At 42.2% G+C, this 57312-nt stretch carries 59 protein-coding genes and 1 riboswitch (1 of these 60 only partly in view); of the genes, 36 read left to right on the plus strand and 23 right to left on the minus strand.

Going from position 1 to position 57312, the window contains the following annotated elements:
* The first annotated feature begins 546 nt into the window (after positions 1-546).
* Positions 547-1287, plus strand: a complete 741-nt coding sequence (locus tag V5804_RS04130) for a CDP-alcohol phosphatidyltransferase family protein (protein WP_369590109.1) — start codon at positions 547-549, stop codon at positions 1285-1287.
* The gene (locus V5804_RS04135) at positions 1284-1688 is read left to right on the plus strand and encodes a GtrA family protein (protein ID WP_369590110.1); all 405 of its coding nucleotides are present in this window, start codon (positions 1284-1286) and stop codon (positions 1686-1688) included. The genes V5804_RS04130 and V5804_RS04135 overlap by 4 nt, the downstream gene beginning before the upstream one ends.
* A gap of 3 nt (positions 1689-1691) precedes the next feature.
* Here V5804_RS04135 and V5804_RS04140 read toward each other — a convergent pair whose 3' ends face one another.
* From V5804_RS04140 to V5804_RS04150, 3 genes are all read right to left on the minus strand, one after another.
* On the minus strand, positions 1692-2480 hold the full coding sequence (locus V5804_RS04140) for an FRG domain-containing protein (protein ID WP_369590111.1): 789 nt from the start codon (positions 2478-2480) through the stop codon (positions 1692-1694).
* A 78-nt stretch (positions 2481-2558) separates the two neighbouring features.
* Positions 2559-3731, minus strand: coding sequence for a nicotinate phosphoribosyltransferase (pncB, locus tag V5804_RS04145; protein WP_369590112.1), 1173 nt, complete (start codon positions 3729-3731; stop codon positions 2559-2561).
* A gap of 88 nt (positions 3732-3819) precedes the next feature.
* Entirely contained in the window at positions 3820-4131 is a 312-nt protein-coding gene (locus tag V5804_RS04150) for a hypothetical protein (RefSeq protein WP_369590113.1), read from the minus strand.
* Positions 4132-4238: 107 nt separating this feature from the next.
* Between V5804_RS04150 and V5804_RS04155 the strand changes: the two genes are divergently transcribed.
* Both V5804_RS04155 and V5804_RS04160 read left to right on the plus strand, forming a co-directional pair.
* Positions 4239-6131: an ATP-dependent DNA helicase RecQ gene (locus V5804_RS04155; protein ID WP_369590114.1), complete on the plus strand. Its 1893-nt coding sequence runs from the start codon at positions 4239-4241 to the stop codon at positions 6129-6131.
* Positions 6132-6197: 66 nt separating this feature from the next.
* Entirely contained in the window at positions 6198-6914 is a 717-nt protein-coding gene (locus V5804_RS04160; RefSeq protein WP_369590115.1) for a head GIN domain-containing protein, read from the plus strand.
* Between the two features lie 55 nt (positions 6915-6969).
* On the opposite strand, the gene V5804_RS04165 is transcribed toward V5804_RS04160, so the two are convergent.
* Positions 6970-7461, minus strand: coding sequence for a YajQ family cyclic di-GMP-binding protein (locus tag V5804_RS04165; RefSeq protein ID WP_369590116.1), 492 nt, complete (start codon positions 7459-7461; stop codon positions 6970-6972).
* Positions 7462-7601: 140 nt separating this feature from the next.
* Between V5804_RS04165 and V5804_RS04170 the strand changes: the two genes are divergently transcribed.
* The 11 genes from V5804_RS04170 (at position 7602) to V5804_RS04220 (ending at position 16812) form a co-directional block, all read left to right on the plus strand.
* Positions 7602-8219, plus strand: a complete 618-nt coding sequence (locus V5804_RS04170) for a hypothetical protein (protein WP_369590117.1) — start codon at positions 7602-7604, stop codon at positions 8217-8219.
* A gap of 109 nt (positions 8220-8328) precedes the next feature.
* Positions 8329-10383, plus strand: a complete 2055-nt coding sequence (gene ppk1, locus V5804_RS04175; protein WP_369590118.1) for a polyphosphate kinase 1 — start codon at positions 8329-8331, stop codon at positions 10381-10383.
* A gap of 4 nt (positions 10384-10387) precedes the next feature.
* Complete coding sequence (locus tag V5804_RS04180; RefSeq protein WP_369590119.1) at positions 10388-11266, plus strand: exopolyphosphatase; 879 nt, start codon at positions 10388-10390, stop codon at positions 11264-11266.
* Positions 11267-11293: 27 nt separating this feature from the next.
* Complete coding sequence (locus V5804_RS04185; protein ID WP_369590120.1) at positions 11294-11863, plus strand: UbiX family flavin prenyltransferase; 570 nt, start codon at positions 11294-11296, stop codon at positions 11861-11863.
* A gap of 371 nt (positions 11864-12234) precedes the next feature.
* Complete coding sequence (locus tag V5804_RS04190; RefSeq protein ID WP_369590121.1) at positions 12235-12441, plus strand: hypothetical protein; 207 nt, start codon at positions 12235-12237, stop codon at positions 12439-12441.
* Positions 12419-12646: a hypothetical protein gene (locus V5804_RS04195; protein ID WP_369590122.1), complete on the plus strand. Its 228-nt coding sequence runs from the start codon at positions 12419-12421 to the stop codon at positions 12644-12646. The genes V5804_RS04190 and V5804_RS04195 overlap by 23 nt, the downstream gene beginning before the upstream one ends.
* Positions 12647-12648: 2 nt before the next feature.
* Positions 12649-12819 carry a hypothetical protein gene (locus V5804_RS04200; RefSeq protein ID WP_369590123.1) on the plus strand — a complete coding sequence of 57 codons (171 nt, stop codon included), beginning with the start codon at positions 12649-12651 and terminating at the stop codon, positions 12817-12819.
* Positions 12820-13041: 222 nt separating this feature from the next.
* Positions 13042-14361, plus strand: coding sequence for a tRNA (N(6)-L-threonylcarbamoyladenosine(37)-C(2))-methylthiotransferase MtaB (gene mtaB / locus V5804_RS04205; RefSeq protein WP_369590124.1), 1320 nt, complete (start codon positions 13042-13044; stop codon positions 14359-14361).
* A gap of 29 nt (positions 14362-14390) precedes the next feature.
* On the plus strand, positions 14391-15557 hold the full coding sequence (locus tag V5804_RS04210; protein ID WP_369590125.1) for a prolipoprotein diacylglyceryl transferase: 1167 nt from the start codon (positions 14391-14393) through the stop codon (positions 15555-15557).
* A complete protein-coding gene (locus V5804_RS04215) occupies positions 15557-16021 on the plus strand; it encodes a GtrA family protein (protein WP_369590126.1) in 465 nt (154 codons plus the stop codon). The genes V5804_RS04210 and V5804_RS04215 overlap by 1 nt, the downstream gene beginning before the upstream one ends.
* A complete protein-coding gene (locus V5804_RS04220; protein ID WP_369590127.1) occupies positions 16018-16812 on the plus strand; it encodes an inositol monophosphatase in 795 nt (264 codons plus the stop codon). Before V5804_RS04215 ends, V5804_RS04220 begins: the two co-directional genes overlap by 4 nt.
* Positions 16813-16925: 113 nt before the next feature.
* On the opposite strand, the gene V5804_RS04225 is transcribed toward V5804_RS04220, so the two are convergent.
* The 8 genes from V5804_RS04225 to V5804_RS04260 all read right to left on the minus strand — a co-directional run bounded on the left by V5804_RS04225 (position 16926) and on the right by V5804_RS04260 (position 21219).
* Complete coding sequence (locus V5804_RS04225; protein ID WP_369590128.1) at positions 16926-17345, minus strand: putative toxin-antitoxin system toxin component, PIN family; 420 nt, start codon at positions 17343-17345, stop codon at positions 16926-16928.
* Positions 17326-17556: a hypothetical protein gene (locus V5804_RS04230; RefSeq protein ID WP_369590129.1), complete on the minus strand. Its 231-nt coding sequence runs from the start codon at positions 17554-17556 to the stop codon at positions 17326-17328. The genes V5804_RS04225 and V5804_RS04230 overlap by 20 nt, the downstream gene beginning before the upstream one ends.
* A gap of 118 nt (positions 17557-17674) precedes the next feature.
* Positions 17675-17851: a hypothetical protein gene (locus tag V5804_RS04235; protein ID WP_369590130.1), complete on the minus strand. Its 177-nt coding sequence runs from the start codon at positions 17849-17851 to the stop codon at positions 17675-17677.
* Positions 17852-17894: 43 nt separating this feature from the next.
* Positions 17895-18326 (minus strand): hypothetical protein, encoded by a 432-nt coding sequence (locus tag V5804_RS04240; RefSeq protein ID WP_369590131.1) that lies wholly within the window; start codon positions 18324-18326, stop codon positions 17895-17897.
* 188 nt (positions 18327-18514) lie between these two features.
* Entirely contained in the window at positions 18515-19063 is a 549-nt protein-coding gene (locus V5804_RS04245; protein ID WP_369590132.1) for a NifU family protein, read from the minus strand.
* Between the two features lie 95 nt (positions 19064-19158).
* Positions 19159-20520 carry an adenylosuccinate lyase gene (gene purB / locus V5804_RS04250; RefSeq protein WP_369590133.1) on the minus strand — a complete coding sequence of 454 codons (1362 nt, stop codon included), beginning with the start codon at positions 20518-20520 and terminating at the stop codon, positions 19159-19161.
* A 149-nt stretch (positions 20521-20669) separates the two neighbouring features.
* Positions 20670-20885, minus strand: a complete 216-nt coding sequence (locus V5804_RS04255; RefSeq protein ID WP_369590134.1) for a hypothetical protein — start codon at positions 20883-20885, stop codon at positions 20670-20672.
* A gap of 109 nt (positions 20886-20994) precedes the next feature.
* Complete coding sequence (locus V5804_RS04260) at positions 20995-21219, minus strand: hypothetical protein (RefSeq protein WP_369590135.1); 225 nt, start codon at positions 21217-21219, stop codon at positions 20995-20997.
* A 131-nt stretch (positions 21220-21350) separates the two neighbouring features.
* Here V5804_RS04260 and V5804_RS04265 point away from each other — a divergent pair, with 131 nt between their 5' ends.
* Together V5804_RS04265 and V5804_RS04270 are read left to right on the plus strand one after the other, a co-directional pair.
* Positions 21351-21917, plus strand: a complete 567-nt coding sequence (locus tag V5804_RS04265) for an RNA polymerase sigma factor (RefSeq protein WP_369590136.1) — start codon at positions 21351-21353, stop codon at positions 21915-21917.
* A gap of 12 nt (positions 21918-21929) precedes the next feature.
* Complete coding sequence (locus V5804_RS04270) at positions 21930-23027, plus strand: S1C family serine protease (RefSeq protein ID WP_369590137.1); 1098 nt, start codon at positions 21930-21932, stop codon at positions 23025-23027.
* Positions 23028-23216: 189 nt separating this feature from the next.
* On the opposite strand, the gene V5804_RS04275 is transcribed toward V5804_RS04270, so the two are convergent.
* The 3 genes from V5804_RS04275 to pdxH are packed head-to-tail and all read right to left on the minus strand — an operon-like array spanning position 23217 to position 25567.
* Positions 23217-24401, minus strand: coding sequence for an NADH-quinone oxidoreductase subunit D (locus V5804_RS04275; RefSeq protein WP_369590138.1), 1185 nt, complete (start codon positions 24399-24401; stop codon positions 23217-23219).
* A gap of 27 nt (positions 24402-24428) precedes the next feature.
* Positions 24429-24923, minus strand: coding sequence for an NADH-quinone oxidoreductase subunit C (locus tag V5804_RS04280; protein ID WP_369590178.1), 495 nt, complete (start codon positions 24921-24923; stop codon positions 24429-24431).
* Positions 24920-25567 (minus strand): pyridoxamine 5'-phosphate oxidase, encoded by a 648-nt coding sequence (pdxH, locus tag V5804_RS04285; protein WP_369590179.1) that lies wholly within the window; start codon positions 25565-25567, stop codon positions 24920-24922. Before pdxH ends, V5804_RS04280 begins: the two co-directional genes overlap by 4 nt.
* Before the next feature lie 200 nt (positions 25568-25767).
* Here pdxH and V5804_RS04290 point away from each other — a divergent pair, with 200 nt between their 5' ends.
* A complete protein-coding gene (locus V5804_RS04290) occupies positions 25768-27015 on the plus strand; it encodes a serine hydrolase (protein ID WP_369590139.1) in 1248 nt (415 codons plus the stop codon).
* A 14-nt stretch (positions 27016-27029) separates the two neighbouring features.
* On the opposite strand, the gene V5804_RS04295 is transcribed toward V5804_RS04290, so the two are convergent.
* Positions 27030-28316: a flavin monoamine oxidase family protein gene (locus V5804_RS04295; RefSeq protein WP_369590140.1), complete on the minus strand. Its 1287-nt coding sequence runs from the start codon at positions 28314-28316 to the stop codon at positions 27030-27032.
* A 600-nt stretch (positions 28317-28916) separates the two neighbouring features.
* Positions 28917-30176 carry a hypothetical protein gene (locus tag V5804_RS04300; RefSeq protein WP_369590141.1) on the minus strand — a complete coding sequence of 420 codons (1260 nt, stop codon included), beginning with the start codon at positions 30174-30176 and terminating at the stop codon, positions 28917-28919.
* A gap of 322 nt (positions 30177-30498) precedes the next feature.
* On the opposite strand from V5804_RS04300, the gene V5804_RS04305 reads away from it, so the two are divergent.
* The gene (locus V5804_RS04305; protein ID WP_369590142.1) at positions 30499-30666 is read left to right on the plus strand and encodes a hypothetical protein; all 168 of its coding nucleotides are present in this window, start codon (positions 30499-30501) and stop codon (positions 30664-30666) included.
* A gap of 127 nt (positions 30667-30793) precedes the next feature.
* Positions 30794-31123, plus strand: coding sequence for a DUF2442 domain-containing protein (locus V5804_RS04310; RefSeq protein WP_369590143.1), 330 nt, complete (start codon positions 30794-30796; stop codon positions 31121-31123).
* A gap of 281 nt (positions 31124-31404) precedes the next feature.
* On the opposite strand, the gene V5804_RS04315 is transcribed toward V5804_RS04310, so the two are convergent.
* Entirely contained in the window at positions 31405-32289 is an 885-nt protein-coding gene (locus tag V5804_RS04315; RefSeq protein WP_369590144.1) for a DUF6624 domain-containing protein, read from the minus strand.
* Between the two features lie 194 nt (positions 32290-32483).
* Positions 32484-34070 (minus strand): peptide chain release factor 3, encoded by a 1587-nt coding sequence (locus V5804_RS04320; protein WP_369590145.1) that lies wholly within the window; start codon positions 34068-34070, stop codon positions 32484-32486.
* Positions 34071-34481: 411 nt separating this feature from the next.
* Here V5804_RS04320 and V5804_RS04325 point away from each other — a divergent pair, with 411 nt between their 5' ends.
* The 3 genes from V5804_RS04325 to V5804_RS04335 all read left to right on the plus strand — a co-directional run bounded on the left by V5804_RS04325 (position 34482) and on the right by V5804_RS04335 (position 36577).
* Positions 34482-34865, plus strand: a complete 384-nt coding sequence (locus tag V5804_RS04325; RefSeq protein ID WP_369590146.1) for a response regulator — start codon at positions 34482-34484, stop codon at positions 34863-34865.
* A 26-nt stretch (positions 34866-34891) separates the two neighbouring features.
* Positions 34892-35371 carry a DUF4126 family protein gene (locus tag V5804_RS04330; protein ID WP_369590147.1) on the plus strand — a complete coding sequence of 160 codons (480 nt, stop codon included), beginning with the start codon at positions 34892-34894 and terminating at the stop codon, positions 35369-35371.
* A 105-nt stretch (positions 35372-35476) separates the two neighbouring features.
* On the plus strand, positions 35477-36577 hold the full coding sequence (locus tag V5804_RS04335) for a spore photoproduct lyase family protein (RefSeq protein ID WP_369590148.1): 1101 nt from the start codon (positions 35477-35479) through the stop codon (positions 36575-36577).
* Here V5804_RS04335 and V5804_RS04340 read toward each other — a convergent pair.
* Complete coding sequence (locus V5804_RS04340; RefSeq protein WP_369590149.1) at positions 36555-37814, minus strand: MFS transporter; 1260 nt, start codon at positions 37812-37814, stop codon at positions 36555-36557. The two genes, V5804_RS04335 and V5804_RS04340, sit on opposite strands and share 23 nt — an antisense overlap.
* Before the next feature lie 66 nt (positions 37815-37880).
* A complete protein-coding gene (locus V5804_RS04345; protein WP_369590150.1) occupies positions 37881-40121 on the minus strand; it encodes an OstA-like protein in 2241 nt (746 codons plus the stop codon).
* 53 nt (positions 40122-40174) lie between these two features.
* On the opposite strand from V5804_RS04345, the gene tilS reads away from it, so the two are divergent.
* The 12 genes from tilS (at position 40175) to V5804_RS04405 (ending at position 52957) form a co-directional block, all read left to right on the plus strand.
* Positions 40175-41515, plus strand: coding sequence for a tRNA lysidine(34) synthetase TilS (gene tilS / locus V5804_RS04350; protein ID WP_369590151.1), 1341 nt, complete (start codon positions 40175-40177; stop codon positions 41513-41515).
* A complete protein-coding gene (locus V5804_RS04355; protein WP_369590152.1) occupies positions 41512-41997 on the plus strand; it encodes a hypothetical protein in 486 nt (161 codons plus the stop codon). Before tilS ends, V5804_RS04355 begins: the two co-directional genes overlap by 4 nt.
* Before the next feature lie 118 nt (positions 41998-42115).
* Positions 42116-43099, plus strand: coding sequence for a YhcG family protein (locus tag V5804_RS04360; RefSeq protein WP_369590180.1), 984 nt, complete (start codon positions 42116-42118; stop codon positions 43097-43099).
* An 89-nt stretch (positions 43100-43188) separates the two neighbouring features.
* Positions 43189-43293, plus strand: a riboswitch (SAM riboswitch).
* A gap of 159 nt (positions 43294-43452) precedes the next feature.
* A complete protein-coding gene (locus V5804_RS04365) occupies positions 43453-44214 on the plus strand; it encodes a phosphoadenylyl-sulfate reductase (protein WP_369590153.1) in 762 nt (253 codons plus the stop codon).
* The gene (gene cysD / locus V5804_RS04370) at positions 44211-45104 is read left to right on the plus strand and encodes a sulfate adenylyltransferase subunit CysD (RefSeq protein WP_369590154.1); all 894 of its coding nucleotides are present in this window, start codon (positions 44211-44213) and stop codon (positions 45102-45104) included. The genes V5804_RS04365 and cysD overlap by 4 nt, the downstream gene beginning before the upstream one ends.
* Positions 45105-45275: 171 nt before the next feature.
* Positions 45276-46523 (plus strand): sulfate adenylyltransferase subunit 1, encoded by a 1248-nt coding sequence (locus V5804_RS04375; RefSeq protein WP_369590155.1) that lies wholly within the window; start codon positions 45276-45278, stop codon positions 46521-46523.
* Between the two features lie 85 nt (positions 46524-46608).
* Positions 46609-47022, plus strand: coding sequence for an OsmC family protein (locus V5804_RS04380; protein WP_369590156.1), 414 nt, complete (start codon positions 46609-46611; stop codon positions 47020-47022).
* Positions 47023-47028: 6 nt separating this feature from the next.
* Entirely contained in the window at positions 47029-48225 is a 1197-nt protein-coding gene (locus V5804_RS04385) for a PLP-dependent aspartate aminotransferase family protein (protein WP_369590157.1), read from the plus strand.
* A gap of 95 nt (positions 48226-48320) precedes the next feature.
* Positions 48321-50429 (plus strand): HEPN domain-containing protein, encoded by a 2109-nt coding sequence (locus tag V5804_RS04390; protein WP_369590158.1) that lies wholly within the window; start codon positions 48321-48323, stop codon positions 50427-50429.
* A 15-nt stretch (positions 50430-50444) separates the two neighbouring features.
* On the plus strand, positions 50445-51950 hold the full coding sequence (locus V5804_RS04395) for a TSUP family transporter (RefSeq protein ID WP_369590159.1): 1506 nt from the start codon (positions 50445-50447) through the stop codon (positions 51948-51950).
* A 59-nt stretch (positions 51951-52009) separates the two neighbouring features.
* Positions 52010-52477, plus strand: a complete 468-nt coding sequence (locus tag V5804_RS04400) for an Rrf2 family transcriptional regulator (RefSeq protein WP_369590160.1) — start codon at positions 52010-52012, stop codon at positions 52475-52477.
* A 30-nt stretch (positions 52478-52507) separates the two neighbouring features.
* Positions 52508-52957 carry a VOC family protein gene (locus V5804_RS04405; RefSeq protein ID WP_369590161.1) on the plus strand — a complete coding sequence of 150 codons (450 nt, stop codon included), beginning with the start codon at positions 52508-52510 and terminating at the stop codon, positions 52955-52957.
* Positions 52958-53182: 225 nt separating this feature from the next.
* On the opposite strand, the gene V5804_RS04410 is transcribed toward V5804_RS04405, so the two are convergent.
* Together V5804_RS04410 and V5804_RS04415 are read right to left on the minus strand one after the other, a co-directional pair.
* On the minus strand, positions 53183-54661 hold the full coding sequence (locus tag V5804_RS04410) for a glycosyltransferase family 39 protein (RefSeq protein WP_369590162.1): 1479 nt from the start codon (positions 54659-54661) through the stop codon (positions 53183-53185).
* A 148-nt stretch (positions 54662-54809) separates the two neighbouring features.
* Entirely contained in the window at positions 54810-55772 is a 963-nt protein-coding gene (locus V5804_RS04415; protein ID WP_369590163.1) for an isopenicillin N synthase family dioxygenase, read from the minus strand.
* 197 nt (positions 55773-55969) lie between these two features.
* Between V5804_RS04415 and V5804_RS04420 the strand changes: the two genes are divergently transcribed.
* Positions 55970-57312, plus strand: partial view of a DUF6600 domain-containing protein gene (locus V5804_RS04420; RefSeq protein WP_369590164.1) — the 5' portion only. It continues 313 nt past the right edge of the window; 1343 of the gene's 1656 nt are visible here — the first part of the coding sequence; its start codon is at positions 55970-55972; the stop codon falls past the right edge of the window.

Here is a 57312-nt window from a genome sequence, read left to right on the forward strand (position 1 = left end):
TGAAGTTGTTTAAACTTTTTATTTAAACGGGTTGAAACCTATTTCTACAACATTGGCCGAGCCTACAGCTCTATAAAAGCTGCAATTGCAGAAGCGTAGCTTCGGTACATCTTGTAGCAACGAATTTAAACCCGTTGGTTCAAAACGGGCAAAAGAAGTGTTTGAAAAAACAAATGAATAAGTTTAAACAACTTCAATTATAATTTATCATTTTTAAAATACCAATCACAAATATTGATTATGCTTCTTTTACCCTCCAAAAAAATGGCTTATTGTTTTTTGAGGTCAACGAAAATTATGGGAAAGCAGTAGTTGATTTATTAAAAAGTAAAAACTTTAAAGATGTAGTGTTACGCAAAGATTTGGGCAGAAAAGACCGGATGGTTCGGGCAAAACTGTGTTGATGGCTTGCTTCCTTTTTCCAAAACATTGTTATTTTTTACGATTGACCGCCAATTGTAAAACTTTGCCCGCTGCTTTCTGCCTACAAACTTATAGCCTGTATATTTGTAGTTTAATATTAAATTGAGTTACAAGTAACATTAAATGTTAAGCGAAGCATTAGAACAGGAAAAAGTTTTGGCTCCAATAGTTGAAGTTGACAACTCCAAAAAACTATTTCAAGACCGGAAAAGGACCAACATTCTTCGGAGTTCTGAGCAAAGCCTGATTACTTTTTTAGTAAAACATACGCCTCAATTTATCACTTCCAACATACTTACTGCCATTGGTTTGGCCGGAAGTTTACTGGTTTTTGCCGGTTTTATATTGGCTACTTACCTCCACCCAAATTTTATTTTGCTTGGCGTTTTTGGTTTGGCAATAAATTGGTACGGCGATTCGCTGGACGGCCGCATTGCTTATTACCGCAACATCCCGCGCAAATGGTATGGCTTCGCGCTGGATATTATTATGGATTGGATCAGCACGGTTTTTATTGGTTTAGGCTATGTGGTTTATGCCAAGGGCGAGCATGAACTGGGCGCATTTCTGTTTGTGGTTTTGTACGGTTGGTCTATGATCATTTCCCAGCTTCGCTATAAAATTACCGATAAATACACCATTGATGCAGGTTTGTTAGGCCCAACGGAAGTGCGCATCATCATCGCTTTGATATTGATAGCCGAAGTTGTTTTTCGGGATTCCATTCAAGTTTCTGTAATTGTAATTTGTGTCGCCCTTTTTATCATCAATTGTGTGGATACCCGAAAACTGTTAAAACTGGGCGATAAACGCGACCGGCACGAGCAATGGGAAAAACGGAAGCAGCAGCGTTTTGATGAATGAGTAAACCGGTTTTTACTTTTGCCAAAGCGCAGGTTTCGGCATTTTTGGGTGGCGTGCTGGATTATGTGGTGATGATTGCCTGCACCGAACTGCTGCACATCCATTACACCATTTCTATCATCATCAGCGGCATTGTTGGCGCGGTTTTAAACTTTTCTTTAAACCGGTATTGGTCGTTCAGAGATCAGGGATCGGAAAAATCTCCTGTTGGTTCGCAGTTAATCAAGTTCGTTTTTATGGTTGCCGGAAGCGTTTTGCTGAAATCCGCCGGAACTTATGTTTTAACCACCTGGCTAAAACTGGATTACCGCATCAGCCGGATTGTGGTTGACCTAATCGTGTCGCTTGGTTTTAACTTCGTGCTGCAAAACTTCTGGGTTTTTAAAAAACAGGCCGGCTAAATTTTAGGTGCTAAAAGAAGCATTGGTTTCGTTGCATGGCGTTTCCTGCATACTGTTTTTACCACTATAAAAATAGCGCCATTGCAAATGCGAGCACAAACCTTCCAGCTCCGGGAAAATGGTAAAAGCATTTACGCCAAGCGTGTTCAAATCGGTACGGATGTCCTGAAATTTTTCTGCCGGGATCTTGATTTTTAAAAGTTTGTTTTTAAACAAATCTGCTTTGTTCAGCGGTACTTTTTCTTCAATTTCCTGATTTGGCTGGATCGAAAAAACAGCCGATTGGTTGTTGATCCGTTGCTTGATGATCCTCGGCCGGATGATCTTGGTTTCTTTAACTTCAAACGGATGGACGGCTTCAATATTAATATCGTAGTCTTTTGGTTCGGCCATCAAAACCCAAACCACCGCATACGGCGTTTCTTGCAGTTGCTGGTCGTTTTCCCAAATGGCAAACCACAAAGCAGTCAAAGCATTGTTAGACCAATCCAAAAGCCGTGTGGGCAGGCCAAAATGCTGGCCGATAGTTAGGTAATCCCAATCGTCCATTGGCCTTTGCATATCAATTAATAATGGGTTCGTCCTTTTAAATTCTTGCAAAAGCGAAAACTCGGTGTTAAACAATTCCCCTTTCGGCTGCAAGCGGGCAAGTTTAGGGATCAGTGCAAGATCGTCTTTCTGTCCGCGGAACAAAAAATCTTCGTCGTTTCCCTGCTCCAAGTTCTCCTGTTTGTTTTTGTGGATGATTTGCAAATATTCTTCCACCGATCCTATCTTTTCTTCCAAATCCATAAACAGCTTTTTTTACTATTTAGATATAATGTAATCTGATAAGAAAATGTTTATAGAAATTGCGGCAGAAGTTGTGGCTCAAAGGATTCCTAAAATGGTTTTTGCCAGATGGATGGTTTCGGCATCGCCGGTGTATTTTCCGTGTTCGTCCGATAGTTTAACCACTTTCGTCCATTCGCCTTTGGCTGGTTTTGCTTCCGTCATTTTGATAACGATGTTTAAAGGCGTTAAACCAACATCGTTTGTTAAATTGGTGCCGATGCCAAAAGACATACCGATTTTTCCGCTGCAAAAATCAACGATCCGTTTTACCTTTTCATAATTCAAAGCATCCGAAAAAATAATGGTTTTTGATAGCGGGTCAATCCCCAAACTGTGATAATGCCGGATGGTTTTTTCTGCAAATTCAATCGCGTCGCCGCTGTCATGCCGAACGCCATCGAACAGTTTGGAAAACATTTTGTCGAACTGTTGAAAGAAGATTTCAGTTGTATAAGTATCCGAAAGCGCAATGCCCAAATCGCCGCGGTAAACATTGGCCCAATGTTCCAAACCCAAACTGTTGGCCATTTTATAACCATATTTAGCAGCGTGAAACATAAACCATTCGTGTGCGTGCGTGCCGATGGGTTTGGTTTGATTAAGCATCGCCATTTGCACATTGCTTGTGCCGATAAAACTGCCCGCGCCATGTTCTTGCAGCGCTTTTACAACCAAGCTTTGCACCTGATAAGAATGGCGGCGGCGTGTGCCAAAATCGGCAACGGTGATGCCCAATTCTTTAAACTTTTTTATTTTTTGGATGGCCCGTTCGCTTACTTCTTCATCCGAAACGCGTTGCTGATTGGTAAGCTGATAATACAATTCGCAAATCAAAGCCATCAGTGGCACTTCCCACAAAATCGCCCGATACCAAAATCCTTCAATTTCAACCGATAATTCCCCGCCTTGCTGGCTGATTTTTACTTCATCCGGGTTGTAGTAGTAGCCCTGCAAAAAATCAAGGTAAACATGGTCGAGGTACGGGCAGGTTTTAAGGAGAAAATGCTTTTCCTCAACTGTTAATTTTAAACCTGCCATGGCATCAACAGAAATCCGTAAAGCTTCGGCAAAACCTTTCGGAAAAATATGCTGGCCGCGATTGATGAACTGGTAGCGCGCTTCGGCATCCGGGAATAATTTGACCACGCCCTGCTGCATCGTGATCTTGTAAAAATCGTTGTCGAGTAAAGATTGGATTGAAACAGCCATGCTTCTTTTATCAATGTTTTTTTTATGAAAAACAGGCGGTAAAAACAGTATCCGAAAACTGGTTCGGGAAAGTTGTAAAACCGTTTTCCTAATTTTTAATTGTGTCGAAAAGCAGCTTTTGATCTTCCTGCGTAATCGTTAAATCGCCTTCAAAAGAAAAAGTTTCGCTTTGTTCGTCAACCGTTAAAATCCCGACCGGCAACTTTACGCGCTCTTGTTTGATGGATTGCAGGTCGTAATCCGTTTCTCCGTTTGGTTCCACGTTTTGCCAGCGGTTGTCGTCAATTTCATAAATAAAATACCGCTGCTGATGGTCTTGTACAAACTGTTCGTGCTGCTGGTTAATGGGTTTCAGTTCAACCAAACGGTCGTGCGAAATGGCTATGGGCGAAGTTTTCATTTCCTATTAATCAATTTTAGCCGATACTGTTTTTATAGGCATAAAAGAAGCATCGCCCAAATTTAAAATTACGCGGTGTTTTGATAACTTTGGGACAGAACTGCTGCATGACGACACACGAAATCCTTTCGCATTACTGGAAGCACCAGGCTTTCCGGCCGATGCAGGAAGACATCATCCAATCCGTTTTATTGGGCTACGATACGCTGGCGCTGCTGCCCACTGGCGGCGGCAAATCGGTTTGTTTCCAGGTTCCGGCACTGGCCAAAGAAGGGATTTGCATCGTGGTTTCCCCGCTGATTGCGTTGATGAAAGACCAGGTAGAAAACCTGCAGGCCAAAGGCATCGAAGCCATCAGCATTGTTTCCGGGATGGGTAGGCGCGAAGTGGACATTGCGCTGGACAATTGCGTTTACGGCAATATTAAGTTTTTGTATTTGTCGCCCGAAAGGTTATTGTCGGAATTAGTGCAGGAACGCATCCGCTACATGAACGTGAATTTGATTGCCGTGGACGAGGCGCATTGCATCTCTCAATGGGGCTACGATTTTCGCCCTTCGTATTTGCATTTGGCGGGTTTGCGGCTGCTTCATCCAAACGTTCCGGTGCTGGCTTTAACGGCTACCGCAACGGCGCAGGTCCGGGAAGATATTCAGCAAAAATTGTTGTTTAAAAGAAGCCATGTTTTTCAGCAAAGCTTCGAGCGGCAAAATTTAAGTTACGTGGTGCAGGGTGATGAAAACAAATTGCGCAAAATGTTGGACGTCATCCACGGCGTGCAAGGCAGCGGCATTGTTTATGTGCGAAGCAGGCGCGAAACTTTTGAAATCAGCAAATACCTCAACCAGCACCAAATCCCGGCCGATTATTACAACGCCGGTTTGCCTGCCGAAGAGCGTTCCATCAAACAGGAAAACTGGAAAAATAATGTAACGCGCGTCATCGTGGCCACCAACGCTTTTGGGATGGGCATTGATAAACCCGATGTTCGTTTTGTGATCCATAAAGATTTGCCCGAAAGTTTGGAAGCGTATTACCAGGAAGCGGGCAGGGCAGGGCGCGACGAACAAAAGGCTTTTGCGGTTTTATTGTACACCAAAAGCGACCGGCTGCAATTGGAAAAGAAGTTTGAATTAAGTTTTCCTTCGGTGGAAGAAATTAAAAAGGTTTATCATTTTTTGGGGAATTATACGCAGTTGGCTTACGGTGCGGGCGAAGGTTTAAGCTTTGATTTGGATTTGGGCGATTTTTGCACGAAGTTTAAACTCGATCCAATTAAAACGTTGAATGCCTTGAAGTTTTTGGAGCGGAACGATTATCTGTCGTTTACGGAAAGCGTTTTTTTGCCTTCCCGTTTTCGTTTTGAAATTGGGAACGAGGATTTGTACCGATTCCAGATCGAAAACGAAGGCTTCGATCATTTCATTAAAACCTTGCTGCGTACTTATGGCGGTTCTTTTGAAAACTACGTCCGCATCCGCGAACTGGACATTGCAAGGCGTTTGAATTTAAGCGTGCAGCAAGTCATCGCCCAACTAAAAACTTTGCAGGAACAGCACGTTTTAAGTTATTTGCCGCAAACTGATATGCCGCAGGTTACTTTTACCCGTGCACGGCAGGACAATTTGCATGTCATTATTGACCGAAAGTTTTTGGAAGAACGCAAACAGGTTTTCCACGAAAAAATGGAGGCCGTTTTTACTTATGCCGAAACCAAACAATGCCGCAGCCGCATGTTGCTGGCATATTTGGACGAGCCGGACGCGCCCAATTGCGGACACTGCGATGTGTGTTTGGAAAACAAGCGGCGCGAAAAAGCTTCCGAAGTGTTTGACCGGATTACGCAGGAAGTGATTGACCAGCTTTCGGTACAAAACTTAACGGTGGAAGATTTGGTGCGTTCCATCAAAAGCGGAACGGAAAAAGACCGGTTGGAAACCATCCGCCGTTTGCTGGATGCCGGAAAAATAAAATCCGACGGCGAAAAATATTATCTTTAATTTTCCAAAACTTTCGGTAAATCGCAATGCTTCTTTTATCGGCATAAAATCATCAACCTAAAAAATATGAAAAAGCAACCGTTACTTATCCTTTGTGGTTTTCTTTTGTTGTTTTCCGTTTTGTCTTCCTGCTCGGATTCCTGCGAAAAAGGTTCGGGCAAAGCAGCTTCTGAAGACCGTAAAGTAGGTTCTTTTACCAAGCTGAATTTTTCCGGGTCTTACAAAGTTGTGTTGAAGCAAGGCGTTCCGTCGGTAAAAGTTACGGCAGATGATAATTTGTTGAAACTGATCGAAACCAGTGTAAGCGGTAATGAACTGACGATCAAAACCAAAAAAAATATTTGCAATGCCGGAACGATGGAAATTGACATCAGCAACCCGGATTTTCAGTCGGTAAAAACAGCAGGAACGATAGATTTAAGTGCCGACGGAAAACTCAACCTAAAAGATTTTAGCATGGAACTTGCCGGGATGTCAAAAGTAAACCTCAGTCTAAACGCGGCCAACGTAACCACTTCAACCAGCGGTTCTTCCGAAGTAAACCTGACCGGACAAGCGACATCAAACATAGTAACCATGAGCGGGAAAAGTAACCTGAACGCGCTTGATTTTGTGGTGGCCAATTACCGCATCGAAACCAGCGGTTTTACCAATTGCAATGTTAACGTGCTGAACGAGTTAAGCGTAAATGTGAGTGGCGCCGGCAGCGTGCAGTACAAAGGCAACCCGGCAAAAATCAGCAACGAGCATTCGGGCGCGACGAGTATAAAAAAGATACCGTAAAAGAAGCATGCTTCTTTTATCGGGTAAAAGTTGGTAGGGTTAAATGAGTTGAACCTCAATTCCGCATATTGCTATACTGCAACGGTTGCCCAAAATCTTCGCCGCGGCACAACGAAATCACAGCTTGCAGGTCATCAATCTTTTTTCCGGTAACGCGCACCTGATCATCCATGATCGAAGCCTGCACTTTTAGGCCGCTGTCTTTTATTTTTTTGACGATCTTTTTGGCCGCTTCTTTATCAATCCCTTCCACAATTTTAATTTCTTTGCGGATCATGTTGCCCGAAGCATATTCCTCTTTGCCAAAATCCAGCGCGTTCGGGTCTAAATGCTGTTTTACCATCCGGCTGATGATCGAATCCTGGATGGCTTTCAAACGCATATCGTTTTCGGTAACGATGGTTACTTCATTGGTTTTTTTGTCCAGTTCAATGGTGCTTTTCGAATCGTTAAAATCGTAACGGTTCAAAATTTCTTTTTTGGCGTTGTTGATGGCATTGTCCAACGTTTGCGCGTCAATTTTGCTGATAATATCAAAAGATGGCATAATATGTATTTTATTTTAAGGGAATTAAATTTTAACGGTTAGCTTTATGAATTCTAAAGTTATAGGCAAAATTAGCACAATTAAAAGGTGCGCAGCGGTACAAGTTAAGTTTATCACAGACAAAAAACAAATATGATCCGATGAAAAAGAAAGGTAAACCAAAAGTAAAGAACAAAGAACTGGAAACCAGCATCACCGCCAAATTTACCGAAGTACTGCATGGTTTGGGCCATAATGTAGAAAGCCTAAAGAAGGAAATTGCCAAAGCGGGCAAAGCAGTTTCCGGGAAAATTACCAGTGCTTTAAAAGATGCACAAAAAGCAACCGCAAAAGAAACAGACAAAGCTAACAAGTTGACCAAAAAAGCGGGCAAGAAAAAAAGCGGCGTTAAAACAGTTGTTAAAAAAGCAGACGCGAAAGTTGATAAGGTAGTTTCGGCAGTTGCAAAAGCGGCTTCCGGCAAATCTTCTACGGCTTCAGGCCGTTCGGTTGCCAAACCTGCTGCACCAACTTTAGATCCACCGCACCACGAGCCTGCCCAAAAAGAGGCGGTAAAAGAAGCACCGGCACCGGTAAAACGTACCCGCGCTCCCCGAAGAAAAAAGGAGGAAATAGAAGCCGCGGCATCCGCCGAAAAAACACCGGTAAAAGAAGCATCGGCTCCGTTAAAGCGCAAACGCGGGCCTAACAAACCAAAACCAGTTGCCGCACCGGAAGAAAAACCGGCAACAGAAACAACAGGTTCAGCGGTTTTGTAGAGATTAAAATAGTTAAATCGGCAGGTAATTTAACTTCTGCTTAATAAACAAATACGCATTTTTGCATTCCCGGCACAATCTCCGGGAATTTTTTGTTGTTAATTATGTCATGATCTCGAAGCATATTCCTTTAACCAACCGCGAAATAAGTTGGCTTTATTTTAACGACCGTGTTTTGCAGGAAGCCGCAGACGAAGCCGTGCCTTTGATCGAACGGGTGCGTTTTTTAGCGATATTTTCTTCCAACATGGACGAGTTTTACCGCGTCCGGGTAGCAACTTTAAACCGTTTGGCCAACCTAAACGAAAAGGCGAAAGAGCTTTTGGGCTACAACCCGCGCAAGGTTTTAAGCCAGATCAAGAACCTGGTGATCAAAGAGGAAAAGAAATTTAACAACCTGTACGAAAACATCATTGTAAAAAAACTGGCCGAAGAGAAGATTTTTATCCTGGACGATAAACAGCTCAACGTTACACGCGGCGAGTTTGTGAAGAATTATTTCCGGGAAAAACTGCTTTCAAACGTGGTGCCGATTATTTTGGACAAGCACACGCCAATGCCGGAACTGAAAGACCAGGCCATTTACTTTTTTGTACGGTTAACGAAAGAAGATTTGGAAAGCCAGTCGAAATTGGCGCTGATTGAAGTTCCCGAAGGCATGTCGCGTTTTTTGGTTTTACCGGAGACGAACCAGTTGAAGTTCATCATTTTGCTGGATGATATTATCCGTTATTGCCTCGACGATATTTTTTTTATTTTCGATTACGACATGATCGAAGCGTATTCTATCCAGTTAACGCGCGATGCGGAATTGGATTTGGATAAAGAAGTGAGCGAAAAATTTATCGAATCGCTCTCAAAAAGCCTGCAAAAACGGAAAAAAGGCAAGCCAATGCGTTTGCTTTACGATACCGATATGCCGCTGGACATGCTTTCGTATCTGGTACGCAAAATGCAGTTGACGGCTACAAGCCTCATTCCCGGCAGCCGTTACCATAACTTTAAAGATTTTATTTCCTTTCCAAATATTGGCCGGCCCGAACTGGAATATCCGAAAGTCCACGCTTTGGAAGTGCCGCAACTGCCTTTCGGCAAAAGTCTGTTGGGCATGATCAGCAAACGCGACTTTTTGGTAAGCACACCGTACCAGTCTTTCGATTACGTCATCCATTTTTTGCGTGAAGCTGCCATTGACCCCGGCGTTCGCGAAATCAGCATTACGCTTTATCGTTTGGCGGCCAATTCCCGGATCATCAATGCCTTGATCAACGCTGCCAAGAACGGGAAAACGGTGCATTGTTTGGTTGAATTAAAAGCCCGGTTTGATGAACAAGCCAATATTTTTTGGAGCCGTAGGCTGGAAGAAGAAGGCATCAAAGTTATCTACGGTGTTTCCGGCTATAAAGTGCACTCGAAAATATGCTTGGTCAAACGCTTGGAAAACAGGAAAGTAACTTATTACGCCTGTTTATCTACCGGAAACTTTAACGAGAAAACGGCAAAAATTTATGCCGACCTTACTTTATTGACTTGTAATAAAAAAATAACTTCCGGCTTGGTAACTATTTTTGATGCGCTGCAAAAAAATACGGTTCCGCAAAACGTAAAAAACCTGATCGTATCGCCCATTGATTCGCGTAAAATATTGTTTGGTTATATTGATAAGGAAATTGCGAATGCTAAAAAAGGCAACAAGGCTTACATGATCTTGAAAATGAACAGCCTGGCCGATGAGCAGATGATCGCGCGTTTGTATAAAGCCAGCAATGCCGGTGTAAAGATCACGCTGATTATCCGTGGCATGTGCTGTTTGGTGCCGGGCGTAAAAGGTTACAGCGAGAATATCGAAGTCATCAGCATTGTAGATAAATACTTAGAGCATTCCCGCGTTTATATTTTCGCCAACGGCGGAAAAGAATTGATCTTTTTAACCTCGGCAGATTTGATGACCCGCAATTTAGACCACCGGGTAGAAGTTGGTTTCCCAATTTATGACAAGGATTTGAAGCAGGAAATCCGCGACATCATCAACATCCAACTGCACGACAATACCAAAGCCCGCGAAATCAACAGTTTAAACAACAACCGTTACCACAAAACGGACGAAAAGCTAAAAGTGCGTTCGCAATTTGATATTTATACTTACCTAAAACAAAAAAAATAACATTTTGAGATACGCCGCCATTGATATTGGTTCTAACGCGATACGGCTGCTGATTGCAGACCTGTCCGAAAACAGCGAACCGGTTACTTTCAAAAAAAATACCTTGCTCCGCGTGCCTTTGCGTTTGGGCGACGATGCGTTTATCCAAAAAAAAATCTCCGAAAAAAAGATCAACGACCTGGTAAAAACCATGCACTCGTTCCGGCTTTTGATGGATGTTTATGGCGTTTCGGCGTATCTCGCCTGTGCTACTTCGGCCATGCGCGAATCAGAAAACGGGCCGGAAATTGTAAAACAAGTAAAAGAGCAGGGAGGCATTGACTTGGAAATTGTGGGCGGCCAGCGTGAAGCAAAAATTATTTACGCCAGCCATTTTGAAGAAAAGCTGGACCGAAAAAAGAATTACCTGTACATTGATGTGGGCGGCGGCAGCACCGAACTTTCCTTTTTTTCGGATGGCGTTTTAGTCGCGTCCCAATCTTTCAATATCGGCACGATCCGGATGTTGGACAATCAGGACAAAGCCGAAACCTGGAAAGAAATGGAGCGTTTTATCCAATCCAAAGTTAAATCCCACAAAAATATCACGGGCATCGGCACCGGTGGCAACATCAACAAATTGTTCCGGCTTTCCGAAGAAAAAGAAGGCAAGCCGATGTCGCTGTCCAAGTTGAAAAGCTTGTACAACCATCTCAATTCGTATTCTATGAAAGACCGCATCCAGGTTTTGGGGTTGAACCAGGACCGCGCCGACGTGATTATTCCGGCTGCCCAAATTTTTATCACCGTGATGAAATGGGCGGGCGTGGCAAATATTTACGTACCGAAAGTGGGCATGGTGGATGGGATTATCCAAACTTTGATAGAAGAAAACTTTAAATAGCATACTGTTTTTACCGCCTAAAAATTGATGAAGAAAAAAATTGTAGTGGCCATAACCGGTGCCAGCGGTTCTATTTATGCCAAGCTGTTGTTGCAGCAATTGCAGGTTTTACAAGCGCAAATTGCCGAAGTTGGCGTGGTGATGTCTGACAATGCAAGGGATGTTTGGCGATTTGAATTAGGCGACGAAAGCTACCAAAACATCCCTTTCAAAATTTATGGCAAAACCGATTTTATGGCGCCTTTTGCCTCCGGTTCGGCCAGGTTTGATACGATGGTTATCGTCCCCTGTTCGATGGGAACTTTAGGCCGTATTGCCGGCGGTATTTCCAACGATCTGACTACGCGTGCCGCAGATGTGATTCTAAAAGAAAGGCGCAGGTTGATTTTAGTTGCCCGCGATACACCGCTCAATCTCATCCATTTGCGTAATATGCAAACGGTTACAGAGGCCGGAGGCATTATTTGTCCTGCTGTCCCTTCCTTTTACAGTTTGCCCAAAACCATTGAAGAAGTGGCTATGACTGTTGTAAACCGGATTATTGATTTGGCTGGATTGGAGCATGAAAGCTATCGTTGGAGTGAAGGGGGAAAGTAATTGAAAGTGTTTTTTTGTTATCTTGCCTGCAAGGAGAGATTTCTTCAAGGCAATCAATCTTCACCAATTTTAGGTTGATAAAAGAAGTATCAGGTTGAAAGAAGACCTCTCTCATTAATTTAAAATGAGGAAGTTGCTTTGCCAATCCTAAGTCCATAACAGGTTACATTAATCGGTATTAAGCAAATCATTCTGTCTAATCTTTTCACAAGTTTATTTGACTTCTACTTGCTTTTTTGTAAGTTCGGGTAATGAAAAAACAGAAGTACACAGCACTTGGTTTCGAGATTGATTTTCTTACAAATTCAATTCGCAACACGATCTCTGGTGATAGCTTTTCAACTGAAGTTTTAAGGTTAACTAAGGCAGACTTGAAACTTGTTACCAAAAAGAACGGCTGGAACTTTGATTGGAAAAAAGAATTGAGCAACAATTTTAAAGAACTATATAAATTGACAATTGTAAACAATCCAAATATCATTCAAGGACTGATCAGCTTTACCATCAACGCAGACCATGTTTACATGGACTTGTTAGAAAGTGCGCCATTTAACCTTGGGCCGAAACAAGTTGTATGAAGGTGTTGCAGGAAACTTGGTTGCATATGCCTGCAAAGTTTCGTTTCAACAAGGGTTTGATGGATATGTTTCTTTTACCGCAAAAACACAACTGATAGAACATTACCGCAAAACCTTAAACGCTATTCCATCTGGCGGACAACTAATGATTATCAATACAATAGCTGCAAACATACTTGTTGACAAATACTTTAAAAACGCATAATTATGGGATATATAAAAGAGCCGGACGGCGTAGACTTTATCGTTAATGGCAAGCCTTTAACAGATCAACAAAAGCAGGAGATCAGCGAATTCATACGTGCGGACAAAGAAAAACGCAAACTAAAAGAATTGCATAGCAAAGCGAGAAAGGCAAAATCAAAACAGCCTGTATGATAAAAGTGCGTACGGCCAATATTATAATTTCAAAAATGGGATTTGTTATTCAGCAACTAACATATTGAAAGAACAGTTTTCCTAAGGTCGAAAAAACAATGCTTCTTTTACCCTATAAAAATTAGTGCCTGTATTTTCCCATAAACAATGAACCATTAACTATTATCCAACACTCCAACCATACTTCTTTTAGCACACAATTTTTTATCTTTGCGGCTTCCGATGAATAGAAAAGTTGCCTTTTACACGTTGGGTTGCAAACTCAATTATGCCGAAACTTCTGCAATCGGCAGACAGTTTAAACAGGCTGATTATGAAATCGTTAATTTTACAGACCAGGCAGATGTGTATGTCATCAACACTTGCTCGGTTACCGAAAATGCCGACCGCAAATGTAAAAAGGTGGTAAAAGAAGCATTGAAGATTTCGCCCGCAGCTTACATTACCATCGTTGGCTGTTATGCGCAATTGAAACCAAAAGAAATTTCAGAAATTGAAGGTGTGGATTTGGTTCTCGGCGCGGCCGAGAAATTCCAATTGGTTGACCACATCACCGATCTCACCAAAAACCCAAAAGCGTTGGTTTATAATTCACCGGTAAAAGAAGCAAACCAATTTATTCCTTCTTATTCGTTTGGCGACCGCACGCGTACTTTCTTAAAAGTTCAGGATGGCTGCGATTATTCCTGTTCCTTCTGCACCATCCCGATGGCTCGCGGTGCAAGCCGAAGCGATACGATTGAAAATGTGATCAAACAAGCGCAGGAAATTGCTTTATCAGGCGTTAAAGAAATCGTTTTAACCGGTGTTAATTTAGGCGATTTTGGTTTGATTGACGGCGTTCGTCAATATCGTTTTATTGATCTGGCCAAAGCTTTGGATGAAGTGCAAGGCATTGACCGCATCCGTATTTCTTCCATCGAACCCAATTTACTGACCGATGAGATCATTGCTTTTGTAGCCGCTTCCAAACGTTTCGTGCCTCATTTCCACATTCCTTTGCAATCCGGTTCCAACAAAATATTAAGTTTGATGCGCCGCCGTTACAAACGCGAACTGTATGTAGAAAGGATCGCCAGGATCAAAAAACTGATGCCCGATTGCTGCATCGGCGTAGATGTAATCGTTGGTTTTCCGGGAGAAACGCGCGAAGATTTTATTGATACCTACAACTTTTTAAACGAATTGCCGGTTTCCTACCTTCATGTTTTTACTTATTCTGAACGAGAAAATACACCGGCAAAAGAACTATCGGGCGTAGTTCCAGGTTCAACGCGCGCAGAACGAAGCAAAATGCTGCACATTTTATCCGACAAAAAACGCCACGCTTTTTACGAATCTCAGGTTGGCACTACGGCCGATGTTTTGTTTGAACGCGAAACAAACGACGGCGTGATGCACGGCTTCACCCGTAATTATGTTAAAATTGAAACCGTTTATGATCCTTTAATGGTGAACGAAATTCGGCCGGTACTTTTAACCGCAATCGCTGCATCTGGCAATATGGAAATTGAGGAAACAGCAGAAATTCTGGTTCATTAGTTTTATCTTCGCCCGAAACAGCGCTATCCATGTTTCCAACCATCACCGATCTTGTCCGATATTTAACCGGCATCAATATTCCGCTTCCGATTCAGACCTTTGGTTTTTTTGTAGCGCTGGCTTTTATGTTTTCGTATTGGGCTTTCGAGCAGGAATTTATCCGCAAAGAAAAACTGGGCTACATCCATCCTTTTAAAAAAATAATCACCGTTGGCGAGCCTGCTTCCGTTGGAGAATTGGTTGGCAACGCGCTTTTTGGTTTTCTCATCGGTTATAAAATCCTGGATGCCGTTTTTCATTACCGCGCTTTGGTGGATAACCCGCAGGAATTTCTGCTTTCTACCCGCGGCAATTGGATTGGTGGAATCATCGTGGCTGCCATTTTTGCTTATTGGGCTTACGCGGAGAAGAAAAAATACGCCTTAGCGCAACCTAAAAAAGAAGAAATCACGGTGCATCCATACGAATTGATGGGAACGATGCTGATTTGGGCCGCCTTTTGGGGATTTGCCGGTGCAAAACTGTTTAACGGTTTGGAAAACTGGAACGAACTGATAAAAGATCCGGTTGGAATGCTGGTTGGTTTTAGCGGCTTAACTTTTTACGGCGGCTTGATTTGCGGCGGTGCGGCGGTGATGTATATTGCGCATAAAAACCACATCAGGTTGATTGATATGGCTGATATTGGTTCGCCGGGGATGATGATTGCTTACGGCGTTGGGCGCATTGGCTGCCAGCTTTCGGGCGATGGCGATTGGGGAATTACCAACACTGCGCCAAAACCAGGCTGGTTAAGCTGGGCACCCGATTGGATGTGGTCTTTCCGTTTTCCACACAATGTGGGCGATGAAGGCATTCCTATTCCGGGTTGTGTTGGCAAATATTGCCATCAACTTCCGGTGCCAGTTTACCCAACTTCTTTTTACGAATCTGTTATTTGCATTTTACTTTTTCTATTTTTATGGAGTATTCGTAAATATATTAAAACGCCCGGATTGATGTTTGGCATTTACCTCATTTTAAATGGTGTTGAACGTTTTTTGATCGAACTGATCCGTGTAAACACCAAATACCATGTTGCCGGTATTGCTTTTACCCAAGCCGAATTTATATCCGCTGTTTTGGTTTTAACCGGGATTGGATTTGTTGCCCAGGCATTTTTAGGGCATAAAAGAAGCATTCAACCTACTGCCTAATGTCGGCAAAAACCCGGAACCCGTTTCTCAGAAAACTGCTCAAAAATGAGGTGGTCAGGTTTTTTCTGTCAACCGGTGTTGGTTTTTTGGTTGATGCTTTAGTTTACTACTTCGTTTATCATTATATTTTTATCAAGGCCGAGGTAAAAGTATTTGGCTTTCCTATTTCGAGGGATGTTATTTCTTTAATCATATCCTACAGTTGCTGCATTATCTGCAATTTTTTACTGACCAAATATTTCGTGTTCGCGCATTCCAAGTTGTCTTCTCGAAACCAGTTTGCACGATTTTTTTCTGTTGCATTTTTGGGTTTCTTTGCCAACTTGCTGATGCTGCGGTTGTTTGTTTCTATCTTCAAAGTTTACCCGCCGCTGGCCCGGATTATTGCCGCATTAAGTTTGGGCGTGGCCAGTTATTTCGTCCACAAGTTTTTTTCGTTTAACATCAAAAGGAACCCAAAATGAATTTAGAAATATTATGCCGGGAAGTGGTTGCATTGGCCAAACAGGCTGGCTTGTTCATCAAAACCGAAGCCGGAAAGTTTAAGGCCGAAAGCGTAGAGTTTAAAGGCTTAAACGACATGGTGTCTTACGTGGATAAAACTTCCGAAGAAATGATTGTGGCGAAACTACAGCAGCTTTTGCCCGAAGCAGGTTTTATCACCGAAGAAAAAACAGTGGTAAAAACAGCATTGCAATACAATTGGGTGATTGACCCGCTGGACGGCACCACGAATTTTATTCACGGATTGCCCGTTTATTCGGTGAGCATTGCTTTGAAAGAATACGAAGAACTGGTTCTGGGCGTGGTTTACGAAATCAACCAGGACGAATGTTTTTACGCCTGGAAAGATGCGCCCGCTTTTTTAAACGGCAAGCCAATCCATGTTTCTGATAAACCAACCGTAAGTGAAAGTTTGATTGCAACCGGTTTTCCGTATTACAACTTCGAGAAAGCGGATGCGTATATGAACCTTTTTAAAGATTTGATGCAAAGCTGCCAGGGTTTGCGCCGTTTAGGTTCGGCCGCCGTTGATTTGGCTTACACGGCTTGCGGCCGTTTTGATGCGTATTACGAATACAACCTGAACGATTACGACATGGCGGCAGGCATCATCATCGTTAAACAAGCCGGCGGACAAGTTTTTGATTTTACCGGCGGCAGAAATATGTTGAAAACACGTGATGTAATTGCTACGAACGGCAAGGTTAGCCAGGAATTGTTGAATAAGGTTTTGTTTGCGTTTAGGAAGTAAAACGGTTTGATGAAAAATTTGCTCAAACTGCTCAAGTTTAATATTTTAGAATATGAAACATATGCCGCTTACGTCTCAATTTAAAGTAAGTATAAATTTAAAATTGTACGTCCTTATTCCGGTTTATAATGCTCCCAATATTCTTTAGGCGTTACAATTTTAGTTTGTTTATAGGTTGAAAATGTAAAATCGGAAGTGTTACCGGTTATGATAAAATCTGCCTGGCTTTCATCTGCAAGTTCCAATAACCTATTGTCGTCTTCATCCGAAATAAGTTCGATTTTTACTGTTGGTATAAACTTTTTAGCATTTGTTTCAATTTCGGCAAGTAAGGCTTCTGCTCTCCCAAAGAAATCCGGAAACCGTCCAAACTTAGGTCTCGCCAATACTTCATAATATTCTGCCATCAATTCGTTTGATACACATAATAGGATGATTCCTTCAATAAAAACTTCATTTACGATTAAATAAGGATAGTTATTTTGAATAAGTGAAGAAACAATAACGTTAGTATCAATGATTACTTTTTGCATTTTTTCTCACCGCTTTTACTTCCTTAGAAATTTCATCCATTGTCATTTCAGAAAGCCCGTACTTTGCTGCAAGCTCAACACATTTGTTTAAATTTTCACGCATCAATTCTTTACGAACATGCCGGATTAAATCATTGAAAGTAAGTTCGTCTTGCTTTAAACCCAGTTTATTAAATTCAGAATCCGAAATAGAAATGTTTAAGGTTCGCATGTCTTTAAGGTTTTGTTGTATGATAATAATTGATATAGAAATGTTATGCCACAAAAAAAAGGTAAAAGAAACATCCAAATACTTCTTTTACCCCTATAAAATTGGTAAACCCTAAAACTTATAAAGCTTCAGAAAATGGTAAACCTTTCAAACCATTTTTTTGAAAAAATAATTTAGCTTCTTCTGCTTTCTTTACAACAAACGGGTCATCACCGTGATCCTTAACTTTATCGCTAATGATCGCATTGCCATAAACACTTTTTTTATCTGCTGATGCTTTTTTAACTACTTGCATAACTACTGTTTCCTTATTTCAAATTTAATTATTTATTTCCTTTTCACCAAAACGCCTCGTAGTTTACGTTTTTCTGAAAAATTTGCCACTCGCCATTTTCAAAGCCGTACACATCAAAATCATTATTAATTTCTGTTAACAAACCGGCAATACTAATTTGATAAAGACGGGTTCTTGAAGGTGTGCTACCTGTGGCATAAATAAAATGATTGCCATGATGATTGGTAAAATCAAATATGGTGTTTGCTACAGTTGCTAATATTAAATCTCTGTCGTGGTTATTACTAACAACGGCATCGTCAATTTTATTAGTTTCTGTAGAAATATCTCCAAAAGCCAAGTTGTAAATAACCGGATCATCGTTTATCTTAGAAAAGCGTACGCCTTTTTTGATTTGTCCTTTCGGGCCAATGCTATAAAACTCATAGTTTCTATAGTGGTAATCTGCAAAGTAAACATATCGCTCTAAATTCATCCGATAGAAGTTGCCCTTGATTAATTGTTTAACACAATAACAAAATTTAATCTACATGTTACAAGAGCTATTGTTTTTAATGGATTAGATCTGATACAAAAAACAAATAAATTCAAACCAAAAAACAAAGGGTAAAAAAAGCATCATACTTCTTTTACCCCTATAAAATTGATAAAACCTAATTCTAATTACAAAGCCTCAGAAACCACTTCCGTAACCTCCGGAACCATGCGTTTCAATAAACTTTCGATTCCTGATTTTAAGGTGATGGTGGAAGATGGGCAGCCGCTGCAAGAACCGCGCAGTTCAACGGTTACAACGCCGTCTTCAAAAGATTTGTAGGTGATGGCACCGCCGTCCTGCTCTACAGCCGGGCGAACGTAATCGTGCAAAATTTGTTGGATTTTAATTTCAGCATCGTCGCCTTCAAAAGCAACCACTTCCGGCTCTTTTTCCTGCACGCTCAGTTCAGATTCGACCGCGCCTTTTACAAATTCTTTTAAAATCGGCTCCAAATCGTTCCAGTCGGAACCTTCGGTTTTGGTAACGGTTACAAAGTTGCTGGCAAAGAAAACGCCGTTCACAAAAGAAAATTTAAACAGTTCTTTGGCAAAGGCTGATTTTTCTGCGCTTTCTACCGTTGGAAAATCAGCGCTTCCGTTAATCAGCAACTTGTTTACAATAAACTTCATTGTGGCCGGGTTCGGCGTGGTTTCGGTATATACGTTGATGTTCATGATGATCTTTTTTTATAAAATTACAACTATTAAAAACAGCTTTTGTTGGATGCTTCTTTTATCGGTACTTTTTTTACCACTTGTTGACGCAGCCGCTAAATGCCAGTGTAATTAAAAGGTGTAATCGCAACCAGTTCTTGTTTTAGCTCCGCAGAAACCTGTAAATTGTTTATAAATTCAGCAATCACATTTTCATCCACTTTTCCGGCAACACGCGTTAAATCTTTCAAAGCTTCGTATGGGTTTGGATAACCTTCGCGGCGCAAAATAGTTTGGATCGCTTCGGCCACCACAACCCAATTGTCTTCCAAATCTTTGCGGATTGCTGCTTCGTTTAGCACCAATTTATTCAAACCTTTTAAAGTTGATTTAAAAGCGATGAGGGTATGCGCAAACGGAACGCCGATATTGCGCAAAACAGTAGAATCTGTAAGGTCGCGCTGCAAACGGGAAACGGGCAACTTTGCAGCAAGATGTTCAAAAACAGCATTGGCCAAACCTAAATTGCCTTCGGAGTTTTCAAAATCAATGGGGTTAACTTTGTGCGGCATCGCCGAAGAACCAACTTCGCCGGCTTTGATTTTTTGTTTGAAGTAATTGGTGGAGATGTATGTCCAGATGTCGCGGTTCAAATCAATCAAGATTGTGTTGATCCTTTTCAAATTATCGCAATGCGCCGCAAAATTATCGTAATGTTCAATTTGTGTGGTGAGTTGTGATCGGCTCAAACCCAAAACTTCGTTTACAAAATGGTTGCCAAAATCTTTCCAGTCAATCTGCGGATAAGCCACATGATGTGCGTTAAAGTTTCCGGTTGCGCCGCCAAACTTGGCCGAAAAAGGAATTTGGTTTAACAACTTGACTTGCGCCTCCAAGCGTTCCACAAAAACCAATAATTCTTTGCCCAATCGTGTTGGCGAAGCAGGTTGGCCGTGTGTTCTGGCCAGCATCGAAACGTCTTTCCAATCTTCGGCCAAAGCTTTCAACAAATCAATCAACTCGTTTAAGGCCGGCAAATATTGCTCGTTGACCGCCAGTTTAAAAGAATACGGAATGGCCGTGTTGTTGATGTCCTGGGAAGTTAAACCAAAATGGATAAACTCTTTATGTTCGCCCAAACCCAAACGGTCGAAATGTTTTTTCAAAAAGTATTCCACCGCTTTTACATCGTGGTTGGTGGTTTTTTCAATCTCTTTGATCTCCAGCGCGTCCTTTTCCGAAAAATCAACATAAATCTTTTTTAAATCCGTGTAATCTTTTTTATCGGTGTAATCTTCTTTAATAAAAAAATGAAGCTGAGGCAAAGGCAGTTCGCACAGGCTGATAAAATATTCCACTTCTACAAAAACCCGGAATTTAATCAACGCTGCTTCCGAAAAATAGGGGCTTAATTGATTAGTTGCAGCATAATAACGGCCATCAACAGGCGAAATAGCAGAAAGTGGGGATAAAGGCATGTTGCTTAAACTTATAGCTGCAAAAGTAAAAATAACCGCAACTGTTTGGGTGGTTTATGGCTGCCGATGCTTCTTTTATGCCCTAAAAATTGGTGGCACAAAAAAGGCCATACAAATTGCACGGCCTTTTCTATAATTTAATAAAAAACTTATGGTTTTTTAGTGGTGTCTTTTTTAGTGGTATCTGTAGATGTTGTACCTGTTGTACCTGTTGTTGAAGTTGCTGAAGAATCAGTAGATGTGGTGCTTGAAGTGCCAACGGTAGAAGAATCAGAAGTGCCCATAGCTTTTTTATCAGAGCTGCAAGCTGCAACGGATAAAGATATGGCAAAGGCAACAAAGCCTAATTTAAATGCGTTTTTCATAATATTTGGTTTTTAATAAATATGTTTTAGATTAAAATTTAACAGAACTAACTCATAACGCGTATAAGTTAATTCTGTTTTAACTATTAATTTAGCAATTGCTAAATAATTACATTTTTTTAGTTGAATCCATAGCTGAAGACATTGCTTTTTTGGTTGTGTCCATGCCTGAAGCCATGCCTTTTTTGGTTGAATCCATCATTTTTGATGATGTATCGGTAGAAGTAGTTACTGAAGTAGAATCAGCAGAAGTAGAAGTTTTGTTTGAGTTGCAAGCGCTAACAGCGAAAGTGATTGCCAAAGCTAAAAAGCCTAATTTGAAAGAGTTTTTCATGTGTTTCTTAAATTTTAAATTGCAGTGAAATTTCATCTTAATACCCAAACCTTAAAAAGGTAACCCGCTAAATGAAAAAATATTTTTTTTTCGGGAAATGGGTTACATTTTTGTACAAACTGTATTAATTAGTGAATTTAAAGATAAAAAACCCGGCACCAACCGACAGCGAAGATATACTGGGGATTTTAAACAATTCCCCGGATACGTTAAGACGTATCTACAAAACCCATTTTCCGATGGTGCTGCAGATGGTGATGAACAATAACGGGAGCGAAGCAGATGCGAAAGATGTTTACCAGGAAAGTATCATCATTTTGTACAACAAGGTTAAAGCCGGGGATTTTGAACTGACCAGCAAACTGAAAACGTATATTTATTCGGTTTGCAGGCGCATTTGGCTTAAAAAGCTGAACCAGTTGAACAAAAAAGAATGCGAGCTAAAAGATGTGCACGATTTTTTGCCGGTGGAAAACGACTTGGAACAACACGAAATGCGCGACTTGCAGTTTAGTAAAATGGAAGAATCGTTGCTGATGCTGGGCGAACCCTGCTGCACAATCATCCAGGATTTTTATATGCGGAACCGGTCAATGCAGGAGATTTGCGAAAAGTTTGGTTACACCAATGCCGAAAATGCAAAAACGCAGAAATACAAATGCCTGCAACGTTTAAAAAAGCTGTTTTTTCAGCTATAAATTTGAATTAAAATGAGCGAGCCACAACTGTTGGATTGGATTGAAAGGTATCTCGGCCATAAGCTTTCTGAGGACGAGCAACTGGAGTTTGAGGTGATGCGCCTGGGCGACCCGCGTTTGAACGAGCGGATCAAAGAACATCAGCAGTTTATGAAATACATGCACAGCTGGAACGAGCGCGTAGAGTTTGAGCATAAACTAAATGCCATCCATGATGAAATTGATGTGGATGCGGTAAAACAAACTTTGGGTTTCCGCCAAAACCGCGTAATTGCTTTGTGGCGCAACCATCATTCAAAAATATCGGTTGCCGCTTCTGTCGCTATTTTTGCCGTAATGCTCACTTTATTCTTCACCGGCTATTTCAACAACCAAAGCCAGCAGTCAAAATACAGTGCTTTACGCCGAGAATTGGATAACGTAAAACGTTCGCAAAGTGCTTTGATGCGTGATATTTCCGGCAAAAGCATCCGGAAAAATAATTTAAACCCGGGCAATTTCGGCGGAACGGGTTTCGCAATTAATACCAACGGCGATATCATTACCAATTTTCATGTGATAAATGGGGCAGACTCTATTTATGTGCAAAATTCAAGCGGCGAATCTTTTAAAGTAAAACCAATTTATACCAACGAAGATTACGATCTGGCCGTTTTGCGGATTACGGATCCTTCTTTTAAACATTTAAGCCCGGTGCCGTATGCTTTCAAAAAGAACAAGGCTGATTTGGGCGAAGATGTGTTTACCATTGGTTATCCAAAAGATTCGGTGGTGATTGGAAAAGGTTATTTAAGTTCGTTCACCGGTTTTGAGAATGATAGTTTGGCTTATCAGGTTTCCATTCCGGTAAACCCGGGCAATAGCGGCGGCCCTTTGCTAGATAATTACGGCAATATCATCGGTATCATCAAAGGCAAGCAAACGCAGGTTGACGGCGCTGCTTTTGCCACCAAATCCAATTATCTGATGAAAGCGATTCAATCCATTCCTGCGGATTCATCTGGTAAAAAGATCGTTTTAAACAGCAAAAACAACATGACGAAACTGAGCCGCGCACAGCAAATCAAAAAGCTGCAGAATTATGTTTTTATGGTGAAAGTTTATAACTGATACTTCTTTTAGCCCCCTAAAATCTATCTATAAAAATCGAAAGGCTCCTGTAAAAAGGGGCTTTTTTTTGTGTTGTCATGCTGAACTTGTTTCAGGATCCCTCAGGCAAAGTAAAATGAAAAATAGTTTTTGATTGTGTTAGTGAGATGCTGAAACGAGTTCAGCATGACTAAAACTCAAATGCTTATTTTATCGGTCCAATTCGCCCAAAACAATATCTATCGAACCAATCATGGCAACAACATCGGCAATCATCGCGCCTTTGCTGATGGCAGGCAATACCGATAAATTGTTGAAACTTGGCCCGCGCGCTTTGACGCGTTTCGGAATTTCCGTTTTGCCATCGGCGATAAAATAAAAGCCCAGTTCGCCTTTCGGGTTTTCGGCACGCATGTAATAATCCTGAGCTTTGGGAATGATCTTGCGGGGAAGTTTAGCGCGCGGATCAAAATCGGGCGTACGTTTCAACTCTTTTTGTAACCGCTCTACGCATTGTTCAATCATTTTTAACGATTCGGCAATCTCGTCAATGCGTACTTTAAACCGGTCCCAGCAATCGCCAACGCTGCCCATTTCCCCTTTTCCGATTGGGATGTCAAAATCCAGTTCCGGGTAAACCGAATAGCCATCCACACGGCGCAAATCCCATTTCAACCCGGAGCCACGTAGCATCGGCCCGGAACAGCCATAATTAATAGCCACATCCATCGGCAGCACACCAACGTTAGCTGTGCGGTTGATAAAAACCTGGTTATCGGTCAGCAATTGGTTCAATTCCGTCATTTTCGGTTTAAAATAATCCACAAACTCTTTGCAGCGTTCTTCAAAACCAACCGGCAAATCGTAAAACACGCCGCCGACCCAAATAAAATTATACAGCAGCCTTGCGCCCGAAGCCCATTCCAGCAAACCCATAATGTGTTCGCGGTCGCGGAAGCACCACAAAAAAGGCGTAAAAGCACCAATATCAATGCCATAAGTGCCCAAAGCAATCAGGTGCGAGCCGATGCGGTTCAACTCGCAAACCAAAACACGGATGTATTCTACCCGTTTTGGGATTTCTTTGTCAATGCCCAGCATCCGTTCCACGCCCATCACAAAAGCGTGGCTGTTGTTCATGGACGACAAATAATCCAACCGATCGGTAAAAGGAATGGTTTGCTGGTACGACATGGACTGCGCGTGCTTCTCAAAACAGCGGTGCAAATAGCCAATGTGCGGGATCACTTCTTTCACAATCTCGCCGTCGGTAATCAGTTCCAAACGCAAAACGCCATGGGTTGAAGGATGCTGCGGGCCCATGTTCAGCACCAAATCTTCGGCACTTAAGTTTTGGATGCGCTGCTGGTATCTTTTAAATGCTTCGTTTACCATACTAAATTTACTGCCATAAAAGAAGCATCAGCCAATTTTGATGCCTTTATAATATTCGGCGCTTTTGTAGTCTTCGCGCAGCGGGAAACCTTCCCAATCATCCGGCAGTAAAATGCGGCGCAAATCCGGGTGGCCTTTAAAGTCTATTCCTAATAAATCGTAAGCTTCCCGCTCATGCCAATCAGCCGTACGGTAAACGTTGGAAACCGTTGGAAAGGAGGGAAGTTCTTCAGGATCAGTAGGTTTATCAACACTAACTTTTAGTGTCAATTGTGTTTGATACGGAAGCGATGACAAATGATAAACCACACCAAAACGGTTTTCCTGGTGATAATCCACGCCCGAAAGGCAGGCCAGGAAATCAAAATAAGTTTGCGGATGGTCGCGCAAAAAAAGACAAACCGCCGCAATTTGATCCGGTTGAATTAACAAAGCAGGCTGCAAACCGCTCGTTTCTTCGCCCAAAATCATGCCATCGCCAAATTGTGCCGATAAAAGAAGCTTGATCTCTTCAAAACTCATGGTGCCAGGCGTACTATTTTCCAATTTTGCTGATCGGCTTTTTTATACAAAATGCGGTCGTGCAAGCGGCTCGAACGACCTTGCCAAAACTCCATCAAACGCGGTTTTACGATGTAGCCGCCCCAATGCGCCGGTTTTGGCACTTCCTTGTTTTCGTATTCCTGCTCCAGTTGCTGCCATTTTTGTTCCAGGTCTTCGCGCGAAGCAATTTCCTGGCTTTGCGGCGAAACTACGGCACCAATTTGGCTTCCTTTTGGCCGCGAATGGAAATAGGTTGAAGAATATTCTTTGCTCAGTTTCTCGATCGTTCCTTCAATCCGTATCTGGCGTTCCATTTCCGGCCAGTACAAAATCAGGCTCGCCAACGGGTTTTTGGTGAGTTCTTTTCCTTTCCGGCTGAGGTAATTGGTGTAAAATTTAAAGCCGTTATCGCTAAAACCTTTTAACAAAACAATCCGTGCCGAAGGTCGGCCATCCGTTGTTGCCGTGGCCAAAGTCATGGCGTTGGGTTCATACATTTTGGCATTGATCGCCTCGTTAAACCACTTTTCAAACTGTTTGATTGGGTTTGGGTTCACATCCACTTCTGATAACGTAGCCGAGCGGTAATCCCTTCTTAAATTTTCTATTAATTCCTGTTCCATCTGCTGCAAACTTACAAAATGCCGGTCGGATTGGGGCGAAAATTGGCAGTTGCTGATGCTTCTTTTATCCCATAAAAATTGGTCCTCGCCAAAAAAGTTTTGAATCAAAATTAAACGCGTGCTTTCGCCCAAACACCAACATTGAAACTTAAACATGATTTGAAACTTAGCATCCCATTTAATGCGCTATATTTAACCACATGATGCTTCGTTTATCCACCCTTTTTATAATTTTTGCCTTGCAAACTTCTGCCCAAAAAACCGATACCATTTTTCTGAAAAATTTACTGGAAAAGCATCCCGAATATTTCAGCAAAATCCTCAACCATCCAACCAAAAACGAAGTCCAGGTTTTGTACACGCAGATTGACCGCGACGAAAACAACCTGCCGCATTTCCGTTCGTACAGCTTCAACTTAAACCCGAAACGCTATTTTTATCCGGCCAGTACGGTGAAATTACCGACGGCTATTTTTGCTTTGGAGAAATGCAACCAGCTTAAATTGAAGGGCATAAAAGAAGCATTGATGCAAACCGACAGCGCTTTTGTGGGGCAAACGAAAGTCAGCATTGATACTTCTGCCGAAAACGGTTTGCCAAGCATCAACCAGTACATCAAAAAGATTTTGCTGGTGAGCGATAACGATGCCTACAACCGTTTGTACGAGTTTGTGGGCCGCGAAGAAATCAACCAAAAACTGAAGAAATATGGTTTGAACCAAACGCGGATCATCAGCCGGTTGGCCATTGGCGATGCCGGCGAAAATGCAAAACATACCAACCCAATCGAATTTTTTGCCGGTAAAAGAAGCATCTATCAAAAGCCGGCACAATTTGATGCAAACGATTACCCGATGCAATTGGAAAATATGTTGCAGGGAAAAGGTTATTTGGACAACCACGACCAATTAATAAACGAACCTTTTGATTTTAGGGAGAAAAACATTTACACAATTTCCGATCAGCAGGAAGTTTTAAAGCGGTTGTTGTTCCCGGAAGTTTATCCAAGTTCAGAACAATTTCAGCTTCAAAAAGAAGATTATAAACTTATTTACAAGTATATGAGCATGTTCCCCACGGAAAGCAATTATCCAAAATATTCAGTTCCAAACTACTGGCCAACTTATTGCAAGTTTCTATTTTATGGTTCTGAAAAAGATGCAAGTTTAAATCCAAACATCCGTATTTTTAACAAAGTTGGCGATTCTTATGGTTACGATGTTGACAATGCGTACATTGTTGATTTTAAAAACAAAGTAGAATTTATGCTTACTGCGGTAGTCCAATCCAACGAAGACGGCATTTACAACGACAACAAGTATGAATACGAAACCGTGTGTTTTCCGTTTTTGAAAAACTTAGGACAAGTAATTTATGACTTGGAATTGCATCGGCAAAAGAAGCATTTGCCGGATTTGAACAAGTTTAAGTTTGATTACAAATTTTAAAATTAGACTTGTTTCTAAGCTCCAATTATTGCTTTCGCCACTTCCAAACCCGTAACCAAAGCCGCTTCCACTGTTCCCAATTGTTCGCCTTCAAACAAAGCTTCTCCCGCAAAATAAATGGTTTGTGCAACTGGTTTTTTCAGAATTTTTAAGGCTGAGGCGGTTTTCAAAGTGGCGTAACTGTAAGAACCGCGGGCAAAAGGATCGGCCGTCCAATTATAAACTTTGGCCGACACCAATTTTTGGGTGATAAAAGAAGCATCCACGTTAAAAATATGTGCAAGCGAAATGATGGCTTCCTGTAAAATTTCTTCATCGTTTAAATGCTGCATTTCGTCCTGCGGTTTGCCGCCGAGCCAACCTGTCAAAACGTTGTTTTGCTGCGGGTTTTGCGTCCACCAGGTTGGTATTTTTTCTTCGGAAAACAGGAACTGCATATTGTTTAATCCTCGATCTTTCCAAAACGGACCGGTAAATTCCATTAAAACTTTGATGATCGCGCCGAATCCCATTTCGGTTGCAGCTTTTCTTTGTTCAAACAAATCCGGGTTAAAAGTGATAGCAGCGGTTTCGTTTCCATCTAAAACCAAAACGCCTAAAGAAACAGTCAGTACCAATTTTTTGCCGGTAAAAGAAGCATTGTCCGCCGTAACCACTTCAACCAAACCTGGCTTCCAGTTGACCTGCTTTACCATTGCGTTTAGTTTGATTTCTCCGCCAAACTTTTCAATCTCTTCCAACAAAAAACCCATCAACTGGATGTAACCGCCGGGAATGCGAAACTGCGTTTCTTCTTCGTGGCCGCCCAGCCATTCATTGCGCAACGAAAACAAACTGACACGCTCAGAATCGGCCGTATCATAACCAGCAGCAAATTGTGTGGCTGATTTTCTTAATCCGGCATACTTTTCTTCAGCAAAATTTTGCTGTAAAAACTGTTCGAGCGACTGGTCTTCCTGAACTTCGCTTAAAGCTTTTTCAAACTCGTCCCAGTGCTCCATAAAAAACTCCGACTGTTTAATTTCTCCGTTTTTGGCCTGAAAATTATTACCGGAAACTGGTTCGTAAACAATCTGTGCTTCTTTTAGCAGCTTTAAAGTGAGTGGCAGTTCGCCGTGGATAAACTCGGCACCTAACTCAATTGAAGTTGTAAACCCATCGCCCGAAAAAGTGAAACAACGGCCGCCAATGCGGTTTCTGGCTTCGAGAACAATTACTTTTTTTCCGGCTTTGGCCAATTCTAAAGCCGTTATTAAACCTGCGGCACCGGCACCGATGATGATGGTATCAGAAGAATTCATGCAATTATAAACTGAAATATGTGGCAAATGTGTTGCTGTCATCCTAAGCGCAGTCGAAGGATTCTACGAACGATAAGTTAGTTTTTTCTTTGTTCGTTCTTTTTTCTTGATAAAAAAGAACCAAAAAATCAAGAATGCCGGATCGCCTCCAGGCGGCATTCAGCCCCACGCTCCTGGGCGGCTACCTTGCAAGCGGCCCTGCCAATTCAATAAAAACAAGTCCGTCCTTTCCACTCCACATAATTTATACCTGTAAAAGAAGCATTCTAAAAGCAAAACTATTTAACAGCGTAAGATAACCACCTAAACATTCCGAAGCGGCAGGTATGCGCCCAGGTGCGGAAAGGCCCGACAAAACGCCCAGAGGGATCAGGTTTGTCTTGAATTTTTGGTTTTTTTTGTTCAAGCAAAAAGAACGTTATATCAAGTGAACAAACAATTTTTCAGAATATTGATGTTTTAATTGTTTAGGTTCACCAACGGATAACTTCTTTGGACAAACCTTTTTGGTAATTTAAATACTACTTAATTGAAATTGCAAACTTCGGCCTTAGAACTAATGATTTTTAGCCTTCGTATCTACCGTTGCATTTGCCTTTATCAATGCCCAAACAAATAACTGATGCCAGCGCGATAAGAAGTTATATCGCCTGTGATGCCAGCGTAGTTTGTAATTGACGATGGGATAAAATAGTAAAAACCAATATCAATGCGGTTGTTGAGGACTATGCCAACATTGATTGGGAAAGAGAGCCATAGAGAATCAAACTGGGGATATTTGGTGCTGTTGGTGGAATTGGTAAAAGCGGATTTATAGGTTACAATATACTTGTAATTGTTATAAAACGATAAGTTGACGGATGCACCTGTGCCGACGTATATTTTTAAATTGTTACGGCTGTAAAAATTATAAACAATTTGTGGTAAAATGCTGATGGTATATTGTTTAAACTTTAAACTGGTGGTAGTAATGTCATTATTGTAATCAGGGATCGAACTGAACAACTCATGCTGGTCTGGTACAAAACTTGCCTGCAATTTAAACAAAAGCTTTTGGGTAATTTTATTGGGGTAGATATCAACACCTACAGTTGCATAAGGCAGCAGATTGTTTTTATTAATGCCAGGGCTTACAAGCGCAGGTAAATTGGTAAACTTTAGGGTACTGTATGATGCACCAATGCCTGCAAAAAACAGCACTTGTGTTTTCGACTCTGTTTTAAATTGCTCCTTTTCGTTGCCGCCGTTAATCAAACTTGTTATTTTCAGCATGGCTTCTTTCGTATATTGGATACCAGTGATTTGTGCAGCAATGGCCGGGTTATATTTCATGGCTAAGTAATTCAATTCGGCCGTGCTGTTTACCTCGACAAAAGAATTATTGTCACTTTTAGGCTTCAACAAATAGTGGGTAAATTCATGGATCCCCTTTATCCCAGTTTCAGCATAATAATACCTGGTTTTTAGCTGATCGGTATAACTGTATAAGTTTATGTTTTTTCCTTTGGCCAATACTTTTAAAAAAACCGTGTCTGTTATCTTGCCGGTATCAACAACATTAGATAGCTCGGAAAGCTGAATTTTGTTCATACTTACAGATACTATCTGTTTTTCAAAATATCCAAGTTTGGTGATGGCAAATGCGCTGGTGTTGGCAATAGAATAGGTTTGGAATTTTAAATCGGGATCAGTTTTAAATTTAAAACTTGTTGGGTTGTTGTCCCATTCCCGGTAGTCAACATATCCTTTAATGGTATCCCCTGCAAGGGTAACCCGGTAACCGGGCTTAGGGTTATTTTGAGCAATTGCAAAGTAAGGAAAAGCAATAAAAAGCAGTGATAATTTAAGTAAAAGTTTCATTGTGATGGGTATATGTTTTTTCAAATAAATACAGGTTCGGTTTAAGTTGAGGCAATAAAAAACACAATGCTTCTTTTATCGGGTAAAAATTGGTATTTGCATCAAATTAAATAAATCAAGAATTAAATACATCATGATCGGCAGCAAAAAATATCTTTTAAAGTTTAATTTAAGGTAGTTTCAGCTAAAACCCATTTTACGTTAATTGGATCAATAGGTTTTTGCAATGTTTGAGGTTTACTTAGTTAGGATTTTTAATCCTGTTAACAAAAACACCCCATACTCCTTTTACCGCCTAATTCTTCGTAAACTCCGAAGTGGTATGAAACTCAATCTCCGGGAAATCGCGTTTGGCCAAATTGATCATTTAATCGTTGTCCGCCAGAAAAACCGTGTTGCCGTCTTTGTTGGTGCCGATCTGGTGTTGCTTGCGGTACATCATTTCTTTCTTTTTCTTTTTATCGGTAGAATTGAGCCAACTGGAATCTAAAAGCCCGGATTTGTAGTTAAATTAATGGTATTCGAAAGAATGCGTTAAATGGAACATACGTATAGATGAGAATGATAATTATTACCTTTGGGTTGTATGCCAACAGTTGGAAGATTTTAGTTATAATATGTCGCCAAAAGATAAACGGGAAATAAGGAAGATCATATTTCAAAATTTTGATACGATAACAGATTCTTGGAATAGTTTTTTTAAAAAAGACAACATGATAGCGACACACAAAATAGGGAAAATTCATTTTGAAAAAGATTTTATGATCCTAACTATTGATGGCAATGAACTTACCATACCTTTAGACAAGTTATCTAATAAATTGCAAGCTGCAACTGATGTAGAAAGGGCGATGTACAAAATTCCTCCTTCGGGTTATGGCATACATTGGCCTTTAATTGACGAAGACCTTTCTGTTAATGGTATTCTTCGGGATTTTGAAAAGTAGCTTTCTACTGGTCAGGATTTGTAATATTTGTAATGCCGTCCATTGAGCTAGGATTTTCAATTTTTAAACCACAAACCCCTTATGCTTCTTTTATCACCTAATTTTTTAGTAAACTCCGAAGTGGTATGAAACTTAATTTCCGAAAAATTGCGTTTGTTTTGCACAACACATAGTTCAGCCAGTATTGTTTACAAAACAGGAATATTACGTTTACAGTTCGGCTATTAATTATGCCGGCAACAGGGGTTGATAAATACTTTGTTGATGGAATAGGTGGGTACTTACTTAAATTGTCGGCGAATTTCATAAAAGTCTTTATCGCCTGTAAGTGTATATGTGTATTGTTTTCCTGTATTTTCTTGTTTTAAAAAGATAATTATGCTTTTTTCTTTTGGCCTAGTAACGTAAATGTAAAAGAAACCATTTTCATCACTCTTTCCAACAATCCTTGAATCTACTATAACAGATATATTTTTCACTCCTTTGTTATTAGCATCCCATGTATGTCCAATCAACAAAATATCATTACTATCCTTTTTAGGCGGGAAACTATAATATTTCACATTATTTTCTTTGATGGATTTTTCCAATGGGTCTAATCCTGCTGACTTTCTTTTGGAATCAAGTTTTGTCATGTCTTCAACAGGGTACAAAAACAAATTGCCAATATTGTCCATGCCTAATTGCGTTCCATATATTTGGTTTTTGCCTTCAAACATTTTTATGCGGTCTATGAAAATTGCATATTCATAATTGCCAATTTGTTTTTGACGAAAAGCCTTCGTTACTATATCTTCATATTTTGTTTGAGCATTTAAACCTGCGTGTTGTATTGTATAAAAGATACCGTTATTTGCTTTTGACGAAATTTCTTTTTTAGGCAACCATCCGTATTTGTCAATAATATCGAAAACTGTTTTCTGGTCGATAGAATCTTGTTTATGTTGCTCATCAACAGCTTGCTGATGTTCTTTTGAATCAGCACCATATTTTTTAAGAATGATTATAGGCTTATCTCTGCCAATTTGGTCACTATCAAAAACTCGTTCTAAAATAGCATTGACATTTTTTCTTTTTAAAGTATCCGAATCTTGGGCGAAAGATGAAGTAGAATTAAGAAAAAATAGTAGGATAAAAAAGTATTTGAAAGTAGAATCTATTGCCATGAGTAACGTTTAAATCAGGTTGATAAAAGATACAATGATACTTCTTGTAAGCAAAATAATTACAAATGTTCAATTATCAAAGAACGTGTTTAAAATAAATATGTTTATCCTATTGGTCAGAATTTGCAATCCACGCCATAAAGCACAAATTTTTAATCCCTAAACCACACAAACCCCCATACTTCTTTTACCACCTAATTCTTCGTAAACTCCGAAGTCGTATGAAACTCAATCTCCGGGAAATCGCGTTTGGCCAAATTGATCATATAATCGTTATCGGCCAGGAAAACCGTGTTGCCATCTTTGTCAGTCCCAATCTGGTGTTGCTTGCGGTACATAATCTCTTCCATTTTCTTTTTATCGGTGGAAGTGAGCCAACTGGAACGGCGGAAAGTAAGCGGACGGAAATGGCATTTGGCGCCATATTCGTGCTCCAACCGGAAACTGATCACTTCAAACTGCAGCTCGCCAACGGTGCCTACAATTTTGCGGTTGCCGGGCTGCTGCGTAAACAATTGCGCCACGCCTTCTTCAGTTAACTGCTGGATGCCTTTTTCCAACTGCTTGGTTTTCATCGGGTCGGCGTTTTCCACTTCCTTAAAAATCTCCGGCGAAAAACTTGGGATGCCTTTAAACTGCAGCTTTTCGCCTTCGGTCAGCGTATCGCCAATTTTAAAGTTGCCACTGTCGTACAAACCAACCACATCGCCGGGCCATGCTTCTTCTACCAGGCTTTTTTCGTTGGCCATAAAATCCATCGGGTTGCTAAACTTTAGCTTTTTGCCCAAGCGCGTGTGGTAATAAAACTTGTTCCGCTCAAACTTGCCGGAACAAATCCGCAGAAAAGCAATCCGGTCGCGGTGGTTTGGGTCCAGGTTGGCGTGGATTTTAAACACAAAACCCGAAAACGGTTTCTCCGTCGCCAAAACTTCACGTTCTACGGCTTCGCGGCTTTTCGGACTTGGGGCGATATTGATAAACGTATCCAACAGTTCGCGGATGCCAAAATTATTAACGGCACTTCCAAAAAATACCGGAGCAAGCAAACCGTCTAAATAAAGTTCTTTATCTAATTTACCGTAAACACCACTAATTAGTTCTAAATCATCTTTTAAGCCGCTTATTTCTTTAGGTTGAAGAAATTCGGTCAGCGTTTTATCGTCCAAATTATCAGCCTGAATAATTGGTTTGGTTACTTTGGATTTATCCGGCTGAAACAAATTCAGTTGTTTGTTAAAAATATTGTAAACGCCTTTAAAGGTATAACCCTGACCGATTGGCCACGAAAGCGGGCACAAACTCAGGCTCAGCTTTTTCTCGATCTCGTCCAGCAAATCAAACGCGTCTTTGCCTTCACGGTCCATTTTATTGATGAAAATGATCACCGGTGTATTGCGCATCCGGCATACGCCCATCAGTTTTTCGGTTTGTTCTTCCACGCCTTTTACGCTGTCCACCACTAAAATCACGCTGTCAACTGCCGAAAGCGTGCGGTAAGTATCTTCCGCAAAATCCTTGTGGCCGGGCGTATCTAAAATATTGATGCGTTTGTCTTTATATTCAAAACCCATCACCGAAGTAGCCACCGAAATGCCGCGCTGTTTCTCGATCTCCATAAAATCCGACGTGTTGCTTTGGTTGGCTTTGTTGCGTTTTACCGTTCCGGCCGTGTTGATGGCACCGCCGAACAGTAAAAATTTCTCGGTCAGCGTGGTTTTACCGGCATCGGGGTGGCTGATAATGGCAAAGGTTTTTCTTTTTTCTATTTCGGGGTATTCCATATATCGTTAAGCTGCGCAAATACTGGCAGCCGGGGTTGTTGTTTTTAAGGTTTTTTTGAATTTGAAGCATCAGGAAAACAGGATGTTAAGCAATTGCTTCATACAGTACAAAGATAAATAATTGTTTGGGGATTGAAAACGGTTAAAACAGGCACCCATTTTATGCCGGTAAAAGAAGCATCGGCATAAAATTATTTTTAGCTATAATAGTTACAAGGTTTAAACATTTTTAAAAAAGTGCTGTTCACCAAACTAAAGTTGGTTAATTAACTGCATAAGGATTGGTTAATTGGCAGCAGAGGAAATTTTCGTTAAGATGACATAAAATGATCCATTTAGAAAAGCGCAGCTTGAGTTGGAAAACGGGTTTGTACAAAGCTTTTTTTAAACAGGAGTTATAATGATAATAACATGCCTAAAAAAGTATTGATTTTTGATGACGATGAAGATATCCTGGCGATCTGTACTTACATACTGGAGGAACAAGGCTGGGAGGTAAGTACATTTTCAAACTGCAACAACGTGATCGAAAAAGTGGAAAGCATTATGCCGGAAGTAATATTTATGGACAACTGGATACCGGATTCGGGCGGCATTGTAGCTACGCAAGCCATTAAACAGCAGGAACGATTGAAGCATATTCCGGTAGTTTACTTTTCGGCAAATAATGATATCAAATCTTTGGCACAGCAAGCCGGTGCCGATTCTTTTTTAGCCAAACCATTTGACTTGGAAGAATTGGAAAATATAGTAAACCAGGTTGCTACGCCGCATTCCCCAACCGGGCAGGCGTAGTTATTCAACAAAAAATAGTATAAAAAATGATAAAACCTAAACCACTAAAACGTTTTTGGCCAACAACCGGCCTGGCCATTGTTTCGGGCATGCGCACCATGGCTTCCATTTCTGCTTTAAGCAGTCATCTTGCCAAAACGCCTTCGCCTTTTTTAACGGGTTCTCCCTTAGGTTTTTTGCAAAAAAAATATGTTGCCCTAATTTTAAAAGCATTAGCACTGGCAGAAATGGCCGGAGATAAATTGCCACAAACACCAAACCGTATTGAAAAACCAGGCTTAATTGGACGCGGACTGGCTGGTGCCTTAACCGGGGCAGCCCTTTATAAATCCAGAAATGGCAGTGCGATTGCAGGTGCTTTAGTTGGCAGCACAGTTGCCGTTGCGGCTACTTATGGCAGTTATTATCTGCGGAAAAAAGTAGTGGATACTTCAAACGTAAACGACCCAACGATTGGTACTTTGGAAGATATTGTGGCTTTGCAAACTGCTAATTTAATGTTGTAAAAGAAGCATCTAACTATTTCTTTTTTAGGTTGTTTTTCTGTGTAAAGCAACCGTCATATTGCCTTGTTTTTTCTTCGGAAGCAGGGCTTTTTTGTATTTTTATATATGCAAATAAGCGAAGATTTTGATACGGTAAAAGAAGTATTGGCTCCCAAAGACGAATACAAACCTTATAAATTATGGATGCCAAAACGGGTTGTGATTACGCCTGATGCTTTGAAAGAGCCTTACGGACAGGAAATGTACGAGCGCATTAAAAGCCAGGGTTTGCAGGTTGAAGAATTAAAGAACAACCGCATCACCGGTTTGCGCGGTGCTACCGAACGTGAAACTTATAAAATTGCTAAAAATACTTTGGCTATTGTCAACGCGCCGCCAAGTGCTTTCAATTTACGCCCAATTCCGCCTTCTGCCGATTGGCAGTTCCATTTGGCCGAAGGTTGCCCGGCGCATTGCCAGTATTGTTACCTGGCCGGAAGTTTGTCCGGTCCGCCCGCCATCCGGGTTTTCGCAAATTTGCCTTCTATCCTAAATAATCTCGAACGTTTTGAACGTTTAAACAAGCCGGTTACTTTTGAGGCCAGTTGTTATACCGACCCTTTGAGTTTAGAACATTTGACTGGCGGGTTGGAAAAGACCATTAAATTTTTTGGCGAACGCGAAAATAGTTATTTGCGCTTTGTTACCAAGTTTGATGCGGTAAAACCTTTGCTAGATATTCCGCACAATGGCCATTCCCGTTTCCGCATCAGTTTAAATGCCGAACCTGTTGCCAAACGTTTGGAAGGCGGCACAGCTTCTGTTCCGGCCCGGATCAAAGCCTTACGTAAATTAGCGCAACCGAAAGAACTGGGCGGCGGCAATTATCCGATTGGTGTGGTTTTAGCGCCTATTATGCCAATACCGGATTGGGAACAGCATTACAGCAATTTGTTCGATCAGTTGGAGCAGAACCTGGATTTTCCTTGTGATCTGACCTTTGAATTGATCAGCCACCGTTTTACGCCGGGTTCTAAAGATGTGTTGATGGAATGGTATCCGAATACGAGTTTGGAAATGGACGAAGCTTCTCGTGCAACGAAAACCAATAAGTTTGGCGGAACGAAATATGTTTACATCAAGGACACAATGAAAGCTTTAAAAACCTTTTTCGAGCAGCAGATTGCCAGGCGTTTCCCAAAGGCTACAATTTTATATTGGACGTAAGCACGCGTTTCCGCAAATCGCTTAAATCTCCTGTTCCGGCTTTTTTTAAATACGGGATAAAACAGATAACAGCAATAACGCCGGCTATACCTTCGGCACAAACAATAGCCGAAGCGCCAAAATAATGCGCTAAAAAACCAATGAGCAAACTGCCGATCGGTGCCATTCCCTGGAAAGCCATTACATAATAACTGATGACCCGGCCACGCATGTTTTCATCCACATGCGTTTGGATGTATGTATTTGATGCGGCAATTTGTGACAACATGCCAAACTCCGCAGCCATAATAAAACACAAAGCCAGCGGAAACAAGCCGGTCAGCGAAAACAAAACCAGGCCGATGGCAAATTGTGCGCTGCAATAAGCAATCACTTTCAGCAGGCTTTTTCCGGGTTTTAAAGTAGTCATGTAAATTGCGCCAAGCAAAGCGCCCAAACCCGATACTGCGTTTAGCCAGCTAAAAGTAGTAACGTTGCCATGAAAGATTTGGGTTGCAAAAACCGGCAGCAAAGTAGAGTAAGGCATCACAAAAAAACTGGTGCAGGCCATCAGCAAAATAACCGAACGTATGCCGGCGTGCTGCTGCAAATACGTATAGCCTTCGCTCAGTCCCAGCCAAATATCCTGCTTGTTGGGCTTTTTTTCGATAGGTGGAATTTTCATCAGCAGCAGCGAAGCAATTACGGCCACAAAGCTGAGGAAGTTGGCCAAAAAACAAATCCCCTCACCAAAACTGCTTAAAATTACGCCTGCTGCAACCGGGCCAAGCAACCGCGCCAGCGTAACCATGGATGAATTTAAAGCGATGGCATTGGGCAAATCTTTTTTATCTTCCACCAAATTAATCATCAGCGATTGCCGGGCAGGCGTATCAAAAGCATTAATGATCCCCAAAACCACACTTAAAATAATAATGATGGTGATATTGTGGTGACCCGTAAGCACCAGCGCAGCGAGCAGCCCGGCCTGGATCATGGAAGCAATTTGTGTAAACAATAAAGTTTTGTAGCGGCTGTGCCGATCTGTAAAAGCGCCGCCATAAGGCGAAAGCAGCATGATCGGGATTTGGCCGGCAAAAACAACTACGCCCAGCATCAGTGCCGAGTGGGTCATGCCGAAGACCAGCCAGCTCACGGCCATTCGTTGCATCCAGGTGCCAATGAGCGAGATGGCCTGGCCCGAAAAGTACAACCTGAAATTGGGGTATTTTAATGCCCTTACTGCCGTTAAATTCATTTTTAAAAATAATTTTTACCAATGCTTCTTTTACCGCATAAAAATTGGTGCCATAAAAACAGCATCCTACTTTTTTAAAGTAGCTTGACTGGCCAAAACCGGTTTTACAATTACCGGCGGTACTGCTTTTGGTTTAGGCGGAGGCGCTGCTTTTTTAGCTTTTCGCGCCAAACCCGGAATGATGGATTCTTTGGAAACCGGCCGGTCTTTTGGCTTCCAGATAAAGCCTTTTAAATATTTGTCGTCATCTTTTAATCGCCCGATAGGCGTTATAAAAGCATCAGGTTTGCTTAAAAGTACAATTTCACTCGGTTTGTTGTTTTTCAGGTTGATCCTGATCCGGCTGCTCAGCGAATGGTTCATGTTGGTAAACTGGTTGTTCTCATAAGTGTAATACAAACTTTCGGCGTTGCCGTCCACAAAAAGCGTACTCAGTTTATTATTCCTGAAAATCCCCCTGATCTTTTTGCCCGAAACCTGGTTAAAGTACGACGAATCACCCTGTGTGTTCACCACAAAAGAAGAACGGATCAAATCCATATTGTCCAGCTTTTTATTTTTAAGCTGAAGGAAAATCGTATCGGCCGTCAACTGCGAACCTTCCGCCCAGATAATCGGTTTGATGTACAAGCGCACTAACGAATCGCTGTTGCTGAACGTGATCGAATCGGCAACAGCCTGTAAATCAGACTTAAATATTTTGGCGCGGTGCCAGGCCGTAATATTCCGAACGCGGGAAGTATCGCTCAAAACCACTTTCCGCGAAGCATAAACCGGGTCTTTTTCCAACGCTTTTTTGATCGAATCCTGTCGTGCGATCCGCAGTTTTCGCAAAGCGGCCGTGTCTGGCGCACGTTTTTTTTCTACTTTCGGCAAAATCATTTTTCCAAAAAATTCGCGGTGCCAGTAAGTGGTGTCCTGCAAGTTCCGCAAATCAAGCTGCACAGCTTCCAGTTCGTTTTTCCCTTTGATGCGTGGTTTTGGCCGCGACCGTGCTTTGATCGAAGTATCGCGCAACCCATATAAACGCATTTTTTCGCGCCTTTCTTTTTCGGCTTTAAAAGTAAGGATTTGCGTTTCCAGCGTATCGGCCGTCATATAAATTGAATCCCGTTTCGTAATCACCGTATCTTTTACCAGCGTTCGGATCGGTTTTTCAGCAACAGCCAGTTTTGCCGGAGAACTTTTTGCCGGTTCGTTTTTTGGCGATGCTGTTTTTACCGTACTATTTTTGGTGTTGGCTTTGGGTTGGTTTTTTGGCGATGCTGTTTTTACCGTACTATTTTTGGTATTGACTACTGGTTGGTTTTTGGGCGATGCTGTTTTTACCGTACTATTTTTGGTGTTTAAAGTTTTTGCAGAAGTTGCCGGTGCTTCTTTTACCGCATATTTTTCGGGATGTTTCAGCGAATCGCGGTTCACCGAATCGCGCTGCTCGGTTACAAAAATCACGTAGGCGTTTTTGGTAACCACCGTCCGTTCCTGCGCTTTGTAATAATTAGCCAAGTCGCCGCGCAGGTTGATGCGTTGCTCGGTATCGTTAAAAACAATGCGGCCATTGGCGCGGCCAAAACCCTTTATGTCGTCAAAAAATAAAGTATCGCCCACTAAAGTTCTGCTTCCGCTGTCGTAACGGTTGTTTTTGGTGCCCAAAGCTTGCTGCGTAATCGTGTTGTACGTGCCAAATTCGGTGTACAACGTGTCGGTTTTTTGGTAGATGTGCGTTGGCCCGTAAAAGTAAGCGATCTTGGAATTGGAGTTGTAACGCATCGTGTCTGATTTTACCAGCGCATCTTTTCCCGTCAAAACCACATTGTACCGAAAATAAGCATCGCGCGAAAAAGCAAAATAATAACCGTTGCGGCTTACCAAAGTGTTCTCTTTTTGGGTGAGTTTTCCGCCTTCAACATAAGTTCCGTAGCGGGTTTGCGTGTTGTAATTAAGGTGGTCGGTGGTTAGCGTGGCATCCTTATCCACCAAAATAACATGGTTGGTCAGGATGGCAATATGCGTGTTGCCGTTGTAGTTTAGCAGATCAGAATAGATATTCAGCGTATCAGCCTGATGGATAACGACGTGGCCAAAAGCATCAAAAGCATTTTTTTGGGGGTAAAAATAAGCGCTGTCGGATTGCAAAGTGGCGTTTTCGTGCTGAAAAGTGCCGTTGTAAACTTTCAGAAAATCTCTATTTTTAGAAAGCACAGTCCTGCTGGAAGAAACCAGGTTAACTTTGGCCGTTTTTTTTTGCTGCGCCCAACCGTAACCGCCCAACAGCAACAAACAAAACGTGATCAATATTTTCTGCACAACACAAAATTAAATTTTTGAACGGGTAACCAAAACAATTAAATTTGAACCTGATGCTTCCCGTACAACAATTTCAGGAATTTGCCCAGCGGCATGCTCTTTTTACCCCGCAAAATTTGGTGCTGGCGGCAGTGAGCGGCGGCAAAGATTCTGTTTTACTGGCGCACCTGCTTAAAAGTTCTGGCTTTAAATTTGCCCTAGCGCATTGTAATTTTTTGCTCCGCGGAGAAGAATCACAGCGCGACCAAAATTTTACTGCAAATTTAGCCGATCAGTTGCAAGTGCCGTTTTTTTTAACAGAATTTAACACCGAAAATTATGCCGCTAAAAACAGCATTTCCATCCAAATGGCCGCGCGGAAATTGCGTTACGAATGGTTCGACCAACTTTGTGCCGAACACAATTATGATTGCATCGCCCTGGCGCACCACCAAAATGACGCCGTTGAAACCATCTTGTTAAACTTAACGCGCGGCACCGGAATTGCCGGCCTGCACGGAATTTTACCGAAAAATGGAAAATTGGTTAGGCCGATGCTGTTTTTATCTAAAGAAAATATAGACCAGATTTGTGCTGAAGAAAAACTGACTTTTGTGGAAGACAGTTCTAACATTTCCACCAAATATGCGCGCAACAAAATCCGGTTGGAAGTAGTGCCTAAGCTGAAAGAACTCAACCCAAACCTCGAAAAAACATTTGAACAAAACCTGGAGCGTTTCCGCGAGTTGGAAGCTTTGCTGGAAAACCAGTTGAAGCAACTGCGCGATACTGTTTTTATCAGGCAAAATTTGGAAACACGGATCAAGTTGGAAAGCCTTCGCCAACTAAATCCACAAAAACTATTGCTTTTTGGTTTGCTGCACGAATTTAATTTTAGCGAACAAGTGGTAAAAGATTTGCTGCTTTCCCTCGAAAAACACTCCGGAAAAGTTTTTGAATCGCCATCGCACCAACTAATTTTAGACCGGACCGAAATCATTATCCATCCCAAAAAAACACTGATAAAAGAAGCATTGCTGATTTTGGAAAACCAAAACGAAATTCATTTCCAGGGTTTTAAGTTGAAGCTTTTGCACGATGATTCAGCCTTGATCGTTAAAAATAACCCGATGGCAGCTTCCGTTGATGCCGAAAAAATCATCTTCCCGCTCACTTTGCGCAACTGGCAAACCGGCGATTATTTTTTCCCGCTGGGGATGCAGCAGCGCCAAAAACTAAGCGACTTTTTTATCCACCAAAAGCTGCCTTTGCACCAAAAATCGAACGTTCCTGTTTTGGTAAATGGCAACCAGGAAATCATTTGGGTTTGTGGTTTCCGGCTGGACGACCGGTACAAAGTGCGCGCCCAAACCAAAAAAGTTGTTATCTTCGAATTGTCCAACCTTGTAACATGAGCACAAAACCGGCTTTTACCGAAAAGCAATACCTCGGCCGCGAGTTTATCCCGATCACCATCCGTTTGGCATTGGCCATCCTTTGTTTTGCCATTTATTTTTTTACCGCCGAGCGCGAGCGCAACGGTGATTTGCTGCTGGTGGTTGGTTTCGGCATTTTGGTGATTTCCATCATCATCGGTTTTATGCTGCATTTCCGTATCAGGGTACTTAACAAAAGTGTGCTGGTTGACGGTTTGTGGACCACGCAATTGGTCAAGATTGACTTAAACAGCATTACCCACGTCGAGCAGAAACCGTATAGCCGTTATATCCTAAACAACCCGGTTTACAATTTGCATAAAAAAGGGACCATCCGTTTTTACACCGGCGGCAATTGTGCGGTGCATTTAACCGACCGGGATGGTTTGGTTTATATCATCGGTTCGCTATATCCAAATGAATTGGAACGGGCGATTTTGGGGGAAATGGGGAAGCGTTAATTTTTTTGTTAATAGTTCATAGTCAATTGTTAACGGTTTGAAAATTTGCACTTAAATATTTATCCAGCTAAACCAAGTACTTTAAATAGTTAACACCTATATCCAAGACATAAAAGAAATTTTATCTAAAGCGCGACAAACAGCATATACTGCCATTAACGCTTCAATGGTACAAGCTTATTGGCAAATAGGCAAACGGATTGTAGAACAAGAACAAGAAGGGGAAAAGCGTGCAGCATACGGTGGGCAGGTTTTAAAGGAATTATCAATAGCACTTACTACTGAATTTGGAAAGGGGTTTTCCGCTGCTAATCTTCGTAACTTCAGGCAGTTTTATCTAACTTATCCTAACCAGAAGATTTGCTACACACTGTGTAGCAAATTAACCTGGAGCCATAACAGGTTAATCATGAGGATTGATGATACTGATGCCCGAAATTGGTATCTAAAAGAAGCAGCAGAGCAAGGATGGAGTGTAAGGGCTTTGGAACGTAATTTGGATACACTTTACTATCAGCGCTTGCTTTCTTCGCAAAAAGGGCAGAAGAGTTTAACGGATAGCCAATCATTAGAAAAATCAAATCCTGCCGACTTTATAAAAGACCCTTATGTTTTTGAGTTTTTAAATATTCCCCAACCATTTACTTCATCAGAAAAGGAAATAGAAACGGCTCTTATCGAAAACCTCCAACAGTTTTTGTTAGAATTAGGCAAAGGATTTTCCTTTGTAGGAAGGCAATTTAGGATCAGTTCAGAAACAGAGCATTACTATATTGATCTCGTTTTTTACAATTATCTGCTCAAATGTTTTGTTTTGATTGACCTTAAAGCAGGAAAGTTGTCGCATCAGGATATTGGGCAGATGGATATGTACCGCAGAATGTTTGATGACTTGAAAAAAACCGAAGGCGATAACCCTACCATTGGTATTATTCTTTGTATGGAAAAAAGCGAAACGGTAGTAAAATATTCTGTAATGAATGATAATCCTGCACTGTTTGCTGCAAAATACAAACCATATCTTCCCACAGAAGCAGAATTGATTACAGAAATAGAAAGGGAAAAAATAAGGTTAAAACTATTAAACGTTAAACATGAATAAGCCTTAATTTTTACTTTCCCCTCACACCGCCCCACTTGCCACTCCTCATAAAAAACTTATATTTGCAGCACTCCACACTATCAAAGTTTGGTTTATACAGAAGAGGTGAGAGGTCAGGCTCTAAAACCCTCTGGCAACCCGCAAATTTGTGATGCAAGGTGCCAAATCCTGCTCCGCAAGGAGGACTATAAATTGAAAAATGAAAAGAACTGTTTTTACCACCCTTTTTTGTACGCCTGCCATCATTGACAAAGGCTTTTGTTTAGGTTTTATCCATAATTTATATTGATGAAAACAAAAGAAATCAATCGGAAAACAGCAGGAGCAAATACCCCACAAAATCCATAGATTATATGACGGAAGTTCAAACTAAACTCCTGCAACTGAAAAAAGAGGTTAAAAATATACCGCTAAAAGAAGCATTGCAATTGGTGGCAGCGCGTTTTCCGGGGCAGGTTGCTTTTTCCACTTCTTTTGGGATGGAAGACCAGGTGATTACACATGTGATCGGAAAAAATAAAATCCCGATGAAGGTTTTTACGTTGGACACCGGTCGGCTTTTTAACGAAACGTACGAAGTTTGGTCGGCCACGGCAAATGCTTTTGATTTGCAAATTGACCCTTATTATCCGGATGCCGAAGAAATTCAGAATTTTGTAAGAGAAAAAGGCATTAACAGCATGTATTTGTCCGTTGATAACCGAAAAGAATGTTGCCGCATCCGCAAAATTGAGCCGTTAAAAAGAGCATTACAAGGCGTGGCGGTTTGGGTTACGGGCGTTCGTGCGGCGCAATCCGTAAATCGGCAAAACTTTAAGATGTTTGAGTGGGACGATGCTTTTCAACTCATCAAATTCAACCCGCTGCTGCACTGCAGCGACCAGGATGTGGCCGATTTCGTTCAGCAAAACAACACGCCTTACAACAAATTACACGATCAGGGTTTTTTAAGCATCGGCTGCGCGCCTTGCACGCGTGCCATCCATTTTGGCGAAGACCCACGTGCCGGCCGCTGGTGGTGGGAAGATTCTAAAAAAGAATGCGGCTTGCATCAAACCAAAATACTGGCTGATATTACCGACCCGGAATTAACACAAAACGACTTACATTCATGATTTCCAACCATTTAAAAGAACTGGAAGAAGAATCCATTTATATTATGCGCGAAGTGGCTGCGCAATTTGAGCGGCTTGCTTTGCTGTTTTCGGGCGGAAAAGACTCGATCACGCTGGTTCATCTGGCGCGAAAAGCTTTTTATCCCGCCAAATTTCCGTTTCCGCTGGTGCATATTGATACCGGACACAACTTCCCCGAAACGATTGAATTTCGCGATCAATTGGTCGGAAAAGTTGGTGCCCAACTGATCGTTCGTTACGTGCAGGACAGCATCAACCAGAAAAAAGCAACCGAAGAAACCGGAAAATATGCCAGCCGGAACAGTCTGCAAACGGTAACGCTTTTGGATACGATTGAAGAATTTAAGTTTGATGCCTGCATCGGCGGCGCACGGCGCGACGAAGAAAAAGCGCGTGCCAAAGAACGTATTTTCTCGGTTCGTGATGAGTTTGGTTCCTGGGAACCGAAACGCCAGCGGCCGGAATTGTGGGGACATTTAAACGGCCTAATCAATTATGGTGAAAATGTGCGTTGTTTCCCGATCAGCAACTGGACGGAACTGGATGTTTGGAATTATATCAAACAGGAGAAATTGGATTTGCCAAGTATATATTTCACCCATCCGCGCGAAGTTTTGGTACGTGATGGCCAGCTTTTCCCGTATTCCGAATATTTAAATATGGATGGCGAAGAAGTTTTTACCAAAGATGTGCGTTTCCGTACCGTTGGTGATATGACTTGTACCGCTGCTGTTTCTTCTACCGCCGGAACTTTGGATGATATTATTGAGGAAATTAAATCTTCCCGTATTTCAGAACGGGGAGCGAGGATGGATGATAAACGTTCTGAAGCGGCGATGGAAAAACGGAAACTGGCAGGATATTTTTAAGGCGAAAGGTAGGAGGGTGGAAGGTAGTAAGGCAAAAGGTGAAAGGTAGAAAGGTAGCCGCCATACTTCCCCTCTCGAGAGGGGTCAGGGGTGTGTCCTTCTCCACATAAAAAACATTGATAAAAACAGTATCAAAAACACATATACTGTTTTTATCACCAAAAAATCAACATGGAACTTTTAAAATTTTCAACCGCGGGTAGTGTAGATGATGGCAAAAGCACGCTCATCGGCAGGTTGTTGTACGATACCGGTTCGCTAACCGAAGACCAGTTGGAAGCCGTGGAAACAGCCAGCAAACGCAAAGGCTTTGATTATTTAGACCTTTCTTTGCTGACCGACGGTTTAAGTGCCGAGCGTGAGCAAGGCATCACCATTGATGTGGCGCATATTTATTTTGCTACGGCCAACCGCAAATTTATCATCGCCGATACGCCCGGACACGTTGAATATACACGCAACATGGTTACCGGCGCGTCCAATTCGCGGCTTTCTATTATTTTGATTGATGCGCGAAAAGGTGTGATCGAGCAAACGCAACGGCATTTTTTTATCGCTAATTTGCTGCAGATTCCGGAGATTGTCGTAGCCGTCAACAAAATGGATTTGGTGGATTTTAAGCAGGCAAAATTTGAGGCGATAAAAGAAGCATTCCTGCAATTTACGCAAGGTTTCCCCAACTTTAAACAAAACATTACGTTCATCCCGATCTCGTCCTTAAAAGGCGACAACGTGGTGAACGAATCCGAAAATATGCCGTGGTACACAGGGAAATCGTTGTTGCATTATTTAGAAAATGTGGACGTTAACAGCCATGTGAACAAAAAAGATGCGCGTTTCCCTGTTCAATATGTCATCCGTCCGCATTCCGAAGAATTTCATGATTACCGCGGTTATGCGGGAAGGGTGATCAGCGGAGATTTTAAAGTTGGCGAGGAAGTTACGGTGCTGCCTTCCCAACAAAAATCGAAAGTAAAACAAGTGGTTACGTTTGATGGCGATCTGGAAACGGCGGAAACTAATTCGTCCGTTACGTTATTGTTGGAAGATGAGGTGGACGTAACCCGCGGAAATATGCTGGTAAAAACAGCAAACCCGCCGCAAATTGATAAAGAAATTACGGCCGATATTTGCTGGATGGACGTGCAGCCTTTGATTCAGGGCGGAAAATATCTGATCGAACACAGCCACAATCTGATCAAAGCGATTGTCAGAGAAGTGGATTACATCGTCCATACCAGCACTTTAAATAAAGATACGGGGACTAAAACCATCAAACTAAACGATATTGCACGCGTAAAAATCAAAACCGCGCAACCACTTTTTTTCGATGCTTATGAACAAAATCAGGCCAACGGTTCTTTCATTTTAATCAACGAACAAACAAAAAACACGGTGGCGGCGGGAATAATTGTTTAAACGCGTGTAGGGGCGATTCATGAATCGCCCTATTGATCCAATTACATTAACAAGGGCGATTCATGAATCGCCCCCACATAAAAAAATGCAAATCAACCTCAGCAGAAAAAATAAAGCTTACCATTTTGAAGCGTTAAACGAACAAGGCAATACGTTGAATATGGATTCCAGCCCGGCAATTGGCGGCGAAAACCAGGGTTTCAGGCCGATGGAAACATTGCTGGCAGGTTTGGGCGGATGTAGCGCGATTGATATGATTTCGATCCTGAAAAAACAAAAAGAACCGCTGGAAGATTTGCAAATCAGCATCAACGGCAAACGTTTTGAAGGAAAGGAGCCATCTTTGTTTGAAACTATTGATATTGAGTTTCATGTTTTTGGGCAGGTAAACGAAGCAAAAATACAGCGGGCTTTGGAATTGACTTTCGATAAGTATTGTTCTGTTGCTCAAATTCTGAATAAAACCGCAAAAATTAATTTTTCCTACAAGCTCAACTAAATACCAATGAGTCAGCATTTTGAAACACAAGCCGTTCGAACCCAATTAGAACGCAGCCAGTACAAAGAACATTCTGTGCCGATTTACATGACTTCCAGCTACAAGTTTGACGATGCGGAAGAAATGCGCGCGTTGTTTACCGGCGAACAGGAAGGCAATATTTACAGCCGTTACGCCAACCCGAACGTGGATGAATTTATCACCAAAATGGCGATTTTGGAAGGCGCGGAAGACGGCTGGGCAACGGCAACCGGCATGGCGGCTATTTTTACCACTTTCGCTACATTTTTAAAACAGGGCGACCATGTGCTTTCGAGTCGTTCGGTTTTTGGTTCTACGCACCAGTTGCTCAACAATATTTTGCCAAAATGGGGCATCAGTTATACGTATGCTGATCTCGATAAAACCGAGCAATGGGAAGCGGCCATCCAGCCCAACACCAAAATGATTTTTGTGGAAACGCCTTCCAACCCCGGCATTGATATTATTGATTTGGAATGGCTGGGCAACTTCGCCAAAAAACACCAAACGTTGCTGGTGGTAGATAACTGTTTTGCAACGCCTTACCTGCAACAACCGATTAAATACGGAACGGATTTGTCCATCCATTCGGCCACAAAATACATAGACGGGCAAGGCCGTGCTTTAGGCGGGATTATTTTAGGCCGAAGCGAACTGATCCGCGAAATTGAAGGTTTTGCAAGGCATTCCGGCCCGGCTTTGTCGCCGTTTAATTCCTGGATTTTAAGCAAAAGCCTGGAAACATTGGCCGTTCGAATGGACCGGCATTGCGAAAGCGCGCTGAAAGTTGCCACAGCTTTGGAAGCAAACCCGGAAGTGGAATTGGTAAAATATCCTTTTCTGCCTTCGCATCCGCAGTACGAAATTGCCAAAAAACAAATGAAACAAGGCGGCGGCATCATCACTTTTATCCCGAAAGGTGGTTTGGAACGGGCAGCCAAATTTTTGGATTCACTAAAAATGTTTTCGATCTCGGCTAATTTGGGCGATACACGTTCCATCGCAACACATCCGGCTTCGAGTACACATTCAAAATTGACGGAAGAACAGCGCAATGAAGTTGGTATCCAGCAGGGAACTATTCGTTTGTCCATCGGATTGGAGCATGTTGATGATATTTTGCAAGATATTGAGCAAGCGTTGAAAGCCTCGGTTTTGGAGCCGGTGGAAGCATCGCACTAAAGTAAAATTTATGCCGGTAAAAGAAGTATCGGATTTCAATGCTTCTTTTATCGGTATAAAAATCCAATAATTGTATATTAATTCTATAGAGTAAAATGCAGAGTTTTAGAACCGAATTGGAAAACCCCGTGGTGGAAAAAGACATTCTGGACCTGGAGAAAAAGATCCGTTTGTTTCGTGAAGGAAAAATAGATGATGAGAAATTCCGCAGCCTGCGTTTGGCGCGCGGCGTTTACGGCCAGCGGCAGCAAGGCGTGCAAATGGTGCGCATCAAATTGCCTTACGGAAAAATTTCGACGCAGCAATTGAGCAAGATCAGCGATGTTTCTGATGAATATGCAACCGGAAACCTGCACATCACCACCCGGCAGGATATTCAAATCCACTTTGTTAGTTTAGATAGGACGCCGCAATTGTGGGCCGAACTGGAAGAAGACGATATTACTTTGCGTGAAGCCTGTGGAAATACCGTTCGCAACGTAACCGCTTCGGCGATGGCCGGCATTGACCCAAAAGAACCTTTTGATGTTTCGCCTTACGCACATGCGGTTTTTGCTTATTTTTTGCGAAACCCGATTTGTCAGGAAATGGGCCGCAAGTTTAAGATCGCTTTTTCTTCTTCCGAGGATGATTCTGCCTTTGCTTTCATGCACGATCTGGGTTTTATCCCAAAGGTGAAAATTGAGAATGGCATAGAAATAAGAGGTTTCAGGGTAGTGATTGGCGGAGGTTTAGGTTCGCAGCCGTACATGTCTGATGCGGTTACCGATTTTATGCCCGTAAACCAGATCATTCCTTTTGCAGAAGCTGTGCTGCGGATTTTTGACCGCTACGGTGAACGCAACAAACGCCATAAAGCACGGATGAAATATATGGTACAGGAAATTGGTGCCGAAGAATTGATCCGTTTGGCAGAAGCAGAACGTTTGGCTTTAAAGAATAAAACTTTTGAGATCAGCACGTTTGAGCACGAAACGGTTATCCCAAACCAGGAAATTTTAAGTGCCGAAATCAGCAATCCTTTGAAATATGAGCAATGGCTTAAAACCAACGTCTTCCCGCAAAAACAACCGGATTTTGTCGCCATTGGTTTGCGCATTCAAAACGGAGACATAAAAACGCCAATTGCACGGCAATTAATTCACTTAGTAAAAACAGCAGCGGCCGATGATATTCGTTTAACCAACACTCAAGGCATGTTACTGAAATTCGTTCGCGAAGAAAATTTGCCCTACGTTTTTGAAGAACTGAACAAGCTGAACCTGGCCGAACCCGGTTTTGAAAGCATGGCCGATATTACTTCCTGCCCCGGAACGGATACCTGTAATCTGGGAATTTCCAACAGCACCGGCATCACGCGCGAACTGGAGAAAGTGATCAAAAACGAGTTTCCGGATTTGATTTACAATACCGATATCAAGATCAAGATCAGCGGTTGCATCAATTCCTGCGCGCAACATGCGATGGCCAGCATCGGTTTCCACGGTTCGAGCATGAAGATTGACAAGATGGTTGCGCCTGCTTTACAAGTGCTTCTCGGCGGCGGCCCAACCGGGAACGGTGCAGGCGTTGCTGCGGATAAAGTAATTAAAGTACCAAGCAAAAGAGGGCCGCAAGTGCTGCGCGATTTGTTGCACGATTATCAAACCAATTCCATTGAAGGCGAATTGTTTAACCAATATTATAACCGTCAGGGTAAAATTTATTTTTATGATTTGCTGAACCCTTTGGGCGATACCAAAACGGTTAAGCCGGATGATTTTATCGATTGGGAACATTCTGAACCATACAAAACCGAAATTGGTGTGGGCGAATGTGCCGGTGTGATGATTGATTTGGTGGCGACTCTTTTGTTGGAATCCGAAGAAAAACTGGACAATGCAGATGCTTCTTTTAAGGCACAAGATTTTGCCGATGCCATTTATTACGCTTATTCCGCTTTTGTGCACACGGCAAAAGCGATGCTGATTTCTGAAAATATCAAAACCAATACGCAGGCTGGCATCATCACGGATTTCGACCAAAACTTTGTGGCAAACAATAAAATCGAGCTGCATTTAAGTTTTGAAGATTTGGTTTACCAGATCAACCAGCAGGAACCGGGCGAAGAGTTTGCCGCTTATTATATTGAGCAGTCCAAATTGTTCAAGCAAAAGGCAGCCGATTTCCGCAATGCACAACTTTTGGAGAAAACCATAATTTAACCTGCTAAAAACAGCATGGCAACCGACGAAGCACTTACCGCAAAAACAGTTGAAGTGAACACGCTTTTTCCGGTTTTTTTAAAGCCGGACAAGCTGAATATTTTGCTGGTTGGCGGCGGTTATGTGGCGATGGAAAAGCTGGAAGCGATTTTTGGCAACTGCCCTGAAGCCAATGTGAAACTGGTTGGGCGCGAGGTTTCTGTGGAAATCAAAAATTATGCCGATAAAAGAAGCATTCCGTTTGAGGAACGTGCTTTTGCAGAAACCGATTTGCTGGCCAAAGATTTGGTGATTGTTGCTATTGACGATAAAAACGTGAGCCGGCAAATTTACCAGCTTTGCAAAGCGCACAAGATTTTGGTGAACGTTGCCGATACGCCGGATTTGTGCGATTTCTACCTCAGTTCCATTGTACAAAAAGGTAATCTTAAAATTGCGATCTCAACCAACGGCAAATCGCCAACGGTGGCCAAACGTGTTAAAGAAGTTTTGAATGAAACTTTTCCGGCAGAGATTAACGACGTGTTGACGAACATGACGCAAATCCGCCAGAAGCTAAACGGCGATTTTTCCGACAAAGTAAAACAGTTAAACGCCATTACTTCCGGTTTGGTGAATGAGCAGCAGCAACCGGCGAAAGTTAAAATTACGCGCCCGGTTGCCATTACTTTGGCCATTTTATCGGCTTTTGCTTTGATGGTTTTAGGCCATGTCTTGTTCACTTACCTTAACCACGAACGCATTTTAAACGTGCAGGATTGGCTGAGCGCACAGTTTAACCAGCAATTGTTGCTGTACATGCTGGGCGGTTTTACCGCTTCGCTGATTGACGGTGCCTGCGGTATGGCTTACGGCGTAACTTCTACCACTTTTTTGCTTTCGCTGGGCATTCCGCCTGCCGCGGCAAGTGCCAGTGTTCATGCTTCCGAAGTTTTTAACAATGGTGCTTCCGGTTTAATGCACTGGAAATCAGGCAACGTCAACTTTAAACTCTTTAAAAAACTGTTGATCCCGGGAATTATTGGTGCCGTTGCCGGTGCTACTATTTTATCTTCATTGCATCAATACAGCCAGTATTTAAAACCGGTTGTGGGCTGTTATACTTTATTTCTGGGCGTGCTGATTATCCGCAAAGCACTAAACAAAACACGCCCAACTACTAAAATTAAAAAGATTGGTTTGCTGGCCGGGATTGGGGGTTTACTGGACGCTATTGGCGGCGGCGGCTGGGGACCGATTGTTACCACCGGGTTAATTGCCGGCGGCCGAAACGTGCGTTACACCATCGGCACTTCTACCTTAACCAAAGGCTGCGTGGCTTTTACCAGCGCCGTTACCTTTATTTTGCTCATAGGTTTGCACCATTTCCAGGTTATTTTGGGGTTGGTTTTGGGCGGAATGATTGCCGCGCCGATAGCGGTCCGCATCTCCAATAAATTACCGGTAAAAACACTGATGCTGTTTGTTGGCGTGGTGGTTATTTTGGTTTCGCTGCGAATTGTATCGTCTTTGTTCATCTAAAAACAATCGCTAAAATTCTTTATTTTTGTTGGATTGCTCCAGATTAAACCTTTAAGCCATTGCTCACCAAAAAAACAAAATACGCTGTAAAAGCCTTGATGGCGTTGGCCCGGAATACCGAAAACAAGCCGATGCTGATTGCTGATATTGCCAAAGGCGACCAGCTGCCCAAAAAATTTTTGGAAGCCATTTTACTGGAACTAAAGCGTGGAGGATTTTTAAGCAGTAAAAAAGGTGCGGGCGGCGGCTATTATCTGCTTAAATCAGCCGAAGAAATTAAGCTTTCGGCTATTATCCGCGTGATTGACGGGCCGATTGCTTTGCTGCCTTGCGTGAGTTTAAATTTTTACGAGAAATGTGCCGAATGTGTGGACGAGCATTACTGCGGCATCCGCGATGTGATGGCCAACGTACGCGATGCAACGTTGAAGATTTTGGGCGATACGAGCATTGCCAATATGGTAAAGCGGGAAGATACGTTGGCGAAGGCAGAAGGGAAAGTGGCGGATGATCGGGTGGTGGGATAGGATTTTGTTATTTATAATTGATGATATACCATGCAAAAAATCACAACCTTTTTAACTTTTAACAACCAGGCCGAAGAAGCCGTAAACCTGTATGTTGCTGTTTTTAAAGATGCAAAAATCAACAGCATCAGCAGAAATGGCGAAACGGTTTTTTCGGTAACCTTTCAATTATTCGGACAAAACTTTTATGCGTTGAATGGCGGCCCGCATTTTACTTTTTCGCCAGGCATCTCTTTGTTGGTGAATTGCGAAACGCAGCAGGAAGTGGATGGATTGTGGGAAAAGCTTTCGGAAGGCGGCGAAAAAGGGCGTTGCGGCTGGTTGAAAGATAAGTATGGTGTTTCCTGGCAAATTATTCCTTCGGCTTTGGGCCAATTGATGCAGGATAAATATCCCGAAAAATCAAAACGCGTAATGCAGGCGATGATGCAAATGAACAAGATTTTAATTGCGGATTTGCAAAAAGCTTATGACGGATAAAGGTTTTCAGTCATGCCGAACTTGTTTCGGCATCCCACATGAAAAGTAATTTAACTTTCTGTCTTGAGAAGTTTTTGAAATAAGTTCAGAACGAAAAACGAATACTTCTTTTACGAGGTAAAAATTGGTGTTGATGTTTTTGTCATGCCGAACTTGTTTCGGCATCCCACAAGATTGGTTTTTAAATTTGCATGAGGGATCCTGAAACAAGTTCAGGATGACAAATTACTTGCGAACTTTATAACCCACACAATAATAAACCCAAAACTTCCGCGCATTGGCATTTCCATTTTTGATAATGATAGGATTTAATTCCTGCACATCCTCAAAATACAATTTCAATTCGGGCGGAATAGTTCCGTGTTTATCCGTGTTTTTGAAACCAGGATCAGAATCAACAAAAAGCGCATTTTTACCTGCTAAAAGAAGCATGTTATCGCCCACATAATCAAACTGTAAAGCCGGTTGGTGAAAGATGTTTTGCGCATAGATTTTTTGGGGAAGGAAAAAGCTGAGTTCGGCACTGGTTTTATAACCATCGGCAGAAAAAATAAACGTGTTGGGATAAGTTTTTTGTAGGATTTCTACCCGGTTTGCCAGTTGCTTCCAACCAAACCAAGTGTCATCGCTTTTAATTTGCACAGGATAAAAAATAACTTCGATGGCAAAAGCGAGGTGCAAAACGGCCGCTATCCAAACGTTGATCCGGACAGACTTTCGGGAAATAAAGATCGCCAGAAAAATAAAACCGGTAATGTAGGAAGGCATCATCCAATTGATTTTGACCCAATAAAACAGGCTGATCAAAAAGAAGCCCAGAAACGCAGGCAAAAAAAAGCACAGTAAAAACAGTATCGGGTCGGTTGGCAGTTGCCATTTAACCAGCACTTTTTTGATGGTTTTAAAAGTAAGTGCAACCAATCCGAAGAACGCTACCGGAAGCAGCAGAAAGAGTTGTGTGCCGATCGTCCCCAAAAACAGTTTTGGTTTGAGTTGGAATTTGGCAATATCGCCTGTCCTGTTGGCGGACTGGAACAAAAACGAGGCAAAATGATGCTGGTAATTCCAGTAAAAAACCGGGAATGTTACCAGAACCGACACCAGCAAACACAGCCACAGCCAGCCGGAAAGCAGCAACTTTCGATATTGATTGGAAAAAATCAGGAACAAGATCAAACCGATTTGCAGCAAAACGGCCGTGTATTTACTATCGAAAGCCAATCCCATCAGCAAACCGGCCAGCAGCCAGTACAATTTTTGCTGCCTAAAAACAGCATGGTAAAGCGCAATTAAACTCAATGTCCAAAATAGTAAAAGCGGAACGTCCGGCGTGGAAATGGTGGAAAGGATAGAAACCAGGAAAGTTGAACCGATCAGTACCAACGCCAAATTTTGCTTTTGCTTCGGCAAAAAACAACCGGCCAATTTATAAAAAGCAAAAAGTGTTAAGCTGGTTACGGTAAAATCGGCCAGCTTGATGACGAAAACGTGTTTCCCAAAAATGGTGGTGAATAAACGAAGTAAATAACCGATCATGCCCGGGTGGTCGAAGTAAGACCAAGCCAAGTGCTCGCCGTAAAAATCGTAGTAAGCATCTTGCGGCATCATCCCAAAAAACGGCAGCAACAGCAAGCGGAAAAGCTGGAAGGCGAACAGGATGGCGAGAAAAGGATGCTGTTTGTAAAAGTTGTGAATGATATTCATTTTTGCATTTTGTCATCTCGACCGTAGGGAGAGATCTTCATCAAATTGAAAGGATTTTTATTGCTTTAAAGAAGATTTCTCCCTACGGTCGAAATGACAAAACGGCCGGTTTATCCATTTCCTAATGCTTCTTTTATCACCTAAAATCTTACATCTTCAATCCAATCTCCCTTAACCGTTCATCCAAATATTCGCCCGCAGTTGCATCCGGATAAGCTTTTGGATGCGCTTCGTCAATGCAAGTATCCAAACAAGCCAAACTAACCGTAGATTTTGGGTGCAGGAAAAACGGGACCGAATAACGTGAAGTTTTCATTAGTTCGCGCGGCGGATTTACCACACGATGCGTAGTAGAACGTAGTTTGTTGTTGGTTAAACGTTGCAGCATATCGCCTACGTTAACCACAATATCTTCGCCGTGTGCTTTTACCGGAAACCATTCGCCTTCGCGGGTCAGCACTTCCAATCCATCGGCACTGGCACCAATCAATAAAGTAATCAGGTTGATGTCTTCGTGTGCGCCGGCACGAACGGCATCATCAGGAACGGCATCGGGGTTTTCTATCGGGAAATAATGGATGCCGCGCAAAATAGAATTGCCGTTGTGCACTTTATCGTCAAAATAATTCTCCGGCAGTTCTAAATAAACGGCGATGGCACGCAGCAAATGTTCGCCGGCCTGTTCTAATTTCTGGTAAACTTCCCGGGTTACAGGGTTAAATTCGGGTAGTTCTTTTACCGTTAAATTTTCAGGATATAATTCTTTCACCGGGTCGCCATCGGTAACCGTTTGCCCGATTTGCCAAAACTCTTTTAAATCCGGTGTTTTGGCGTCTCTTGCTTTTTCGCGGCCTTTGCTGGTGTAGCCGCGCTGCCCGGCCAGTTCGGGTTTTTCGTAACTTAGTTTGATTTCATCCGGCAACGAAAACAGTTTTTGCACCTGCTCGTATAATTTGGCAATCAGCTCTTTGCTTAAACCGTGGTTGCTCACGGTGATGAAACCGGTATCGTTAAAGGCTTGGCCAACTTCGTTTGAAAAGCTTTTTTTGTCATCGGCAGAACCATTGATATAGGTGTTTAAATCTACACGGGGAATATTTATCGTTTTCATACAGGAACAATTTGCTGCTAAAAATACTTATTCTGATGCAATTGCAGCAGGTGTTGCCAAAATAGGCAAATTCACTGTTGCTGAAAAAATGGTGCTAAAAGAAGCATCAGACTGATATATCCGCCTGGAAATTAAACGATTTTGTTGATTATCAGTCGAAATAAATATTACCTGTTAACCTTATATAAAACCTTGCCATGATAAATATACTTCGAAAAGCAACAGCCGCATTTATGCTGGTTTTAGCGATAATTTGTTGCCTAAATATACCTGCGGCAAATGCACAACCCGGCGCAACCGTAACGATGCAAACTTTTTACGACGAGCTGGAGCCTTACGGACAATGGATTGACGACCCCGAATTGGGCTATGTTTGGGCACCCGATGTGGACCAAAGTTTTAAACCTTATGCCACCAACGGCCATTGGGTAGAGACCGAATATGGCAATACCTGGGTTTCTGATTATGATTGGGGCTGGGCAGCTTTCCATTACGGCAGGTGGCGTTACGATAATAATTACGGCTGGGAATGGATACCCGGAACAGAATGGGCACCGGCCTGGGTAAACTGGCGTACCGGCGGCGATTATTACGGTTGGGCCCCGCTTGGCCCCGGCATTGATATTGATGTTGCTATTGGCAGCGGCTATTATGCGCCTAACAACTACTGGGTTTTTGTGCCGAGGCAATATTTGTGCTCGCCTTCCATCAACCGTTATTATTTGCCGCCCAGCCGTAATGTGGTCATCATCCGCAATACAACCATTATCAACAATGTTTATAACGGTGGCAGCCGCAGGTATATCAGCGGGCCGCGGCCGGCAGAAATTGAACGATATGCCGGAAGCCGGATCAATGTTTACAACATCAACAACAATAACCGGCCGGGCGCAACCAGGATCAATAACAATACCATTAACATTTACAGGCCGGAAATTGCTGCCAATGGCTACGGAAACAACCGGCCTGCCCCAACCCGAGTTGTTAACCGTGGCAGTTATGATGCCAACCGCACGAACAATAATAACAATAATTATGGGCGCAACAACGGCAACCCAAACAACAATGGCAGGTTTGGCAATTCGCGCCAGTGGGGCGGCCAGGGAAATGGCGCTGTGCAAAACAACAATCCGGCAAACCCGAATTATGGCGGAAACAGCAACAATGGTTATGGCCGACCTGCCCGGACAGACAACCCGAACAGCAATAACAGACAGTTTCCGCAACGTGGCGAAACATCAAACCCGAATGTGAACAACAATACGGGCATTAACAATCCGGGAAGTGTGCCGCCTGCAGCTGCAAACGGAAACAACCCTTATAATCCAAATGGCAGGCAAGCCAGGGAGAACCAGGCTTTGCCCAATACAAACACGCAGCCAGCCAATGATTGGCGCAGTTCCAGGAATTTTGACCGGAACAGAAACCGTGCGCAGGACAACCAGCTAATCCAACAAAACCAGGCGCAACAACAGCAAATGCAGCAGCAGCGCGAACAACAAAACCAGCAACGCCAGCAACAAATGCAGCAACAACGCGA

It is taken from the genome of Mucilaginibacter sp. (assembly GCF_041088075.1).
In the GTDB taxonomy this organism is placed as follows: domain Bacteria; phylum Bacteroidota; class Bacteroidia; order Sphingobacteriales; family Sphingobacteriaceae; genus Mucilaginibacter_A.

What these genes read in the sequence shown, in the direction of transcription:
- V5804_RS04130 (WP_369590109.1), top strand. Translation starts at nt 547, where the DNA reads ATGTTAAGCGAAGCATTAGAACAGGAAAAAGTTTTGGCTCCAATAGTT.
- V5804_RS04135 (WP_369590110.1), top strand. Translation starts at nt 1,284, where the DNA reads ATGAGTAAACCGGTTTTTACTTTTGCCAAAGCGCAGGTTTCGGCATTT.
- V5804_RS04140 (WP_369590111.1), bottom strand. Translation starts at nt 2,480, where the DNA reads ATGGATTTGGAAGAAAAGATAGGATCGGTGGAAGAATATTTGCAAATC.
- pncB (WP_369590112.1), bottom strand. Translation starts at nt 3,731, where the DNA reads ATGGCTGTTTCAATCCAATCTTTACTCGACAACGATTTTTACAAGATC.
- V5804_RS04150 (WP_369590113.1), bottom strand. Translation starts at nt 4,131, where the DNA reads ATGAAAACTTCGCCCATAGCCATTTCGCACGACCGTTTGGTTGAACTG.
- V5804_RS04155 (WP_369590114.1), top strand. Translation starts at nt 4,239, where the DNA reads ATGACGACACACGAAATCCTTTCGCATTACTGGAAGCACCAGGCTTTC.
- V5804_RS04160 (WP_369590115.1), top strand. Translation starts at nt 6,198, where the DNA reads ATGAAAAAGCAACCGTTACTTATCCTTTGTGGTTTTCTTTTGTTGTTT.
- V5804_RS04165 (WP_369590116.1), bottom strand. Translation starts at nt 7,461, where the DNA reads ATGCCATCTTTTGATATTATCAGCAAAATTGACGCGCAAACGTTGGAC.
- V5804_RS04170 (WP_369590117.1), top strand. Translation starts at nt 7,602, where the DNA reads ATGAAAAAGAAAGGTAAACCAAAAGTAAAGAACAAAGAACTGGAAACC.
- ppk1 (WP_369590118.1), top strand. Translation starts at nt 8,329, where the DNA reads ATGATCTCGAAGCATATTCCTTTAACCAACCGCGAAATAAGTTGGCTT.
- V5804_RS04185 (WP_369590120.1), top strand. Translation starts at nt 11,294, where the DNA reads ATGAAGAAAAAAATTGTAGTGGCCATAACCGGTGCCAGCGGTTCTATT.
- V5804_RS04200 (WP_369590123.1), top strand. Translation starts at nt 12,649, where the DNA reads ATGGGATATATAAAAGAGCCGGACGGCGTAGACTTTATCGTTAATGGC.
- mtaB (WP_369590124.1), top strand. Translation starts at nt 13,042, where the DNA reads ATGAATAGAAAAGTTGCCTTTTACACGTTGGGTTGCAAACTCAATTAT.
- V5804_RS04210 (WP_369590125.1), top strand. Translation starts at nt 14,391, where the DNA reads ATGTTTCCAACCATCACCGATCTTGTCCGATATTTAACCGGCATCAAT.
- V5804_RS04215 (WP_369590126.1), top strand. Translation starts at nt 15,557, where the DNA reads ATGTCGGCAAAAACCCGGAACCCGTTTCTCAGAAAACTGCTCAAAAAT.
- V5804_RS04220 (WP_369590127.1), top strand. Translation starts at nt 16,018, where the DNA reads ATGAATTTAGAAATATTATGCCGGGAAGTGGTTGCATTGGCCAAACAG.
- V5804_RS04225 (WP_369590128.1), bottom strand. Translation starts at nt 17,345, where the DNA reads ATGCAAAAAGTAATCATTGATACTAACGTTATTGTTTCTTCACTTATT.
- V5804_RS04230 (WP_369590129.1), bottom strand. Translation starts at nt 17,556, where the DNA reads ATGCGAACCTTAAACATTTCTATTTCGGATTCTGAATTTAATAAACTG.
- V5804_RS04235 (WP_369590130.1), bottom strand. Translation starts at nt 17,851, where the DNA reads ATGCAAGTAGTTAAAAAAGCATCAGCAGATAAAAAAAGTGTTTATGGC.
- V5804_RS04240 (WP_369590131.1), bottom strand. Translation starts at nt 18,326, where the DNA reads ATGAATTTAGAGCGATATGTTTACTTTGCAGATTACCACTATAGAAAC.
- V5804_RS04245 (WP_369590132.1), bottom strand. Translation starts at nt 19,063, where the DNA reads ATGAACATCAACGTATATACCGAAACCACGCCGAACCCGGCCACAATG.
- purB (WP_369590133.1), bottom strand. Translation starts at nt 20,520, where the DNA reads ATGCCTTTATCCCCACTTTCTGCTATTTCGCCTGTTGATGGCCGTTAT.
- V5804_RS04255 (WP_369590134.1), bottom strand. Translation starts at nt 20,885, where the DNA reads ATGAAAAACGCATTTAAATTAGGCTTTGTTGCCTTTGCCATATCTTTA.
- V5804_RS04260 (WP_369590135.1), bottom strand. Translation starts at nt 21,219, where the DNA reads ATGAAAAACTCTTTCAAATTAGGCTTTTTAGCTTTGGCAATCACTTTC.
- V5804_RS04270 (WP_369590137.1), top strand. Translation starts at nt 21,930, where the DNA reads ATGAGCGAGCCACAACTGTTGGATTGGATTGAAAGGTATCTCGGCCAT.
- V5804_RS04275 (WP_369590138.1), bottom strand. Translation starts at nt 24,401, where the DNA reads ATGGTAAACGAAGCATTTAAAAGATACCAGCAGCGCATCCAAAACTTA.
- V5804_RS04280 (WP_369590178.1), bottom strand. Translation starts at nt 24,923, where the DNA reads ATGAGTTTTGAAGAGATCAAGCTTCTTTTATCGGCACAATTTGGCGAT.
- pdxH (WP_369590179.1), bottom strand. Translation starts at nt 25,567, where the DNA reads ATGGAACAGGAATTAATAGAAAATTTAAGAAGGGATTACCGCTCGGCT.
- V5804_RS04290 (WP_369590139.1), top strand. Translation starts at nt 25,768, where the DNA reads ATGATGCTTCGTTTATCCACCCTTTTTATAATTTTTGCCTTGCAAACT.
- V5804_RS04295 (WP_369590140.1), bottom strand. Translation starts at nt 28,316, where the DNA reads ATGAATTCTTCTGATACCATCATCATCGGTGCCGGTGCCGCAGGTTTA.
- V5804_RS04300 (WP_369590141.1), bottom strand. Translation starts at nt 30,176, where the DNA reads ATGAAACTTTTACTTAAATTATCACTGCTTTTTATTGCTTTTCCTTAC.
- V5804_RS04305 (WP_369590142.1), top strand. Translation starts at nt 30,499, where the DNA reads ATGAAACTCAATCTCCGGGAAATCGCGTTTGGCCAAATTGATCATTTA.
- V5804_RS04310 (WP_369590143.1), top strand. Translation starts at nt 30,794, where the DNA reads ATGTCGCCAAAAGATAAACGGGAAATAAGGAAGATCATATTTCAAAAT.
- V5804_RS04315 (WP_369590144.1), bottom strand. Translation starts at nt 32,289, where the DNA reads ATGGCAATAGATTCTACTTTCAAATACTTTTTTATCCTACTATTTTTT.
- V5804_RS04320 (WP_369590145.1), bottom strand. Translation starts at nt 34,070, where the DNA reads ATGGAATACCCCGAAATAGAAAAAAGAAAAACCTTTGCCATTATCAGC.
- V5804_RS04325 (WP_369590146.1), top strand. Translation starts at nt 34,482, where the DNA reads ATGCCTAAAAAAGTATTGATTTTTGATGACGATGAAGATATCCTGGCG.
- V5804_RS04330 (WP_369590147.1), top strand. Translation starts at nt 34,892, where the DNA reads ATGATAAAACCTAAACCACTAAAACGTTTTTGGCCAACAACCGGCCTG.
- V5804_RS04335 (WP_369590148.1), top strand. Translation starts at nt 35,477, where the DNA reads ATGCAAATAAGCGAAGATTTTGATACGGTAAAAGAAGTATTGGCTCCC.
- V5804_RS04340 (WP_369590149.1), bottom strand. Translation starts at nt 37,814, where the DNA reads ATGAATTTAACGGCAGTAAGGGCATTAAAATACCCCAATTTCAGGTTG.
- tilS (WP_369590151.1), top strand. Translation starts at nt 40,175, where the DNA reads ATGCTTCCCGTACAACAATTTCAGGAATTTGCCCAGCGGCATGCTCTT.
- V5804_RS04355 (WP_369590152.1), top strand. Translation starts at nt 41,512, where the DNA reads ATGAGCACAAAACCGGCTTTTACCGAAAAGCAATACCTCGGCCGCGAG.
- V5804_RS04365 (WP_369590153.1), top strand. Translation starts at nt 43,453, where the DNA reads ATGACGGAAGTTCAAACTAAACTCCTGCAACTGAAAAAAGAGGTTAAA.
- cysD (WP_369590154.1), top strand. Translation starts at nt 44,211, where the DNA reads ATGATTTCCAACCATTTAAAAGAACTGGAAGAAGAATCCATTTATATT.
- V5804_RS04375 (WP_369590155.1), top strand. Translation starts at nt 45,276, where the DNA reads ATGGAACTTTTAAAATTTTCAACCGCGGGTAGTGTAGATGATGGCAAA.
- V5804_RS04380 (WP_369590156.1), top strand. Translation starts at nt 46,609, where the DNA reads ATGCAAATCAACCTCAGCAGAAAAAATAAAGCTTACCATTTTGAAGCG.
- V5804_RS04385 (WP_369590157.1), top strand. Translation starts at nt 47,029, where the DNA reads ATGAGTCAGCATTTTGAAACACAAGCCGTTCGAACCCAATTAGAACGC.
- V5804_RS04390 (WP_369590158.1), top strand. Translation starts at nt 48,321, where the DNA reads ATGCAGAGTTTTAGAACCGAATTGGAAAACCCCGTGGTGGAAAAAGAC.
- V5804_RS04395 (WP_369590159.1), top strand. Translation starts at nt 50,445, where the DNA reads ATGGCAACCGACGAAGCACTTACCGCAAAAACAGTTGAAGTGAACACG.
- V5804_RS04405 (WP_369590161.1), top strand. Translation starts at nt 52,508, where the DNA reads ATGCAAAAAATCACAACCTTTTTAACTTTTAACAACCAGGCCGAAGAA.
- V5804_RS04410 (WP_369590162.1), bottom strand. Translation starts at nt 54,661, where the DNA reads ATGAATATCATTCACAACTTTTACAAACAGCATCCTTTTCTCGCCATC.
- V5804_RS04415 (WP_369590163.1), bottom strand. Translation starts at nt 55,772, where the DNA reads ATGAAAACGATAAATATTCCCCGTGTAGATTTAAACACCTATATCAAT.